Genomic DNA, 40,429 nt, shown 5'->3' with positions numbered 1-40,429 from the left:
GGCAGCCATAGCGATACGGTACCACCTGACTCCATTCCGAACTCAGAAGTGAAACGTATTAGCGCCGATGGTAGTGTGGGGCTTCCCCATGTGAGAGTAGGACACTGCCAGGTCCCAATTAAAGAAACCCGCCTAACGGCGGGTTTATTGCGTTTGGAAGAAAGAAAAATAATGGGGTCAGAGTACATTAATCCCCATTCCCTGCAACAACACCTCAAATTGGGGTCAGAGTACTTTATTGCTTTAAACATCAGAACATAGTCATTCTTTTACCCCCCAGTGCCGCTAAATCAGAGAAATGTACTCCGACCCCATTATTGTTGGCTAACTCAATAATTCGAGCTCTTTAACTCTCTAGGGCATGTAACAGGCAGTTTGAAAATAAGGTAGATAGGTACAGACTGTAGTTTAGGTCCAAGCGTTGGAAATACGAATGTAGGGTCAGAGTACTTTAAAACGTTATCTTTTAAAAAGTACGATGACCCCAATCTTTGAAATATACTCTGACCCCATTATTTTTGTGTTGTCAGTATTTGAAGACATTCTTATTCGATAAAAGCCTTAATAGATCAGACTTACTTTTAGCAAAGTGAGCGTTTTTTGGTAAACTCTGTCGAGTATTTTTCTAGTCGAAGTAAATAGGACAAACTAATGGCCGTATTCGGTACAGTATTCATGCCACAAATGGCACTTGCTACCTTTGTCAACGATAAGTGGACTGACACCGAATTTGTCAGTGCAGATAGTATTCAGCTGCACCCTGGTGCACACGTGCTTCATTACTCAAGTACATGCTTTGAAGGATTGAAAGCATTTAAGCACGAAGATGGCAGTATCAACATTTTCAGAATGGATAAGAATATTGAGCGCTTTGCTCAAAGTAGCCGTCTACTTAACTTGCCTGAAATAGACAAAGCGCAAGTCGAAAAGATGATCATCGATATTGTTGCAAAATACGCCTCTGAGGTTCCAGAGCCTCCAGGTTCTATGTATATCCGCCCTACGCATATCGGAACGGAAGCGTCTATCGGTAAAGCAGCAGCGCCATCGGCAAGTTCTATGCTATACGTTCTATTATCGCCGGTTGGTGATTACTTTGCTGGCGGTTTGAAGCCACTTCGCTTGTTGCTAGACGAAACAGGCATGCGCTGTGCACCGCACATGGGAATGGTAAAAAGCGGTGGTAACTACGCCAGTGCGTTGCCTCCTATTCTTAAAGCGCGTGCAGAAGTTCAGGCTGATCAAATTCTGTTTTGCCCTAATGGCGATGTACAAGAAACCGGAGCTGCTAACTTCCTGCTTATCGATGGTGATGAAATCATTACTAAAGGGTTAGATTCTAGCTTCCTACACGGTGTGACCCGAGCAACGATTCTTCAAATTGCCAAAGATCACGGCATGAAGGTGAGTGAGCGTGATATTACTGTAGACGAACTACTAGAGCGTTCAGCCAAACCGAATACTGAAGCAGCACTGTCTGGTACAGCGGCTGTACTTACGCCGGTAGGTACTTTTATTCACAATGATAAAGAGTATCAGGTGGGTAACGGTGAAGCTGGCCCTGTAACGATGAAGCTAAGACAAGCGTTAAATGATATCCAATGGGGTAAGGCCGAAGACACTCACAATTGGTTGGTGAAAGTGCCAAACTAGTCTAATCAGACACCCATTAAAAAAGCCTGCGAACGCAGGCTTTTTCGTTTCTAAAAAGGCACTCGATTACTTCGCTTTGCCTTGCTTAGCGACTGCATCCATCATTGCTTTGATAGCGTCAGCATCGCCAAGATATTCTTTAGAGATTGGCTTAAGGTTTTCATCTAGTTCGTATACTAGCGGTACACCTGTAGGAATGTTTAGGCCCAACACTTCTTCGTCTGACATACCATCAAGGTACTTAACAAGAGCACGAAGACTGTTGCCGTGCGCAGCAATAATTACGCGCTTGCCTGCTTGGATGTCTGGACGAATAACGTCGTGCCAGTATGGTAGTACACGTTCGATAGTTAGTTTTAGACTTTCACCACGTGGCAGGATGTCAGCATCTACATTGTTGTAACGTGGATCGTGACCTGGGAAGTGCTCGCTGTCATCTTCAACTGCCGGAGGTGGGATGTCGAAGCTACGACGCCAGATTTTAACCTGTTCTTCACCATGCTTAGCGGCAGTCTCTGCTTTGTCTAGACCTGTTAACGCACCGTAGTGACGCTCGTTCAGACGCCAGTGACGCTCAACTGGAAGGTAGTGCTGACCCATCTCTTCAAGTGCAATATTAAGTGTTTTAATTGCGCGAAGAAGTACAGACGTATAAGCCTGATCAAATGTAAATCCAGCATCTTTAAGAAGCTGACCTGCGGTCTTTGCTTGTGCTACACCAGTGTCGGTCAAGTCAACGTCGTGCCAGCCTGTGAAACGGTTTTCCAAGTTCCACTGACTTTCTCCATGACGAATAAGTACCAATTTATACATAGTTGGGTTACCTGCGGCGTTAGAGTGAAATAGTCTGAGATAATTCCAGAAATTGGACGTTCAGACGTATATTTAAAAATCTGCTGCTATCATCCTTGATTGGCGCTTAAAAATCCAGTTTATGCTGGTACAAAATCGCAGGTAAGACGTGTGTTTATCACTATAACTTGGGAATATATTATATAAAACGGGTAAGGTCTGGATGAGCAACTTTTATCCACTCTTTCATTGATGGCTCTTCAATAAAGCTAAAGTCTTCGAAGTCGAAGCCAGGTGCTACTGTACAACCAACAAGTGAGTAATCACCCATCGTTGCGGCTGCCTGAAAATTCCCTGCTTTAACAACTTCTACATAGTCAGTGCTTTGCCCACCAATGCGACGTTCCCACAACTGTTGTTTTTCAAGTTGAAACAGTTGTAGTGGAGCCCCTTCGTAGTGATTCCACACTTCATCATGTAACACGCGATGAAAACGACTAACTTGTCCCTTTAATAGAAGAAAATAAATATGAGTAAGCGCGGGTCGACTAGCATTGTGCACAAACGATTTAGTTTCGTTTTCAGAACGGAAAACTTGACGATAGAAACCTCCCTCGGGGTGAGGTGCAAGGTTGTACTTCTTAACTAGCGGGTGTGTCATGATAACTTCGTTATTATTTTTATTGCTTACTACTAATGCTTGTATATCTCAAAGCTTTCCTAAGCATGTATTAAGACATTTAATGTTTAACCTTCTTTTAAGCATACCGTTTGGTGCGTTATAAGAAAACAGAAATGTTGCATATTTGTAAACCATCTTAATCAGCAAGTACTCTGTGCATATGAGAAGTTTTCTTACCAATAAGCGCTATCTGCCCCAGTCAGCTTTTTCCAACTGTTACAGCGCTTCTTCATAATCCATCTGTTTAAACCAATAATGAGAAATAGCTAAAAAAGCGATGCCATTACTAAGAGTAGGTGAACTTTTTTTCATGTTTAGGCCGTACAAATTGGAAAATAAGGCGACGAAAAACACGTTGCTCGTTTCTAGCGTTGGCAAAATTGAAACGTACACAATATTCACGAACAGGCAAAGAAGGATGGTGAGCGTATGACATATAAGTCTTTTTCGCAGCTTGAAGTTAACGGCAAAAACTTCAAGGCGGTTAATTTTGACGGTATAGGCAGTAAATATGCGCTCGACAGGCTTCCGTTTTGTATCAAAATTCTTTTGGAAAACCTGATTCGTCATGAAGACCAAGAGTTTGTTAACAGCAACGATATTGAGCAAGTAGCAAAGTGGGACACAGATAATCACGTTGATCACGAAGTGTCTTTTGTTCCCGCACGCGTCATCCTCCAAGATTTTACGGGTGTGCCTGCTATTGTTGATTTAGCAGCCATGCGCGATGCGGTTAATCGTTTAGGTGGCGACGCTCAGGCGATTAATCCCCTCAATCCAGTAGAGCTGGTTATTGACCACTCAGTAATGGTAGATCATTTTGCTGAAGACGATGCGCTTGAAAAGAATACCGACATTGAAATTCAGCGAAATAGAGAGCGTTATCAATTTCTAAAATGGGGTCAGTCTAGCTTTGACAATTTCAAAGTGGTTCCCCCTGGTCGCGGTATCGTGCATCAGGTTAACCTAGAGTATCTTGCTCGTTGCGCGTTTACTAAGGAACAGGATGGGGAAACGTTGGTTTACCCAGATACCCTAGTAGGAACAGATTCGCATACCACGATGATTAATGGCCTTGGCGTACTAGGCTGGGGTGTGGGAGGCATTGAAGCAGAAGCGGCGATGCTGGGTCAACCAGTAACAATGTTATTACCAAAAGTGGTTGGCTTCAGGCTTTCAGGTAAATTGCCTGCTGGCGTAACTGCCACCGACATGGTGCTAACTATCACACAACAACTACGTGAACATGGCGTTGTTGGAAAGTTTGTAGAATTCTATGGACCGGGTCTTAAGCATCTTACTACGGCAGACCGCGCCACCATCGCAAACATGGCGCCTGAATATGGTGCTACTTGCGGTATTTTCCCTATTGATGATGTTGCGCTAGATTACCTGCGACTCACCGGCCGAGATGAAGATCAAATTGCCCTTGTAGAGGAATATGCGAAATTCAGCCACCTATGGCACGACGACCACTCAAAAGATGCCCAGTATCATGAGACCCTGGAACTTAACTTAGATGAAGTGGTTCCTTCACTTGCTGGACCCAAGCGTCCTCAAGATAGAATTGCCCTCGATAATGCAGCAGAGGCATTTAATGAGTGGCATCGTTCGCAAATTGACGTGAAAGTGCTTGATGAAGAAACCGATCTCATCGCAGAAGCGGGGTTAGGTACAACAGACGAGGTGGACGAAGAACACGACTCGTTCGTGGAGTTCAGAGGAAGCAAGTTCAACCTTGAAGATGGCGCTATTGTAATAGCTGCTATCACCAGCTGTACTAATACGTCAAATCCATCAGTGCTCGTTGGCGCAGGCTTACTTGCGAAGAAAGCAGCAGAAAAAGGGCTAGCCCGTAAGCCGTGGGTTAAAACTTCACTAGCACCTGGTTCGCAGGTTGTTACTCAGTATTTAGAAGATGCTGGTCTTATGGACCCGCTTGAAGCACTAGGCTTTAACTTGGTTGGCTACGGTTGTACAACCTGTATTGGTAACTCTGGACCGCTACCTGATGCCATTACCGACGCCATAAGAAAAGCGAAACTTACGGTTACCTCGGTTTTATCTGGTAACCGCAACTTTGAAGGGCGTATCCATCCCGATGTGGCTGCAAACTACCTTGCATCACCACCACTGGTTGTTGCATACGCGTTGGCTGGAAACATGAATGTAGATATCACTAAAGAGCCGTTGGGGCAGGCGAGTGATGGTTCTCCGGTATATCTAAAAGACATCTGGCCTACCGAAGACGAAATTCAGCAATATATAGCTGAAAACGTCACCGGTGATTTGTTTAAGGAAAAGTATGCAGATGTATTTAAAGGAAGCGGCGAATGGAATGAGCTGCAGGTGAGTAAAACATCGGTCTACGACTGGCCAGAATCAACCTACATTAAGCATCCACCTTTCTTTGAAGTAATGGGTAAAGAGCCAGAGGCTCTAACTGCAATTGAAAACGCACGATGCTTGGTTAAGGTGGGCGATTCGATTACTACCGACCATATTTCTCCAGCCGGCGCCATCGCAGAAGATAGCCCAGCCGGAGAGTACCTGCAGGCCCAAGGGGTTGAGCCTAAAGACTTTAACTCTTACGGGTCGCGTCGTGGTAACCACGAAGTTATGATGAGAGGTACGTTCGCTAACGTTCGTCTTCAAAACCAATTAGCACCCGGCACAAGAGGCAGTGCTACCACACACTTCCCAAGTGGCGATGGTATGTCTATTTTCCATGCTGCTATGCGTTACAAAGATGACGGCGTACCAGCCATTGTCATTGGTGGAAAAGAGTACGGAACTGGCTCGAGTCGAGATTGGGCTGCTAAAGGTCCTTCTTTAATGGGTGTAAAAGCAGTACTAGCTGAGAGCTACGAGAGAATTCACCGCTCGAACCTCATTGGGATGGGAATTTTACCGCTCCAATTTAAGTCAGGTGACAGCGCGAGTTCTTTGGAGCTTAAAGGCAATGAGTCTTTTTCTATTAACGCTGTTGAACGTGGGCAGACCGAGGTTGAAGTTAAAGCCGAGTCGGATGAAGGGAAAACAACAACGTTTATGATGGATATCAGAATTGATACATCAAACGAGTTCACTTACTTTGAAAACGGCGGCATTCTGCATTATGTGATTAGAGAGTACTTGAAGAAGTAAGTACGATAGCCATCGAGGGCAAGGGATCAATCCCTTGCCTTTTATTTGCGAGTTAGTAGTAGCGCTTTTCGCAGATAATTTCTTTTATATTCGAACCAATTTCTTTGTAGCGAAAGCACTTAAGATCTTTGGCCTCGGCACCATACAGGCTAACGTATTCATCGACTGTTGGCTGCATAGCAGACTTAAAATCTTCGGGGAGTGCACTGTCGATCTCTCTGTAAGTTTGTTCCCATTTGCGTCGCTTTTGCTCAAGCGCCACATTAAGCCAAACCCAACCTTTTTGGTAATCGGGCTCCATTCCCCACCCATACAGATACATTTGTGCTAGGTAGTACTGAGCTTCTTTATTTCCTGTATGTGCTGATTCAGTCAACTTGCTTAACGCTGTGTCGAAATCCTCATCTTTTAGGGCTCTAACACCATCTTTAACTATCGCTAAATAATCATCTTTCCACATATCTTCAATGGTTCTATCCCTTGCTTGAAGTGTTGTCGAAAACGCGCTAATCGATATCATCAAAAAAACAGCTTGTTTTAGTTTCATTGCTTCCTTTCTCTAATATTATTGAAAACGTAAATTGAAGATTAATCACCACCGATAATTTGAACTTGTGCAAGGTCGGTGTCGCCTTTAAGCACTTTGAAAATTGCGTCTTGAACGAGGGTGCGCATGCCATCAGCAGCAGCCTGAGACTTCATATCGGCGACGCTGGCTTCTTTGTACACCATGGACCGAAGCTCTGGCGTCATACCTAGTAGTTCGTGTACACCTGTTCTACCTTTGTAACCTGTGTTTCCACATTCTTCGCAGCCTTTAGCACGGTAAAGCTCTAGTGGCGTTTGAATATTCAGCTCCGCCATGTGCGCATGACCATACTGGCGCTCAATAAAGGCCATATCGGTTTCAGTGGCGATGTACTTTTCTTTGCAGTTACTACATAGCGTTCGAATAAGACGTTGAGCCAGTATACCCACGCAGGCATCTGAGAAGTTCACAGGGTCGAGACCCAAATCAAGTAAACGGGTAATCGTTTCAGGGGCTGAGTTAGTATGCAGTGTAGACAGTACTAAGTGACCTGTTAACGAGGCTTCAATACCTGCATGCGCGGTTTCTTTATCACGCATCTCACCAATAAGAATAATGTCAGGGTCAGCGCGTAAGAATGCGCGCAGGGCAGCAGCAAAGTTGAAGCCAATCTTGGGGCTTACTTGTACCTGTTGTAGGCCGGGTTGTGTGATTTCCACCGGGTCCTCGGCTGTCCAAATCTTCTTTTCAGGCGTGTTTAAATATCCCAATATAGCGTGAAGCGTGGTGGTTTTACCTGAACCCGTTGGCCCAACAACGAGAAGAATGCCGTGAGGCTTCTTAATCATTTCTTCTAAACGCGCACGGTTGTTCGGTGCCAAGTTCATCTTATCAATAGGCATCGCACCGCCAGATGCCAGAATACGCATAACCACACCTTCACCGGCAACCGTAGGAATGGTGGCAACACGAACTTCAACAAGTTGACCATTCATTCTAAACGCGAGTTTGCCATCCTGAGGTACGCGTTTTTCGGCAATGTTCAAATTCGACATTATCTTTATGCGTGCAATAACCGCACTGTGATGCGAATTAGGCACTTGGTTCATGTCGCGGCACACACCGTCCACGCGCATACGTACGCGAGTGGGCGCGTTTTTCTCTGGGTCTATATGAATATCTGACGCGTTGAGTCTCTTTGCATCGTGCAGAATACGGCTTACTAAGCGCACCACAGCAGGGGCGTCGTCAGAAAGTTCATCGACCTGGTCGTCGTTATCTTCAGTTGATGTACCAATCTCGTCGAGAATATCACTCATCTCGCCGGGGCCACCGCCACCGCTATTTTCACCCAGGTATTGAAGAATTAAGCTTGGTAGGCTGACAGCTATCTCGTAGCTATCAATACCCATGGCGCTCTCTATTTCCATAAGTAGCGCCGCATTATTAGGTTCAGCCATTAATACTATGGGCTTGTCATGGGCATCGGCAATGACAGCCACATAGTTCCTTTTTAAATAAGAAACATTCAGACGGCTTTCATTTTCGAACCTGTGATACTTATCAGGTAAATAAGGAATGAAGGGCACCTGATAGTGAATAGAAAGCGAGTTGCCAATTTCTTCTTCAGAGATGCGGTGTTCCGACACAAGACGCTGTATAAGAGCGCGAATGTCTGGAGTAGAACTTTGAATATCGTTTAATGTAGCTTCGTCTAATAAGCTTTTGTGAACTAGTAGATCGAAAGGGTTGTTTGTGCCGCCCAGTTCAAATCTGAACTTGTCGCCAAGAATAAGTGCAAGGGCATTGCCTAGCTTTAAATCTTCTTCAGTAAAACCACCACTGACTTTGTTGATGATTTGGATAACACCCATCAACACGCCCGCATTCATTATAGGTACGCATAAAATGTTCTGGGTTTTAAAGTCATTGTCTTTGTCGAACTTGTCGGCGAAGCGCAGGCGAGGGTGAATGCTTTGAAGTAGTGCAGGATTATACGGGTCGTCAATAACCACAGCCTTTTGTGATAGGGCAACATAACCAGCAATCGACATTGGGCTAATTGGCACTTTTATTTCCAGCGTCTCTTTACCCGTTTTAAATCTCGCGACCAAATCTTGATGCTGACGTCGACGTTGAAAAATACTCATACGCTGGGCATCAAACAAACCGAGGATAATTGGCTCTAATAAACCATATGCATCCAGTAACGTGGAGTGGTTATTTAGAATGCGTTTTATTTGTGCAAAAGTTTGCTGGTTATTCACTACTTCCATATTCTCACTACTAATAATGTTGGCGCCTAGTCCTTTATGCATTTGGCGTTACAAGAGCCTGTTAAGCTAGGGTAACAAGATATACCTATACCACGAAAGCAACAATACTACTTATAGACAGTTACATACACTGGTATAGCGTAAAAATATGTGTATAAAAAGCAAACTGCCTCTTGCATTGCTTCTGCCTTTCTGTATAATTCGCGCCCACTGCCCAATTAGGGCACGTAATTTTTAGCCGCGACCTCACTGCTTTTAGGGTGGTTGCCGAAGTAACGGATTCATCATCACTGATTAGCCTGTTGCTGGCGTGCTAGAAAAAAGAACAGGGTTCCGATTGGGAACCATCGGTTTACGCACATCCTTTCTTTCCGGAATAAATGGAAGAGAAAGGGTGAATTTTTTTGTTCTTTCGATTGGAGCTTAATCGATGCCAAATCAAAGAATTCGCATTCGTTTGAAAGCGTTTGATCACAAGTTGATCGATCAGTCTACGGCTGAAATCGTTGAAACTGCGAAACGCACTGGTGCTCAGGTAAGTGGTCCTATTCCTCTACCTACTCGCAAAGAACGCTATACAGTTCTGATTTCTCCGCACGTTAACAAAGACGCGCGTGATCAATATGAAATCCGTACTCACAAGCGTTTGGTAGACATCATCGAGCCAACTGATAAAACAGTTGACGCGTTGATGCGTTTGGACTTGGCTGCTGGCGTTGATGTTCAAATCAGCCTGGGCTAATAAGAGAGGGTTATAACAATGGCGATTGGTCTAGTCGGTCGTAAAGTGGGTATGACTCGCATCTTCACTGAAGATGGTACGTCTATCCCTGTGACTGTTATTGAAGCGACCCCAAACCGCGTTACTCAGCTTCGTACTGAGGAAACTGACGGTTATCGCGCTCTTCAGGTTACTGCTGGAACTAAGAAAGCTAACCGCATCAACAAAGCTGAAGCAGGTCACTTTGCTAAAGCTGGTGTTGAAGCTGGACGCACTCTAGTAGAATTCCGCCTAGAAGAAAACGAAGGTGCCGATATTGAAGTAGGCAGTGAAATCACTGTTGAAATCTTTAACGACACTAAGAAAATTGATGTAACTGGTACATCAAAAGGTAAAGGTTTCCAAGGTGCTATCAAGCGCTGGAACTTCAGTTCTCAGCGTATGACACACGGTAACTCTTTGTCACACCGTGCTCCTGGTTCAATTGGTCAAAACCAATCACCAGGTAAAGTATTCAAAGGCAAGAAAATGGCTGGTCAGCTTGGTAACAAGCAAGTGACTACTCAGTCTTTGGAAGTTGTACGTGTTGACGTAGAGAACGGCCTTATCCTAGTTAAAGGTGCCGTACCTGGCGCAACTGGCAACGATGTAATCGTAAAGCCAGCTGTTAAAGCGTAACGTCTGGGGAGTGAACTGATGGAATTAACATTGAAAGACGCGCAAAGCGCTCTTGAAGTATCCGAAGCGACCTTTGGACGTGAATTCAACGAAGCCCTGGTACACCAGGTAGTTGTAGCTTACGGTGCAGGTGCTCGTCAGGGTACAAAAGCGCAGAAAACTCGCGCTGAAGTTCGTGGTGGCGGTAAGAAGCCATGGCGTCAAAAAGGTACTGGCCGTGCTCGTGCTGGTACAATCCGTAGCCCAATTTGGGTTGGCGGTGGCCGTGCTTTCGCAGCAAAGCCTCGTGACTTTGACCAAAAAGTTAACAAGAAAATGTATCGCGGTGCGATCAAGAGCATCCTGTCTGAACTAATCCGTCAAGACCGTTTGGTTGTTGTAGAGAAGTTCGGTGTTGACGCACCTAAGACTAAAGCTCTTATTTCTGCACTTAACGAATATGAACTAAATGACGTTCTAATCGTTACTCCTGAAGTTGATGAGAACTTGTTCCTAGCGGCGCGCAACTTGTACAAAGTTGACGTACGTGACGTAGCAGGCATCGACCCAGTGAGCTTGATTGCATTTGAAAAAGTGCTAATGACTGCTGATGCGGTTAAACAACTTGAGGAGGCGTTAGCATGAAAGAAGAACGTCTACTGAAGGTGCTAGTAGCACCTCACGTTTCAGAAAAGTCTACAATGGCTGCTGAAGCGAACAACACAGTTGTATTTAAAGTAGCTAAAGACGCGAACAAAGCCGAAATCAAAGCTGCAGTTGAAAAACTGTTTGAAGTTGAAGTTGAAGGTGTTCGTACTGTGAACGTTAAGGGTAAAACCAAGCGTCACGGCATGTCTTTCGGTAAGCGCAGCGACTGGAAAAAGGCCTACGTGGTTCTTAAAGAAGGTCAGGACATCGACTTTGTCGGTGGTGCTGAGTAAGAAGGGGATTAGAAATGCCATTATTGAAAGCTAAGCCAACTTCTGCCGGTCGTCGTCACGTTGTTCAGGTCGTAAATCCTGACCTGCACAAAGGTGCACCGTACGCACCTTTGCTTGAAAAGAACAGCAAATCTGGCGGTCGTAACAACAATGGTCGTATTACCACTCGTCACATTGGTGGTGGTCATAAGCAACACTACCGTGTAATCGACTTTAAACGCAACAAAGACGGCATTCCAGCTAAAGTTGAGCGTTTAGAATACGATCCAAACCGTTCTGCAAACATTGCACTAGTATTGTACGCAGACGGTGAACGTCGTTACATTCTGGCTCCTAAGGGTATGCAAGCAGGTGATGCAATCCAGTCTGGTTCGGACGCTCCGATCAAGTCTGGTAACACTCTACCTATGCGTAACATCCCTGTAGGTACTGTTGTACACGCAATTGAAATGAAGCCTGGCAAAGGTGCGCAAATCGCACGTTCTGCTGGTGCTTATGCTCAGATCCTAGCACGTGACGGAAACTACGTTACCCTACGTCTACGCTCTGGCGAAATGCGTAAAGTTCTATCTGATTGCCGCGCCACTATCGGTGAAGTTGGCAATGCAGAGCACATGCTTCGTTCACTAGGTAAAGCTGGTGCTACACGCTGGCGTGGTGTTCGTCCTACCGTTCGTGGTGTTGCCATGAACCCGGTTGATCACCCACACGGTGGTGGTGAAGGTCGTACATCAGGCGGTCGTCACCCAGTAACTCCTTGGGGTGTTCCTACCAAAGGTAAGAAAACCCGAAGCAACAAGCGTACTGATAAGCTTATCGTACGTCGTCGAAACAAGTAATAGCGAGGATTCACCATGCCACGTTCTCTCAAGAAAGGTCCTTTTATTGACCTTCACTTGCTGAAGAAGGTAGAGGCTGCAGTGGAAAAGAACGAACGTAAACCAATCAAAACTTGGTCTCGTCGTTCTATGATCATCCCAGATATGATTGGGTTGACCATTGCGGTCCATAACGGTCGCCAACATGTACCTGTCATTATTAGTGACGAAATGGTCGGCCACAAGTTGGGCGAATTTGCGCCAACGCGTACTTACCGCGGCCATGTCGCGGATAAGAAAGCTAAACGTTAAGGGGTAGGAAGATGGAAGCATTAGCTAAACACCGTTTTGCCCGCACGTCGGCTCAAAAGGCACGCTTGGTTGCGGATCAAATTCGCGGAATGCACGTTGAGAAAGCTCTAGAGCTTCTTGCGTACAGCCCGAAGAAAAGCGCAGCGCTAGTAAAGAAAGTATTGGAATCTGCGATTGCTAACGCAGAGCACAACGAAGGCGCAGACATCGACGAATTACGCGTGTCTAAAGTTTTCGTTGACGAAGGTCCAACTATGAAACGTATCAAGCCACGTGCTAAAGGCCGTGCTGATCGTATCTTCAAGCGCAGCAGTCACATCACTGTGGTTGTAGCGGATAACTAGGAGTAGATAATGGGACAGAAGGTACATCCTACAGGTATACGCCTGGGTATCAGCAAACCATGGACTTCTACCTGGTACGCTAATACTGCAGACTATGCAGACAACCTGTATAACGATCATCAGGTACGTCAGTATCTGACTAAGCAACTAAAGAACGCTTCACTTTCTAAAATCGTGATCGAGCGTCCTGCTAAGAGCATCCGTGTGACTATTCACACTGCTCGTCCAGGCGTTGTAATCGGTAAGAAAGGTGAAGACGTAGAGAAGTTGCGTAACTACGTATCTAAGCTAGCCGGCGTGCCAGCTCAGATCAACATAGCTGAAGTACGTAAGCCAGAGCTAGATGGCCAGCTAGTAGCTGACAGCATCTCTAGCCAGCTAGAGCGTCGTGTTATGTTCCGTCGTGCTATGAAGCGCGCAGTACAAAACGCAATGCGTCTAGGCGCGAAAGGTATCAAAGTTGAAGTTAGCGGCCGTTTGGGCGGAGCAGAGATTGCACGTTCTGAATGGTACCGTGAAGGTCGCGTTCCTCTGCACACTTTCCGTGCGGATATCGATTACGCAACCTCTGAAGCGTCAACTACTTACGGTATCATCGGCGTTAAAGTATGGATCTTCAAAGGTGAAGTTCTAGGTGGTCTACCTACAACTCAAGAGCAAGCACCAGCTGCTCAACCTAAGAAGAAAGGCCGCAACGCTAAGCGAGAGGGCTAATCATGTTACAACCAAAACGCATGAAGTTCCGTAAGATGCACAAAGGCCGCAACCGCGGCTTAGCAGCGGGTAATACTGTTGCCTTTGGTACTTACGGCCTTAAAGCAGTTGGTCGTGGTCGAATGACTGCGCGCCAAATCGAAGCAGCGCGTCGTGCTATGACTCGTCACGTTAAGCGTCAAGGTAAAATTTGGATTCGAGTTTTCCCTGACAAGCCAATTACTGAGAAGCCTCTAGAAGTGCGTCAAGGTAAAGGTAAAGGTAACGTTGAGTACTGGGTATGCCAAATTCAGCCTGGTCGTGTGCTATACGAGATGGAAGGTGTTCCTGAAAATCTTGCACGCGAAGCGTTTGAATTGGCAGCGGCTAAACTGCCATTTAAAACAACCTTTGTAACTCGGACGGTGATGTAATGAAAGCGACTGAACTGAAAGAAAAGAGCGTAGAAGAGCTGAACGCAGAGTTGATTAACCTGCTACGCGAACAGTTCAACCTACGCATGCAGCACACAACAGGTCAGCTTGAAAAAACTGATCAGTTGAGAAAAGTACGTCGTAACATCGCGCGTGTTAAAACCATTCTGACTCAAAAGGCTGATGCGTAATGACTGAGCAAAAAATTCGTACAGTACAAGGTCGTGTGGTTAGCAACAAGATGGATAAGTCTATCACTGTTGTAGTTGAACGTTTTGTTAAGCACCCAATCTACGGGAAGTTCATCAAGCGCTCTACTAAGCTTCACGCCCACGACGAAAACAACGTATGCAATAAAGGTGACGTAGTAACAGTACGTGAATGTCGCCCACTATCTAAGAGCAAATCTTGGATGCTAGTTGACGTTGTTGAGAAAGCTGGCGTTTAATCGCTAACTTTTTTCAAAGTCTTAAAAAAGCCGCTCTCGAGCGGCTTTTTTGTATCTGCAGTTTCTTACACGTGCTTCCATAGGCTTAAGCGTGTTCATTATCAGCGCAGTTGAAGACTAGCGTCTTGTATAAATCAGCGTAGGCACTGGACATCCTTTCTATACCAAATTTACTTGTGACAAGCTTATACAAAGCCTCTCCATATTGTGCTCTTTCATCACGTGATTCAATTAGACTAATTAAGCTCTCCCCAATTCCGTCAATATCTCCCGGCGCTACCATTACACCTGTCTCCTTATGCTTGATAACTTCGGGTATTCCCCCCACAGGACTAGATAACACTGCACATTTATTAGCACCTGCCTGAAGTAAAATATCGCCTAAACCCTCTGAATAGGAAGGATGAACCAGAATATCTACATTAGGGAGTATTTTGGCTACCTCTTTAGTAAAACCGCAAAGCTTCACATGCTCGTCTAGCTTATGGCGTTCTATAAGTGATTGATAGCTCTCTTTTAGATTTCCCTCGCCAAACAATAAACAGGTTACATTTTCATGCTTGTTCAATACATCGTGCATAGCCAAAATGATATCCGCTTGCCCTTTTTGAGATATGTACTGAGCGAAGTTTGCAATGACGATATGGTCTTCAGGAATAGAGAATGTACGTCGCAGCCAACCGCTATCTTTGCATTGGGAATACTCTGTTAAGTCTACTGCTGGATATATAACGCGCTGATGTTCTACGCCTTCACAATGTAGTGAAACCACTTTCCTCACACCTTCAGATACGCTGATAACTGCATCGAATTGTTTGTACTTATAAAATGAAAAGTGAGTTTCGGGGTTATCTATTCGCCTTGTGCAAACCGTAGGCACACCTGAGATTTTGGCCAGCATGGCACCCCATACATCCGAACCCCGTTCGCTGTGCACATGAATAATATCTGGGTTAACCCCATTTACGACTTCCAGTAAACGCTTTACACATAGGAAGTCTGACTCACCGGCATACTTAATGGTATGCGTTTCACAATGCCCAAAAGCCGTATGACGAATCTCACTGTCTTCAGCGCAAACCAAGTGAAGTGAAATATCATCATGGTGCTCTAACGCATTGATGAGGTATGCAACTTGTTCTGCGCCACCGTGAAGATGTATGCCAAGTTCAATGTGAAGAACGCGTATACTCAAATGCCTTCCTTAAAATTTATTTAATATTCTGTATACGCTGCTTTTTTTTTTAAGACCGTTTTTTTGCGGCTTTTCTTATATGGTTGTGGTTACATCTTGCTGTTTAAACATCGCTATACGCATAAAGCGAGTGATCAATATATTATTGCCTTTCTCATATACACTATTTACTTACGTATAAGGTCGCTTTGCCCTAGACGCGGGCTATTTAGCCACTACAATGTCGAAAGAATCTATCGGGAACTGCGGCACTAGATAGCTAGAATTACCTGCTTACCGCTGGGAGTGGGTGTTTCGCAGTGCCCAGCACACCGTATTTGAAAAGCATAATTCAACATCGATAGTCGATCACTTGTAGTCGTGCCGTCGAAGTATCTGTATCAAAAAGGATGTATTTATGGTTGTTGCCAATACACGTGGCTATAAACCTACTCTACTTGAAACGCTCTGCCGGTGGGGATATTCGCTTGTATTGGCGATTGCCATTCCCTTCGCATTTATTCATTTATTGATAAAAGCCACTAAAGCAAGCGATGACTCACATCGAGGGAGATTTGAGCGTTTTGGTATAGTCCCAAAGCCGCTCAAGCAGAATGGCTATTTGTTTCACTGTGTTTCAGTGGGGGAAGTCGTGGCTGCTTCATGCGTAATAAAGCGAATAATGCAACACGAGCCAGACGCGCAAATAACCGTAACTACAACCACGTCTACAGGCTCTGCTCGCGTTCGAGATATATTCAAAGACACCGTTCACCATTTCTATCTGCCTTATGATTTGTCGCTGACTATGTCTTCAATGCTGAAACGCATTAAGCCCAAAGCAGTAATGATTACAGAAGTTGAACTATGGCCAAACCTTATTCACGTGTGCTGGAAGCGCAATATTCCCGTTATGGTAATAAATGCTCGCATGACTGAGCGCTCGGCTAAACGTTATAAAAAAATCGGACAACTATTTAACCCTATGTTGGCTAAGCTATCTCACGTATGTGCTCAAGGGCAGAGAGACTATGATAATTATGCATGGCTTGGTGTTGCGCAAGATAAGCTAACCCTCACGAATAATATTAAGTTTGATCAAGCCGCAAATACAGCGAGCTCTTCTGCACATTTTCTTGGGTTAGCTAAGGGTACAAGGCCAATACTAGTTGCAGGCAGCACGCACGAACCTGAAGAGAGCGTTATCGTTGAATCTGCAAAGGTTTTATGGGACGAGAACCCTCAACTACGGGTGATTATTGTCCCTCGCCATCCAGAGCGTTTTGAAGCCGTAGCAAAATTACTTGAAAGGCATAATTTGAACTTCGTCAAAAGTTCAGAGGTGGATAACGTTCCAGACGATGTGAACGTTATCCTGTTGGATGAAATGGGTAAGTTAAATCATGCTTATGCGGTAGCAACATTTGCCTTTGTTGGCGGCTCTATTGCCGATAGAGGCGGCCATAATGCCCTTGAGCCGGCAGCATTCTCGTTGCCAATAATGATGGGGCCACACACCTATAATAACCCTGTTATCTGCGACTATTTAAAAGAATGTGGCGCATTAAGCATTGTAGAAGATGCTTCTCGCGTTTCTTCAACGGTTCAAGAGTGGCTTGAATCACCCAGTAAAGCTGAAAAAGCGGGAATGGCCGGTAAAAAGGTACTACAGGATAACAGCGGCGCGTTAGATTCTACTCTAGCGTGTATACATCGCAGTATTCGCTAAATGCCGTCAGTCAAAAACAGCAACTCGTTGTTATTGAACAAAAAAGGAACCCCGCATTTGTGCGTCTGATGCACCAAATTAGGCGCTGTGACAGCGAAAAGATAATGAATAGGGACTTGGTTTTTAGCTATCTATTTGATTATGCAAGGATTGTTAAAGTTGGTTCGCTGCTTGCTATAAAGTGTGCGACAGCGTAACAACAGTAAAATCCAAATAAATATGCACCTTTTAAAAAGGGCACTGCGTTGCGCGTTTTCCAGGGAGAGACCTCCTGCCGGTGGGCAGGAGGTTTTCTTACTTTTGCACTTCTACTTTTTCTTCTTTTCGTTCTGGTTCAATCAAGCTAATCACACGCCATCCTGCTTTAGGCTGAATACTGTTACCGTTGATAAAAGTATAGCTCTTACCTTCAGCGTTGATCGCAATGAGAGGTGTAGCGCGCTCACCATACTGTTTAATGTACTGCTCGTAAGTAAACTCTTCAGATAAACGGGTGGTTTTCACCATTGAGTCACGGGCAATGGCCGATGCTAAATACCCATAAGTAACGCCTTCATCGAACAGAGTAAGTTTTTTCGCGTATTGTTCGCTAACTTGGTGACTTGGTCGCGTAGATTGTTCGTTATTTGTCAGCGCCCATACTTTGTCTTTGCCCATCGTGTATTCAAAGTGATAAGCAATAAGTGGGTTAAGCTGCTTATAAGGCGACATAATCAGCACGGTACCGAATGTATTCAGATCAAGATGTCGCGCTGCATGGTCAGACATTGGGTTGCCAAAATATACTGGGATATCCTTCATACGCGCTTCTCTTATTGCGTCCCAGTTAGTATCTGCAATGGTAACGTCTAGCTTTTGGTTTATCATTTCCGTCGCTAAGGCGCGGTTGAATTTACTGCCACCGAAAATCAGATAGCCAGTTGGCGCAGGCGCTCTCACCTTAAGTAGCGACGCAACAGTGCGTGAAGTAAGGCTCTGTACCACTACTGTTGCAATAATCACCATAAAGACAATAGGAACAATGATACCCGCACCTTCATAGCCAATTTCTTCAAGCTTTAAAGAGAAAAGGGCTGATACCGCCGCTGCAACAATACCGCGAGGTGCAATCCAGCTTAGCAAGGCTAATTCGTTTAACTTGAGTCCGGTACCGACGGAGGACGCCAATACGGACAAAGGCCGAGCCACAAACATTATGGCGGCAAGCACTACAACGGAGCCCCAACCTACATCCACTACCGATTGTAAGTTCAAACGCGTGGCAAGCAGAATAAATAAGCCTGAAATAAGTAAAACACTGAGGGTTTCTTTAAATTCAAGAATGTCTTCAACGTCTACGTCCTTCATATTGGCCAGTACCATACCAGATATGGTAACGGCCAAAAGGCCAGACTCGTGCGCAACATAATTAGACGCTGCAAACACACCCAGAATAACGGTTAACACTGCGGTGTTAAGCAAATAGTGCGGTATCCAGTCTTTGCGAATAGACAGACCAAGCAGATAGCCAGAAGCGAGACCAAGTACGGAGCCAATTCCAATGGTTTTGCCAAACGCTATTAGCGTATGGGTAATGGCGGTTTCTTGCGATGCAACGATAAACTCGAAAACCAGTACGGCGAGCAGAGCGCCGATAGGGTCTATAACAATCCCTTCCCAGCGTAAGATATTGGCCAAATTCGTTTTCGGACGCACGGTTCTGAGCATGGGTACTATAACCGTGGGGCCTGTTACGGTAACAATGGCTCCGAATAGGAAGGATAGCTGCCAAGTAAGATCAAGACTGTAGTGCGCTGCAGTGGCTGCGACAAGCCAGGTTACAACCACGCCCACAGAGCAAAGGTTTCGAACCATGTTCCCATGACCCGCGATGTCGCTGAACTTCAGCGTCAGTGACCCTTCAAAAAGAATAATGGCAACAGAGAGAGAAACGACAGGAAACAGCAAATCACCGAATAAGTCGTCCGCGTTGAGCACGCCAAAAACAGGGCCAACCACAATACCGACAATTAACAACGGTAAAATAGCAGGGAGCCTAACCTTATAGGCTAAGTATTGGCAGGTAATTGACAGCAATCCAACTGCAACGAGTGAAAGAAGCGGGTCTGACAAAGTGAGTCCTTAACGTGTTGATATTATTCCATGGTATATCAGCCTAAACATTTGTCATACAGAGACTTTAGGCCAACCTATGTTTATAGCGATATACGCTTGGGCTAAAAGTTTAGACCAATAGACCTTATTTAGCGCACTAAAATGCATGTTAGAGAGTGGGTAGGTTTGATATTATTCGTCACTTATCGTTCTTTTCGGAGCCTTTCATTGAACACTCACTTTAAATTCGCGGCTTTATCAGCATCGCTTGTACTAGCATCGGCATGCGCAGTTCAATATCCCATCCCTTCTGCACAGTTACAAATAGAAAATATCGTTGAGTTGCCGGAAGAACTTTCAGAAACATCGGGTCTATTTTGCGAAACGGACGGCATGTATTCATTAAATGACTCAGGTAATGCTCCTGTCATTTATCGTATAAATTACCAGGGTGAAATTATTGAACGAACGCGCTTACCGCTCACCAATAAAGACTGGGAAGCAATAACCGCTGACGCTTCATCGTTTTACATTGCGGATGTGGGAAACAATAAAGGCAAAAGAGAGCAGGTCGAAATACATAAAGTAAACCGCTCAAATGTGAATGACATCACCTCTATTACGTTGAAATACGAGGGTAACGACGCTTCGAATAACATTCCTTATGCTCATGATTTCGACTCAGAGGCGATGGTTAAGCATGGCGATGACCTGCTTCTTTTTTCTAAAAGTTGGAAAACAGGTATAACCCATATCTATAAAGTGAACGAAGACGAAGCTGAGCAAACCATTAGTACGTTTGCGTCCATTGATGGACTGCCGGGCGTGGTAACTGGGGTAGACTTCGATCAGCACCAAAATAGGTTTGTTATCACTGGCTACAAATCAGATCCATTTGGAAACTTTGCCACTTTCATGGCTCAAGTATCGAGCGACTTTGCCCTTCTTGATGTATGGCCGCTTGAGCAATATAAACAAGTTGAAGGCATATGCGTGGATAATAGTGGCACATATTGGTTCAGCGAAGAAGCTACTGAAGGGCGCAAAGCATCATTGTCTAGCGCCAGAGTAATGCCATAACAAGTAGCGCCAAAACAGGTAACGCCGTAACGAGCAACGCCATAAAAAAGGCGAGCTGATTGAAGTCTGGCAGCCAATCCCCCCAAGCTTATTCACGGTTGTGAATAAGCGCTCTTTCATTGTCAGCAGTTGTTCTTTTAAAGTTATCTTTTAGTCGATGTTAGTAAAATGGCTAATACCCAACTGCCTACTTTCCTGTCTATACTGAAATTGTGATCAAATAAGTTGTAGCCAACCACAATTTGAGAGGCAGCGAAAAATGAGACGATTGAACCAGTCCTTTTTAGCAATGTGTATTTGCCCATGTTTTTTATTGGCGGGTGCAGCAAATGCTTCCGTAGTTGAAAAAGCACAGGAATGGCTCAACAAATACTCAAGCAATGACGACACGTTTTCCCTAACTCTCACTAAAAACAAAATTAAGTTCAAAGGCTGCAAACAAAAGCAGTATCAACTTGCATTTAGCCAAAAACTGGCGCCAATGTTTAACGTTGAAGCCATTGTCCATTACAACAAAGGGCTGCTTGACTACGGTGTTATGTCTCAGCGTGTCAGAAGCCACGAATTTGAAGTGGTTAGCTGGTGGGATAGAGGTGATTATCGGTTGGGGTTAAGCCATAAAGTACGCCCCCGTCATGAGATGAGCATTCCGGTTGCCGATACAATTCGTCTGCCTACCAGTACATCAGCAGGCCTTTACGTAGAAATTCCATTCAATGAAGACAAGCACCTTCTTACTGTTGGAGCTATGAGAGAATCGTGGGAAAGTGAAGGAGCATCAATGCAATTGCCATGGCGCTCCAGCCGTGACAATCAAGTAAAAGTAGAATACGCCATCACTTTCTAAATGGTGGCGCATACGATTGTGCTATCTCACCGCTTTGTCATTCATAAGACATAAGTAAACTTAAAGCTTAAATCTGCTCACTTCTGACGAGAGTTCTTGCGCCAGTTCATCGAGCTTGTCACTCACGCTAACCAATATCTTAGTCGCATTCAGGGTTTCTTCACTTGATGCACTAATGTCATTAATGTTTCGACTGATATCTTCAACCACCGTAGCTTGCTCTTCCGTAGCCGTCGCTACTTGCGTGTTCACATCATTAATGTGAGCAATCTCTTCGGCGATATCTTGAAGCAGTTTGTCTATTTCATTGGTTGCGGTTACCACATCGGTTGTGCGTGCGCGACTTGACTCCATTTGCGAAACGGCAGATTTAGAGTCTTGCTGGAACTTATCGATCTTCACCTGTATTTCATCAGTCGCTTGAGCGGCACGTTGTGCAAGTGTTCGCACCTCATCAGCAACGACTGAGAAGCCTCGGCCGTGATCGCCAGCCCGAGCTGCTTCTATAGCAGCATTTAGCGCAAGTAAATTGGTTTGCTCTGAAATACCTCGAATTGTATCGAGGATACCGCCAATGGCTGCGGTGTGTTCATCTAGCGATTGAATAACCCGAGACACATCTTGAATTTGACCCGAAAGACCGTTTATCGCGTGCACCGCACGTTGGGTAATTTCTCGACCGTGAGCGGAATTAGTTGTAGCCATATTCGCATTTTGCGCAGCATGGGTAGCTGACTGGGCTACTTCATTTACCGTACTGCCCATCTCTGTTAGCGCGGCTGCCGCCTGCAAGGTTTGATCGCGCTGGCTCTTGGTAGAGTTTTCTGTTTGATGAGACTGCTTCGCAACATCTTGTGCTGATGCCTTTAGTGCGTGACTTGTTTTCGCCACTTGCGAAATGGTGCCGTGAAGGTGATCAATAAAGTTATTGAACCCTTCCACTAATCGGGCAATTTCCTTTTGTTCTGGCATAGGAATACGAGAGCGTAAGTCGCCTTGTCCTCTGCCAAGCTGCTGGAAAACATCGGCCAGTGATTCAAGTGGTTTGGTAAGCGTGCCTGCTAGCCAAATACCAATAAGTGCGAAAGCGCCTGCTATCACCAAAGCCCAAATAATAATCTGGCGACTGCCTGCATTTAGTGATGCGTAAAGCTCATGCTCGGGTACTTGTGCAACCACGTACCAACCGGCTTTTTCCACATAGGTACTGGCAAACAGTTGCGTGTCGCCTGCCGCGTCGCTGGTGGCCATAGCAAAGCTCTGACGATTGAGTAGTTGCCCTGATGTGCTTGAATCGCTTATGGACGCTAACTTAGCCTTTCCTAATAACTCGGTATTGGGATGCGCGATAATGGTGCCGTTTCCGTCAACAAGAAAGACAAAGCCGGTTTGCGCAATTTTCACCGCATTGATGATATCTAGCAGCTCATCGACCGATTTAGCGACACCCGACATACCTCTGCCGTTTACTTGCTGGTAATTCGCAAAAAGTCGGTAACCTTGACCCGGTTCGTTGTATAGGCTTAGTGAAATTGGTTCGCCGCTATTTTTGTAAGCGAAAAACCACCCATCAAATTCATCGTTTTGTAGCACCCGCAAGAAACCATCTTGGTTCCAATATTTGTAGGTGGTTCTGTCTACAAATGAGGCTACCGTTAAATCGTTAAATTCAACGATATTACTTAAATAGCTAAGGAGACGGCGTTCGCCAGCGCTATCTGCGCCTGCCGACGACCAGGCAAGAATGTCGGGGTTAGAAGCAATGCCGTGAGCAACGGTAAGCATTACACTTGCTTCCCTGTCCACTCGGTTACCAACCTGTTTAAGTAATGAAGGAAGCTGAAGTTCTTCCATGTTCTCTTTAACGAGATCACGGGCAATCCATTGGCTAATAGAACCTACAAGAATAGCAGCAGCGAGCACCGCCACTATAAGAGAAATAATGAGTTTTTGTTTTATACTGAAAGTCATGACTTTCGACCACGTAAGTTAATGCTGAAATTTATGATCAAGGGTGACGTGGCATTGCAGGCACAGCAACGTCTGATACTGAGTCCTAGGCGGGTCAGTACTACTCTCTGATTCTTACGCTAGTGCTATTTTTATTTTTTAAGCGCAGACAAGTTATCGACCTTTTCCCTGCAAAGTTTATACTTTTTGCTAGGGCAAAGAGATTGTGAAGCATAATTGACCAATAGGTCAATAGAAAGATGAGGCTTTACAAAAACGTCAGTTGTAAAAAAGCCCTCTGCTTTACGAAGAAAACAAGAGGGCCAATGGCGTACTGAAGCTAAATATTTAATTAGCCACAGCTAGGGCCTGTTGCTCTTTGATGTACAGCGAATAACAACAGGTCCTAGGAAGGGTAAGGACGTTAACTTACTCTTTGCTTTCCTTAGGAATAGGGAAACCACGGTCACGCATCAATGCGTCTACCTTGGCGTCACGACCACGGAACTTGCGATATGCTTCAGCTGGATCCATTGCGTTACGTACGGCGAATAGATATTTCACTAAGCGATCGCCTACTTCTTTATCGTAGAAACCACCCGGTGCTTCCATAAAGGCTTCTGCTGCGTCAGCAGTAAGAACCTCTGCCCACATGTAGCCGTAATAGGCCGCAGCATAACCTTCACCCGAGAACACGTGACCAAAGTGAGGTGAACGGTGACGCATAACGATTTCTTCTGGCATACCAAGCTTCTTAAGCTCTTCACGCTCAAAAGTATCAGGGTCAATCTTGCTAGGATCGGTAGTATGATACTTCAGGTCCATAATGGCAGAAGCCATGTACTCAGTGGTTTTGAAGCCTTCATTGAAGGTTGAGGCCTTCTTAATCTTCTCAACTAGTTCTGCTGGAATTGGCTCGCCTGTTTCATGGTGAACCAGATAGTTGTTGATTACCTCATCGGTGGTCAACCAGCGCTCTAATAACTGAGACTGGAACTCAGTGTAATCGCGTACGCCAGAATGCGAAGACGGGTATTCTACGTCAGACGCTAAGAAGTGAAGGGCATGACCGAATTCATGGAAGTAGGTTTCAGCATCATCCCACGAGATAAGTGTAGCTTCGCCATCAGCACCTTTCACGAAGTTCGAGTTGTTTGAAGACAATACGGTCTTCTTACCATCGAACGTGGTGTAAGAGCGATACGTCGTTGCCCAAGCACCAGAGCGTTTACCTTGGCGTGAGAATGGGTCAAGGTACCAAAGGCCGATATGCTCACCGCTGTCTTTGTCAGTTACTTCCCATACTTTCACGTCTTCGTGGAAAACGGGTACTTTGCCTTCTTCAACAGGTGTGAAGTTGAAGTTGAACAAGCGACCTGCAACGTAAAACATCGCTTCGCGAAGCTTATCAAGCTGTAAGTACTGCTTTACTTCGTTTGAATCTAGGTCGTACTTCGCTTGGCGCACTTTTTCTGCATAGAAGCGGTAGTCCCATGGCGCAATAGTAATGTCTGCACCTTCTTCATCGGCAATGGCCTGCATGTCGGCCACTTCTTCTTCAACGCGAGCAATAGCAGCAGGCCATACTTTCATCATTAGATCCATGGCGTTTTCTGGGTTCTTCGCCATACGATCTTCTAAACGCCACTGTGCGTAATTTTCGTAACCTAACAGCTCAACGCGCTCATCTCGAAGGGTTAGGATGCGCTTGATAATGTCATTGTTATCAAACTCGTCGGCATTGTCACCGCGGTTGTAGTAAGTACGCCATACTTTTTCGCGAAGCTCACGATTGGTTGAGTAGGTCAAGAACGGGTCCATAGACGAACGCGTATTGGTAATCGCATACTTACCTTCTTCGCCGCGAGACTCTGCTGCCGCTTTAGCTGCCTTTACAAACGAAGCGGGTAGGCCGTCAAGCTGGTCTTCAGTAATATAAGTAACGTAGTTTTCTTCGTCTGCTAGCACGTTGTTAGAAAACTTGGTGTGCAGCGTAGCAAGTTCTTGGTTAATTTCAGCATAGCGCTTTTTCGCTTCGCCATCTAACGTTGCACCGTTGCGCGCGAAGCTGTTGTAAGTCATCCACGTAATACGCTGTTCTTCTGGCGTGAGCGATTTCAGTTCATCAGACTCGTACACCGTTTTCACCCTTTCAAAGAGTTTTTCATTTTGCGTAATTTGAGTGAAGAAAGCTGACAGTTTTGGTGACATCTCGGCCTGAATTTCGCGGAATTCAGGGCTAGACTTGTTTGAACTCCAAATGCCGTAATACGTGAATACGCGTCCAAGCTCTGCACCTGCGCGCTCCATTTCAACAATGACGTTTTCAAACGTTGGTGGCGCTTCGTTATTTGCGATGGCTTCGATCTCTTTAAGATTCAGTTCCATGGCTTTTTCTAGCGCAGGCTTTAAATCTTCCAAATTCATTTTATCGAAAGCAGGCACACCGCCGTACGGGCCTTTAAACTCTTGAAGCAGCACGTTATCAAACTGTGCTTGTTGAGATGTCGCTGTATTTTGTACATCTGTGCTGGTGGTCTCAGGTGCTTTTTGTTCTGAACATGCACCGAGTGCAACCACAACCGCCATAGCGGTGAGTGATGATTTAAATTTACCCATGAGTTTTCCTGTCTGTTTTTATCTATACGTTTTATGACAAAAACCATCTTAAGATAATGTAAAAATAAGTTAAATGCTCTTTAACGTAATTCCTTGCAGCACAGCGGTTTGAAGAGAAATCGCGCTGATATGCAATTCGTCGAAATTGGTCAAATTTTGATTGGCTTTACGCTGGTTGGAAATTACACTGCGCGCGTTCTGAATAGCTGTCTTCCGCAGCTCGTAAACCACTGACTTTTTTACTGTGATCATCATGTTTGAATTACTTCTTCACGCGTTTCCCGTTGCATTCGCTTTGGCCTCTTTTTGGTCGAACACTGAACGTAAATTACTGCTACTGAATTTAGGGTTATGTATTGCTATTGGCTCACTTTTGGTTTTCGAGCAAGCGTGGGGAGGAGCCGTAGTAATTACGGTGGCGGGGCTGAGTACCAGTTATCGTTTAATAAAACAAAAACTTCTGTCTCCTGTGGCAACCTACATTACATTAATCTCTATGATGGTTATTGTGCTGACGGTGAATAACCTAACCGGTAAAACATCGTTAGTTGAAGCTATGCCGGTGTTAACTTTTATGGCATACCGGTTTGGTGAACTTCACTGTAAGGAAGCGGGTTTAAGGGTATGCATGATTATTGGCTCCATCAACTTCACTGCGTACGGAATAATTACGCAAACGTGGGGATTAGCCATTACTGAAGCCCTGTTTGCAGCCTCGAACCTGTGGTATTACATGAAGCTAAGACGTGCCATGCGCACCAGCCCTGTTTGAAGCGTAAAGTAGTTCATGTCAGACCGATAACTGCACTAACCTAATGACAAGAAAGTGGACGTATTGAAACCGTTGCTTGTATTGAAACCATAGCCGCTTTGTGATTTATTGCGTCTTTAAAGGGAATCAAAATTTCACAAGGAAGACGATGCAACGCAAACCCATCGACAAGGCACTATTTCTTGGTGTTCCAGTATTTCTACTGGCTCTTTTTATTTTAAATATCACTGCAGAAGGTGAAGTTAAACTAGCGGCTACCCTAGGTAGTGTTGGGCTATGTATAGGCTTTTTCTCTTATTTAAGAAGCAGGCGCTTCGGCAATAGATATCCCATTGAAAAATTGATAGAAAAAGATGGTGATTTTGTGGTGTTTCACTTTTTACAGGGACTTGATCGCCAACCCCTCAGGGTGAACGCCAATACTATCTATGCGCTTAATTTTTCTCACCATTACCTTGGAGTCATTTTGGAAAGCGGCAACGGTAAAGGGTTTGACTTTCACTACCCTCATAAGGAAGCCGTAATAAAAGCGAGACTTCAAGAGGTGCTTGGTGATGATGGATTTAACAACGTAAAAAAGAATGTCTAAATAAAACGAAAAAAGTGTAGAGCGAAAAACAGTGTAAAGAGAAGCCCGAAAGTAATGTTTACTCGCGGGCTTTTTTAATTTATCACTGTAAAGACTTACGCAAACACCACGGTCTTATTTCTATGAATAATCACGCGGTCTTCTAAGTGGTAGCGCACGCCATGAGCTAATGCCGTTACTTCACAATCTTTACCCTTACGCACCATATCAGCTGCACTGTCGCTGTGACTAATACGCTTAACGCTTTGCTCAATAATAGGGCCTTCATCTAAATCTTTAGTTACGTAGTGACAGGTTGCGCCGATTAGCTTTACGCCGCGATCATAGGCTTGCTGGTAAGGCTTAGCACCTGCAAAGCTCGGCAAGAAGCTGTGGTGAATGTTAATGGCTTTACCTTGCAACTCTTGGCAAAGCGTATCAGGTAAAATCTGCATAAAGCGGGCAAGTACGGTCAAATCAATTTTGTATTCTTGAAGTAAAGTCGTGATTTGCGCAAAAGCGGCTTCTTTCCCTAACGCTTTAAAGTCTACCCAATGGAAAGGGACTTTGTACCAGTCTGCAAACTGTTTCATTTGCGGGTGGTTGCCAATAATAACCGGAATATCACAGTGTAGTTCGCCTGTGTGCCAGCGGTGAAGCAGGTCAACTAAACAGTGAGACTCAAGGCTGGCAAGCAGAGCGACGCGCTGTTTTTTGCTGGAGTCGCTCAGCTTCCAGTTCATCTGATATTCGTTAGCAAGCGGGGTGAATTCTTTAACAAAGCTTTGATGATCTAACTTTAGCGAGTCGGTGCTAATTTCATGGCGCATGAAAAAGCGGCCGGTTTGTAAGTCAGTGTGATGGCTTGCTTCAACGATGGTAGCGTTATGGTCGGCCAAAAATTGCGACACGCTGGCAACGAGCCCAATTTGGTCTGGGCAGTCTATTACTAATCTAAATGTTTGTTGCATTTGGGCAGTTTGAATAAAAAAACAGGCTTTCTTTTTACCTGTGCCGCCATGTGTTGTAAAGGCGACGCGCTACTTTAAACCAGCTTAAATTGCTATAACTCATAATCACATGAGGTCTTAAGCTCAAAAGGTGCGAGTCAAATGGACATCAGTTTACCCAAGTCAGCACGGTATAGCGTTTGCCTTTACTCGTCGGTTATCCCTCGGCGCAGCTTTTCTCTTACCGACATATTGTGTTTTAACGGCCAAGACTGGCGGATAGGGTAGACTACCCCTTGCGGTGTAGAGACAGACTCAAAAAGGTGAAATGCCGAAACGTGAACGTCTACATTGGGGCTGTAAAGGGGAAGAGGCAAGCTCGACGTAGCCTTTCTGACAAGCGTAACGTGAGGCTTATATTCTCTGCTTTCTACCTCTATTGCCGCCTTGCGGGCTGCTTTTCGCGACAATTTGGCGAGTTCACCTAGCGCCTTTGGCGCATCTGTCGGCGAAGCGAAGAGTATCTTAGGGCCGTTCCATAATCCCGTTGCATCGAGGGTTAGAGAAAAGGGTTCGCTCACAAGCTGATCGAGTTCATACACCAACGCTTCGTGCTGCCGGTGATTTATCTCACCTAAAAAGCTAAGCGTTATGTGGAAGTTCGCCGCCGGCACTGCGTACGGTTGCGCGGGCCCTTGGCTATTGGTGTGCTCGTAGCACGCATTGGTAGACTTTCGAGAACGGGTAGACTCGCTTTTTACCCATTGCCGAGGCATAACTTCAGGCAATGCCTGTTGGCGCCAGCTATCTAGAGCAAGTTTTTCTGTGGCGCTAAGATCTAAACCAATAAAGCTTCGCATAGCTTTCCTCCTTCTAATTTGCCCTTTAGCTTGTGCATCACGTTAATGTCCAAACAAACTTAAGCTTATCATGGCGCTACCTGCGATTTCCAAAACAAGACGCAAGTATTGAGCTATTTGCCAAATTTAAAAAAATAGCAGTGAGGTTCGGGTGCATTGCTCAAATCAGGTACACTATACCCATCAACTTATAACACCTTTATGCCCTTTATGTTACAGCCGTTTTCTCACTTACCCGCTTATGAACTCGTTACGCCGCTTGAAGAAGCTGTAGCCGCTAGCAACGTCATCATAGGGGCTCCTCCGGGCGCGGGAAAGTCCACCGTACTTCCTTTGTCACTGCTGAAATCATCGCTTAAAGGAAAAATATTACTTATGCAGCCACGGCGCGTGGTGGTGAGAAACCTTGCGGACTATTTAGCTAGGCAATTAAATGAAAATGTGGGCGAAACGGTTGGCTATCGCATTAAGGGGGAGTCGAAAACATCGTCTGCCACTCGGCTTGAGATCATAACCGAAGGGGTCCTGACTCGCATGATTCAGCAAGACCCTGAGCTTGCTGGGGTAGCTGCTATTGTCTTCGATGAATTTCATGAACGCAGTATTCACAGTGACTTCGGTTTGGCACTAGCGCTTGAAGTACAGTCGGGGCTTCGCGATGACTTACGATTAGTTGTAATGTCGGCTACCTTGGATGTAGCACCCCTTCAAATGTTGCTCAATGCGCATAGCGTGCTGCCAGTAGTGAACTTGAATACGCAAGGGCGCATGTTTCCCGTTGACATTCGCTACACACAAGATGTGCAGGCGCATGAGTTAGTACCCAAAACCTGCAATATCATAAAGCAGGCAGTAGGCGAACACGACGGTGATATTTTGGTTTTCCTACCTGGGCGAGGAAGCATTAATGCCGTTGCTAAGGATATAAAAGGCGTTGCTGAGAGTGCGGGCATAGCCGTTCACATGCTCTATGGAGCGTTAAGTAAATCTGTGCAACAAGCCGCTATTACGCCAGACCCGCAAGGCAGACGAAAAATCATATTATCTACCAATATTGCTGAAACGAGTCTTACCATTGAAGGCGTGACGGTGGTTATTGATAGCCTATGGGAAAACAGTGCTCAGTATCATCCGTCCAGTGACATAACTGCGCTTACCCAGCAGCGCATTTCGCAAGCATCCGCCATTCAAAGAGCGGGGCGCGCGGGGCGTGTAATGGCCGGAACCTGCTATCGTTTGTGTAGCAAAAGCAGCTTCGAGCGTTTGGCCAAACACAATGCGGCGCAAATTGAAAAGGAAGACTTAAGTAGCTTTTTGCTTGATACCTTAGCCTGGGGCAGTAGCCCAGATACCTTGGCATTGTTGACGAAGCCTACACAAGCGCAGCAACAGGTTGCACAACAAAAGCTTCAGCGGGTTAATGCTATCTCACAATCCAGCATTACTCCCTATGGAAGAGCGCTGGCCCAGTTACCCTGTCAGCCCCATTTAGCCCACTTATTGCTGACCGTTAAACAAGGGATTGAGGGGCTTTGTGCTGATGACAACGAAGCGCTTCGCCACGCTGCTCCCTTTGTTGTGGCTCTTAGCGAGAGTAATATCAGTGTAGGTGGCGCAACAAATGTCATGGATGCGCTGCTCCACGCCAATAGCAACACGCGCAGTCAGCTTACACAGCAAGCTACCCGTTATGCGCGCTACGTGCAAAATAATGAAGGAAAAGCACAACGCTTTAAGCCTGATATTAACGAACTAGACGAGCAAGCCCTTGGGCTTTGTATCGCTATCGCATTTCCTTTGCAGGTGGGCTATAGGCGCAGTGCGTCAGATAAATCGGCAGAGAGCTCGAATACAACAAATGGTAAGCCTAAGACCGGTATAGTCGAATACAAACTGGCAAGTGGCAAAGGTGCAGAGCTCACTGCTGCTGGTAGTGCGTCCATTTTTAATGAGAGCGAAAATGGCGATGGACCATGGCTGGCAGTGCTCGACGGGCAGCTGATAAAAAGCACGGTGGCAATACGCTTGGCACAGTCAGTGCCTGAAAGCTGGTTGCGTTTAGCCTTTCCTGACGCGTTCAAAGAAAAGCGCAGCGTTATTCTTAACAGCGATACTGGGGTAATGGAAGCCAGAGTAAGTACGGGCTTTTATGAGATAACGTTAAATAGCACACCGGTTTCTGGACAGGAAAAAAGTCGTGAAAAAGCATTCTGGGATGATGCGTTATGCAACGCATGGTTCGCCTATCTTGATGCACTTCCTCTATCAAGCTGGCCGCTTTCTGACGCAGACTGGCAATGGTGGCGAAGAGTGGCAATGGCTGGGAAGCTCAATTTGCCACAAGACAAAGCCTTCGATGAACCCGATCCGTGGCCGTTGTCATTGAACGCTCTCGTGCACCAGGCCAAAGACAGTTTAGCGCCCGTCTTAAAAAACTGTAAAAACATCAAAAACCTTAAGCAGTTACCGTGGAAAACAGCCTTGAATAATGGTCTTTCTTGGCCTCAACAAGATGCCTTAGCCACACTCTTGCCAACTCACGTGACTATTCCAACCGGCAGAGAGGCTAGCCTGGATTATCGCGATAATGGAGATGTGGTGCTGTCGGTCAAAATGCCAGAGTTATATTCTCAAGGCACGCCATTAACGATAGCGGGTGGGCGAATTACCGTTGTATGTGAGCTGCTGTCGCCAGCAGGTAGGCCATTACAAACCACCAGTGATTTAGCCGCCTTTTGGCATGGCAGTTATAAGGAAATACAAAAAGAAATGAAGGGGCGCTATCCAAAGCACTTTTGGCCAGATGACCCCGCAAATGCATCGCCGACCAGCAAAACAAAAAAGCATATGTAGCGCGCTGATACGGCTACACGAACCATCGTTTTCAGGTGATTTTTGTTTATTTTAAACAAGAGTAGTATCTATACGCCATTTTCCTATATGCCAGTTTCGTACACAGTATGTTTTTTACGACAGTGGTCGTGCGCTGAAACTTGCGCTAAGTTGGAGTATGAAACCTCACTCTTATTTACAGGTTAAACTACGCAATGAAACTATCTTGTATTGCCACTGGTGCTTTTTTATTTGCTACTTCAATTAACGTTCAAGCTCACGATTTTTGGCTAGAACCCACAGCATATCGTTCTCAAGAACCGAATTCGCTGGCATTGCAGTTTAAAGTGGGTCACAAGGAAGACACCTCTCATTGGAACCTTGCATGGGATAGAATAGTCGCGTTGCGCACCTACTCTTTTGACGGTGTAACTGATATGGCTGCCAGTGTTGTACCTAAAACCTCAATGCTGCCGGGCATGGCAAAAACAACCAAGCTCCCATCCGGTACTCACGTCATAGGATTTGAAAGCTATCACGCCACAAGCACATTAAAAGCGAAGAAGTTTAATCAGTATGCAAAAGAAGAAGGCTTAACTGAGGTATTGGCGCACCGCGAGGCGAGGGGACAAAACGATATCGCCGGCAAAGAGCTGTACTCTAGAAAGGCGAAAACCATTGTGCAAGTTGGTGACGCGGTAACGAACAACGTATTAAAACCCATTGGCCACACATTGGAAATAGTGCCCCTTGAACATCCTTACAAGCTTGCAGGAAACACGCTATCTGTTCAGGTATTATTTAAAGGTAAGCCTTTGAGTAACGCGCTTATTGATGCGTATTCCTTGGTTGATCACAGCGCTAAAGAGCAAGCGGTTAAAACGGATAGTGAGGGCAAGGCGACATTTAAATTTGACGTCGAAGGACCTGTAATTCTGAATACAGTTTGGGGAGTCCCACTTACAAATAGCTCGGCTGCAGATTTCGAAACCTATTTTTCAAGCCTAACGTTTGAGTACTTTCAGTAACCAACAAAGTGAGTGGTTTACACCTTGTAGGCCACTGAAAATACCAAACAGTGAATGCGCGCCAGAAATGGCGCAGCATATATGAAATTTAAGAAGTCGTCGTTTCAAGGTCGATATTAAGTGCAGCCATCACTTCAAGTCCTGGGAACCCATCCGCAATCATGTTGTTACTAATTTGGTAATTGCGAATGCCTTCACGGGTAGCGGGGCCAATAATGCCGTCAGGCTTACCCACATCAAAGCCCAAATCATTCAGCTTGCTTTGAAGGGCAATAATATCTTTGCGATTGTACGCAGGTAGCTCAGGTAACGTGGCTTTAATGCCAGACGCGCCAGCGATGCGGTCGGCCAATACACCCACGGCAATGGCATAAAACTCTGAGTTGTTCCAGCGCATAATAACGCGGAAGTTTTTGTAGGCGATAAAGGCGGGTCCGTTGTGACCAGCTGGCACAATAACATAGGCTGTAGTATCGCCTTCGCCCAATTCAGAACCATCAGCTTTTTTCACGCCTTGGGCGTGCCATTCACTGAGAGATTTTCTATTTTTATAGCCTGACTCTTGATAGTCAAAGTTCTTAGGCAGTTGCACTTCACGACCCCAGCGGAAGCTGCGCTCCCAACCCAAGTTGGCAAGAAAGTTTGCCGCAGAAGACAACGCATCTTCTTCACTTGCCCACAAGTTTATTTGTCCGTCGCCATCGCCATCAATAGCGTAGTGGGTATAGGCCGAAGGCATAAATTGGGTGTGCCCCATGGCACCGGCCCACGAGCCAATCATGTCTTCTTTTTGCAGCTTCTCTCGCTCCATCAATTTCACAGCAACAAGAAACTCTTGGGTGAAGTAGGTGCTTCGTCGCTTATCACAAGCCAAAGTGGCAAGCGAGTCGAGTACCGGCATTTTGCCTTTATAAGAGCCAAAGTTTGTTTCTAGTCCCCAAAAAGCGAGCAGATAATGAGGAGGCACGCCGTATTTTTCACTTAGCTTATGCAAAAGTTTGTCGTGCTTTGCATACATCTCTTTACCTTTTTCGGTACGCCAGTCGGTAACGCGCTTGCTGAAGTACCCTGGAAAGGTTTGTACAAATTCTGGTTGGCTTCGGTCTAGCTCAATCACACGGTCTTGGTGAACAAGACGAGGAAACACATCATCGATAGTCTGCTGGCTAACCCCTTCCTGCTTGGCTTTATCAGCAAGCGCTGCGGTGCAGCTAGCGAATTGTTCATTGGCTAGCGCTGAATTCATTGTCGCACCCGCGAGAAGCAGCGCCATAGACGTGCGAAGTGACGGTCGAAGAAATGAGGCGTAAGACTTGGCCCCTTTAGGCGAACGAGTAGAGAAAAAAGAAGACTTAAATGAAGCTAAGCGCATAGTACGGTTCCTGTGTTACTTGCCAGCATGCTATCGCATTGTGACCGTGAAACGCGAGTAAAATTCATTTTAGTCCTTCAACATATTAGCGCCATGGGACGTTTCAGAAGTATACAAATTCGGAGTGTGCATATTTGGAAACAGTTGTTGAGAGGCGGCCCGAATGGTAATGTTGATACTATTAAAACTAACGTTTTAAAGGCGTTCGTTAAATCCATATCGCAATATGTGCGATGTCATCCTCAATGATCTTCATGGCGTTTTCACGTGGCAAAAAGACAGACAAAAGACAATCCATCTTCAAAAAGTAAAGCATCAAGCAATGGCAAAGGCTCGGCCAAGCGCTCGTGGTTTTTCAAACTGTTTTGGCGAGTCACTCTTATTGGTTTGGTTGTGCTTGGGGCGTATGCCTTCTACCTTGACGCCCAAATTAAGCATGCGTTCTCTGGAAATAAATGGGAAGTTCCCGCGCAGATCTTCGCCCGTCCGTTGGAAATCAGCAAAGGTGAAGAGATAACGCCCCAAGAAGTCATTGATGAGCTCAATTTGCTGGGCTACCGCAAGGTAACCTTTGCCGACAGTAGCGGTGAATATAGCTATCAAAATAAGGTGCTGACTGTACAGCGCCGCGCGTTTCAGTTTCCAGAAGGCGCAGAGCCTCTGCGTCATTTAGTGATAACGTGGGAAGGTGCACGTATTGGGGAAATTTATGACAAGTCGCAAGGCCGCCCGTATGGTTCTGCAAAGCTAGAACCCTGGTTAGTAACGCGCATGACAAGCGGGTCTCAAGAAGACCGTATGCTGGTAACGTTAGACACCATTCCTGAAATGTTGCCAAAAGCGCTAACCCTGGTGGAAGATCGCAATTTTTATAATCACCATGGCGTTGCGCCGCTTTCAATATTGCGGGCTTTAATGGCAAACATTGCAGCCGGACGAACGGTTCAAGGCGGCAGTACGCTAACGCAGCAGCTGGTTAAAAACATGTTTTTAACCCGTGAGCGTTCCATTGTGCGTAAGGCAAAAGAAGCCATTATGGCGGTGATCATTGATGCCCGTTACAGCAAATCAGAAATTATTGAAGCGTACTTAAACGAAGTGTTTTTGGGGCAAAATGGCGATATGGCCGTACATGGTTTTGGACTTGCTAGCTATTTCTATTTTGACCGACCAGCTAACGAGCTAAGTACGCCCGAAATAGCCACGTTGGTTGCTATTATTAAAGGCCCATCTTATTACAACCCACGCAAATATGCTGAGCGCACGAAAGAGCGTCGTGATTTAGTGCTGCGCATGCTGTTTGATGAAAATGAAATTAGTCGTCAAGACTACGAACGTTTTGTGAATATGCCGTTAGGGCTCGCCAGTGGGGCGAGCCTAGCAAGCGGTAAACACCCTGCTTTCATGGAGCAGGTTCGTCGGGAACTCAATGAAATTCTGGCTGAGCCTAGCTTAAGAGATTCGGGCGTAAAAGTGTTTACAACACTTGATATCGTAGCCCAGCGCCGCGCTGAAAGTGCATTGTCGGGTACGCTAGACGGTTTGCAAAAAGACAGGAAAGTGCCATTACAGGGCGCAATGGTAGTCACAGATAGTGCAAGTGGTGAAGTACGCGCTATCGTTGGCGGAAAAGACTTTGCGTTCAAAGGCTTTAACCGAGCACTAGACGCAAAACGCCCTATAGGCTCGTTGATTAAACCTGCGGTTTACTTAACCGCACTAGAAGATCCAACACAATTTAACCTGGCAACGCCGCTTAAAGACGAGCCCATTACCCTTGAAAGTCGAAATGGAAAAACGTGGTCCCCGCAAAACTACGATAAAGAGTTCAGAGGGCAGGTACCGTTACTTCAAGGACTTGTCGAGTCTTTAAATATACCAACCGTTAATTTAGGCATGCAGATAGGGCTTGATGCGCTAGCCGATACGATAGAGCGATTAGGGGTAACCACCCCCGTAGATAAAGTACCGTCGTTGACCCTTGGTGCTTTTGAATTGACACCATTTAGTACAAACCAAATGTACCAGACCTTATCAAATGATGGGCGTTACATACCTCTTCATACGGTGACTTCTGTAGTAACAGCAGATAACGCGCTGCTTTGGAAAAAGGCGGAGTTTTTTGCTCAGCGCACCGATGAAGCAGCAACCTATTTGCTCAACTATGCCTTGTATAAAGTAACCACCGAAGGTACTGCGAAGCGCATCGGTTGGAATTTTGGGAATGTGAATATGGCTGGCAAAACGGGCACCACAGACGATTACCGCGATAGCTGGTTTAGTGGCTTCGATAGAAACAATGTGGTTACGGTTTGGGTAGGCAATGATGACAACCAACCGGTTAATTTGACCGGTGCAGGTGGGGCCTTGCCCGTCTTTATAAACTACATGAAATCTCAGTCACCCAAGTCATTATCAAGGCGTTTCCCAAAAGGCTTAGGCATTGCACATTTTGACGCCAAGACCGGCGCGGTTGTGGTTGCAGGATGTGCTGGGAGTTTAAGCGTACCGGCTATTTTGGATGTGCTTCCTCCACCTCAACAAGATTGTTCAGGCCGTCCTGTAGACAAAGACAGCGACAAGGATGATAAAAGCTGGTGGGAACGGATATTCGGATAAAAAAACTCCAGTAAGAAGATAGAAAACACAATCACTTGGCTGGGATACAGTCCGTGCTTTCTATCTCCCTCTGGAGTAAAAGGCCCAGGGAAGGCAAATCTTTTAGCGGTAGTCGGTTAGGTTCCTATTTGTTTTTATTGCGTTTTCAGTGACCTTTCTGAAGGAATAGGCGCGCTGTTGAAAACACCAGCGCACTGACTACAAACGCAATAACCGGTCCGAGTACCACCATAAATAGGGTTGCGGCGGTTAACATGTGCATTCTCCTTATGCGTCGTTATCGTCTGAGCTGATAGGCTCAATCGGCGTAATAGTGATGTCAGCAACCAATGCATTTGCTTCTTCTACTTCTGGCTCAAACGTATGGCTTGCAGTTAACACGTCATAAGTCACGCCTAGGTCCAAGTTCTGCTTTACGTCATGCATGGCGCTTTCAACGATAAAATCTGTATGCGAAACAATGTTGTTCTGAGTGTCGTCAGCGAACGCTGATGCGCTCAATACGCTAGTTGCTAAAGTTAGTGCAGTGAAAGTTTTGCGACCGATAAACATAGTAATCTCCAAAAATTAAGTTAGACACTGCACTTGAACATACTGCGTGGCAGCTATCATGTTGCTAAAGGTTTCGATAATAAGTCGTTATCAATTAACAATTAGTTTATAGCGAGGGATGTGCCAACTCGTAAAAATAAGGTAAGTATATGAATTTAATGAATTTTAACTTTTGATAAAAAATGAAGGTGGAGTTGGGGGGTTAAAGAAATACTAAAATTTAGCGAATTTAATGTAGAGGTGGTCAAAATGACTAACGCAAATTTTTTAACACTTGCGCAGCGACACTGGTGACCATGAGAAAGGTCAGAAATAGGGGCGCTAGTCTATAAAGAAGAGCAGCGCCGCCAATGTATAAAGGAGTGAGTAGGTCTAGGACGCTTTACTTCTAAATTGTGAAACCATTGTCACTACTAGCGCAATGATCACACCAGCAGCAATACCAACAACACCATCAGCAAGTATAGACATAACCAGCGATGCGTCTGGGATAAGTGCGGTAAACCAGTCGGTAATAACGTGCAAAAAGCCAATGCTGTGTGTGAGGATGCCACCACCGACTAAAAACATAGCAACGGTGCCTACAACCGCAAGGGTTTTCATTAATGCGGGGGCGGCAACTAATAACGCTCTGCCAATAAATCGTTGAAGGGTGTTCATTGAACCTGTCAACGACTTGCGAAGCATGTAAAGCCCAACATCGTCCATTTTAACTAGTGCCGCTACCAGCCCATAAACGCCAAGGGTAATCGCTAAGCTTAGTGCTACTAGTACACCAATTTGCGTAGTGAGTGTTGCATCGGTCACTGTGCCTAATGCAATTACAATAATTTCAGCAGACAGTATAAAGTCTGTGCGTATAGCGCCTTTAATTTTATCTTTCTCAAAAGCTACCATATCCACATCTTCGTGGGTAAGCGCTTCTATTCTGGCTTCTCGTGTTTTTTCTTCATCTTCGTGGGGAAGATATTTGTGCAGTAGTTTTTCTGCACCTTCAAAACATAAATATAACCCGCCCAGTACCAAAAGGACGGTTATAAGTGAGGGCACAAAAGCACTGATGGCTAATGCCGCAGGAACCAATATTGCTTTATTAATAAGTGAGCCTTTTGCTACTGCCCATACAACAGGTAGCTCTCGGTCTGCTTTAACGCCTTGGACCTGGTCGGCGTTTACCGCTAAATCGTCGCCCAAAACGCCCGCTGTTTTTTGCGCAGCGACTTTCGACATGGTTGCGATGTCGTCCATTAACGTTGCTATATCATCAAGTAGGGCAAGTAAGTTAGCTGCGGCCACGTCGAATATCCTTTGTTATGTATTACAGTTAGAGTAATCCCCAGTAAATAGCAGCTTAGCGTACTTAAAACATGGGTGATATACAATCAGGAATAATGCCGATAAATCACAATTCGTTTTAGGCAATTTTCAGGGCTATCACCAACAGAAAAGGCGAACTCAGAGGAAGTGTGAGTTGAGAAGAGCACGCTCGTGCTCTTCTCATGTTGAAGTTAATTACCCCAAATGCTGTTTACCAGTTCTGGATGATCAACAAAAGGGTTTCGATTGTTCTGGAAATTGAAGGCAGCGTCATTCCTATCGATTTCCTTTTGGCTTACAGGGTCTTGAGAATGCCAGCTTAAAAGCAGAGTTAAGAACCAGCTTTCGAATACTTGATCACTCGTACCATTCAACACTGCGTCGCCATAGGTGCTATTCGTTTCCCAATTTGCAATGACGTTTTCATAACGTGTCGCCATGTAGAAATACGCTCTAGCGAAGTCACCTTTGAACTCGTCGATGGGCTCAAAAACGGTGCCTGTATAACCAGAAGCAGAAGAGCCCGCGCCCAGTTTGGAACCATTCGATGACGTATAAGTAGCACTTGCGACATCACCGTACGGATAGCTACTTCGGCGACCGTTAACGTAGCCGTCGGTTGCAAAAACGTGATGAACATCAGTATTCATCGGCGAGACTGCACCGCCAAACCAGCTGCGCGGGAAGGCGTGTTCGCGGTTATAGCAACTGCCTTCTCCACTATAGCTGCCACACTGGTCAGAACCAGCCGTGTAGCTGTAAGCGTCACTACCATTTGGGTTTTCTGAATACATGTCCAAAATGGAGCCGTCATTTTCATAGTAGCTGTCGCTTGTGTATGAAATATAGAATGTCCAAAGGTCGCCATAGCTTTGTGTATTATGATTTTTGATAATGTTGTAAAGCTCGGTTTTTAACGCATAGCCTGACAGACCGTTGGCACTTGCATAGTAACCAGTGAGTTCTGATGAACCACCACCACTGCCGCCGCCACTCGTTGTACCAACGCTAAAGCTGGTGCTTTCACTCGCGCCGAAAGAGCCGCCATTAGCAACAGACACGCCCTCTATTAGCAAGTTATAGCTGCCAGAGCCATAGGAGCAGCAAATTCCATCGCCATAGGCATCACTAATGGTAAAGGTATATTCTCCATCAGTAAGGCAAACCGCTTCAGTATAACTTTGGTTGCTAGCGTAGCTGCTGCCAGAGGCTTCAACTTGGTTGTTTGCGTTAGTTATTTGCCAACTGGTTTCACTGCCGTAATTGTCGGTAGTTAAGTTCAAAACACCTGAATGGCTAGCACACGCGCTTCCACCGCCGTTATTGCCACCTGACCCAAGCGTAGTCGGCTCGAATGCGTCTACATAGACGGTTTCTGACCCATCAAAGCCCGTCTGATCATAAAAGCGTAACCCCACCTCAATCTCTTTTGACGCTGTAGCGGAATAAGAGAAAGTAAGCTGTTGCCAGTTTCCGGTTAAGCTGTTGTCAGAATAACCTTGATAACCGTCTACATATAGGCGTGCTTTTACAGCACCTTCAGTGTGATATAGCCTCACTGAAAATTCATAATTTTGACCGGCGGTTACATTGGTTGTCTGACGGAAGTCAGTTGAACC

At 45.5% G+C, this 40,429-nt stretch carries 36 protein-coding genes and 1 rRNA gene (1 of these 37 only partly in view); 22 read left to right on the top strand and 15 right to left on the bottom strand.

The window, feature by feature from the left end; genetic code table 11:
• Both rrf and AWH61_RS17680 read left to right on the top strand, forming a co-directional pair.
• Positions 1 to 113 (top strand): 5S ribosomal RNA (rrf, locus tag AWH61_RS17685); the annotation flags it as partial.
• 538 nt (positions 114 to 651) lie between these two features.
• Positions 652 to 1,653 (top strand): branched-chain amino acid aminotransferase, encoded by a 1,002-nt coding sequence (locus tag AWH61_RS17680; RefSeq protein WP_014947969.1) that lies wholly within the window; start codon positions 652 to 654, stop codon positions 1,651 to 1,653.
• A gap of 66 nt (positions 1,654 to 1,719) precedes the next feature.
• On the opposite strand, the gene gpmA is transcribed toward AWH61_RS17680, so the two are convergent.
• Entirely contained in the window at positions 1,720 to 2,466 is a 747-nt protein-coding gene (gene gpmA / locus AWH61_RS17675; RefSeq protein WP_014947970.1) for a 2,3-diphosphoglycerate-dependent phosphoglycerate mutase, read from the bottom strand.
• A 178-nt stretch (positions 2,467 to 2,644) separates the two neighbouring features.
• Entirely contained in the window at positions 2,645 to 3,106 is a 462-nt protein-coding gene (locus AWH61_RS17670; protein ID WP_039225136.1) for a cupin domain-containing protein, read from the bottom strand.
• A 450-nt stretch (positions 3,107 to 3,556) separates the two neighbouring features.
• Here AWH61_RS17670 and acnA point away from each other — a divergent pair, with 450 nt between their 5' ends.
• A complete protein-coding gene (gene acnA / locus AWH61_RS17665; protein WP_075177790.1) occupies positions 3,557 to 6,274 on the top strand; it encodes an aconitate hydratase AcnA in 2,718 nt (905 codons plus the stop codon).
• Positions 6,275 to 6,326: 52 nt separating this feature from the next.
• On the opposite strand, the gene AWH61_RS17660 is transcribed toward acnA, so the two are convergent.
• Both AWH61_RS17660 and AWH61_RS17655 read right to left on the bottom strand, forming a co-directional pair.
• Positions 6,327 to 6,821, bottom strand: a complete 495-nt coding sequence (locus AWH61_RS17660) for an SEL1-like repeat protein (RefSeq protein ID WP_075177789.1) — start codon at positions 6,819 to 6,821, stop codon at positions 6,327 to 6,329.
• Between the two features lie 41 nt (positions 6,822 to 6,862).
• The gene (locus AWH61_RS17655) at positions 6,863 to 9,121 is read right to left on the bottom strand and encodes a GspE/PulE family protein (RefSeq protein WP_014947974.1); all 2,259 of its coding nucleotides are present in this window, start codon (positions 9,119 to 9,121) and stop codon (positions 6,863 to 6,865) included.
• A 388-nt stretch (positions 9,122 to 9,509) separates the two neighbouring features.
• Here AWH61_RS17655 and rpsJ point away from each other — a divergent pair, with 388 nt between their 5' ends.
• Genes rpsJ through rpsQ form a run of 11 tightly spaced genes read left to right on the top strand, consistent with a single transcriptional unit; the run spans position 9,510 to position 14,447 of the window.
• Entirely contained in the window at positions 9,510 to 9,821 is a 312-nt protein-coding gene (rpsJ, locus tag AWH61_RS17650) for a 30S ribosomal protein S10 (protein ID WP_010179497.1), read from the top strand.
• Positions 9,822 to 9,839: 18 nt separating this feature from the next.
• Entirely contained in the window at positions 9,840 to 10,478 is a 639-nt protein-coding gene (rplC, locus tag AWH61_RS17645; RefSeq protein ID WP_014947975.1) for a 50S ribosomal protein L3, read from the top strand.
• An 18-nt stretch (positions 10,479 to 10,496) separates the two neighbouring features.
• Positions 10,497 to 11,102, top strand: coding sequence for a 50S ribosomal protein L4 (rplD, locus tag AWH61_RS17640; protein ID WP_012516958.1), 606 nt, complete (start codon positions 10,497 to 10,499; stop codon positions 11,100 to 11,102).
• Positions 11,099 to 11,398, top strand: a complete 300-nt coding sequence (rplW, locus tag AWH61_RS17635) for a 50S ribosomal protein L23 (protein WP_012516959.1) — start codon at positions 11,099 to 11,101, stop codon at positions 11,396 to 11,398. Before rplD ends, rplW begins: the two co-directional genes overlap by 4 nt.
• Before the next feature lie 14 nt (positions 11,399 to 11,412).
• Positions 11,413 to 12,237, top strand: coding sequence for a 50S ribosomal protein L2 (gene rplB, locus AWH61_RS17630; protein ID WP_014947976.1), 825 nt, complete (start codon positions 11,413 to 11,415; stop codon positions 12,235 to 12,237).
• A 15-nt stretch (positions 12,238 to 12,252) separates the two neighbouring features.
• Complete coding sequence (gene rpsS, locus AWH61_RS17625) at positions 12,253 to 12,528, top strand: 30S ribosomal protein S19 (RefSeq protein ID WP_012516961.1); 276 nt, start codon at positions 12,253 to 12,255, stop codon at positions 12,526 to 12,528.
• An 11-nt stretch (positions 12,529 to 12,539) separates the two neighbouring features.
• A complete protein-coding gene (gene rplV / locus AWH61_RS17620) occupies positions 12,540 to 12,872 on the top strand; it encodes a 50S ribosomal protein L22 (protein WP_014947977.1) in 333 nt (110 codons plus the stop codon).
• Between the two features lie 9 nt (positions 12,873 to 12,881).
• Positions 12,882 to 13,586, top strand: a complete 705-nt coding sequence (rpsC, locus tag AWH61_RS17615) for a 30S ribosomal protein S3 (protein WP_014947978.1) — start codon at positions 12,882 to 12,884, stop codon at positions 13,584 to 13,586.
• A gap of 2 nt (positions 13,587 to 13,588) precedes the next feature.
• Positions 13,589 to 13,999: a 50S ribosomal protein L16 gene (gene rplP / locus AWH61_RS17610; protein WP_014947979.1), complete on the top strand. Its 411-nt coding sequence runs from the start codon at positions 13,589 to 13,591 to the stop codon at positions 13,997 to 13,999.
• Positions 13,999 to 14,190, top strand: coding sequence for a 50S ribosomal protein L29 (rpmC, locus tag AWH61_RS17605; RefSeq protein ID WP_014947980.1), 192 nt, complete (start codon positions 13,999 to 14,001; stop codon positions 14,188 to 14,190). Before rplP ends, rpmC begins: the two co-directional genes overlap by 1 nt.
• Positions 14,190 to 14,447: a 30S ribosomal protein S17 gene (rpsQ, locus tag AWH61_RS17600; protein WP_014975444.1), complete on the top strand. Its 258-nt coding sequence runs from the start codon at positions 14,190 to 14,192 to the stop codon at positions 14,445 to 14,447. The genes rpmC and rpsQ overlap by 1 nt, the downstream gene beginning before the upstream one ends.
• Before the next feature lie 85 nt (positions 14,448 to 14,532).
• Here rpsQ and AWH61_RS17595 read toward each other — a convergent pair whose 3' ends face one another.
• Positions 14,533 to 15,642: a glycosyltransferase family 4 protein gene (locus tag AWH61_RS17595; RefSeq protein WP_075177788.1), complete on the bottom strand. Its 1,110-nt coding sequence runs from the start codon at positions 15,640 to 15,642 to the stop codon at positions 14,533 to 14,535.
• Positions 15,643 to 16,039: 397 nt separating this feature from the next.
• Here AWH61_RS17595 and AWH61_RS17590 point away from each other — a divergent pair, with 397 nt between their 5' ends.
• Entirely contained in the window at positions 16,040 to 17,350 is a 1,311-nt protein-coding gene (locus tag AWH61_RS17590) for a 3-deoxy-D-manno-octulosonic acid transferase (protein WP_075177787.1), read from the top strand.
• A gap of 294 nt (positions 17,351 to 17,644) precedes the next feature.
• On the opposite strand, the gene AWH61_RS17585 is transcribed toward AWH61_RS17590, so the two are convergent.
• Entirely contained in the window at positions 17,645 to 19,462 is a 1,818-nt protein-coding gene (locus AWH61_RS17585) for a cation:proton antiporter (RefSeq protein WP_014975447.1), read from the bottom strand.
• A 210-nt stretch (positions 19,463 to 19,672) separates the two neighbouring features.
• On the opposite strand from AWH61_RS17585, the gene AWH61_RS17580 reads away from it, so the two are divergent.
• Positions 19,673 to 20,524 carry a hypothetical protein gene (locus AWH61_RS17580; RefSeq protein WP_075177786.1) on the top strand — a complete coding sequence of 284 codons (852 nt, stop codon included), beginning with the start codon at positions 19,673 to 19,675 and terminating at the stop codon, positions 20,522 to 20,524.
• A 259-nt stretch (positions 20,525 to 20,783) separates the two neighbouring features.
• Entirely contained in the window at positions 20,784 to 21,371 is a 588-nt protein-coding gene (locus AWH61_RS17575; RefSeq protein WP_039231127.1) for a hypothetical protein, read from the top strand.
• A gap of 60 nt (positions 21,372 to 21,431) precedes the next feature.
• Here AWH61_RS17575 and AWH61_RS17570 read toward each other — a convergent pair whose 3' ends face one another.
• The 3 genes from AWH61_RS17570 to AWH61_RS17560 all read right to left on the bottom strand — a co-directional run bounded on the left by AWH61_RS17570 (position 21,432) and on the right by AWH61_RS17560 (position 26,195).
• On the bottom strand, positions 21,432 to 23,342 hold the full coding sequence (locus AWH61_RS17570) for a methyl-accepting chemotaxis protein (RefSeq protein WP_061439211.1): 1,911 nt from the start codon (positions 23,340 to 23,342) through the stop codon (positions 21,432 to 21,434).
• A 408-nt stretch (positions 23,343 to 23,750) separates the two neighbouring features.
• Positions 23,751 to 25,940: a M3 family metallopeptidase gene (locus AWH61_RS17565; RefSeq protein ID WP_039225122.1), complete on the bottom strand. Its 2,190-nt coding sequence runs from the start codon at positions 25,938 to 25,940 to the stop codon at positions 23,751 to 23,753.
• Positions 25,941 to 26,009: 69 nt separating this feature from the next.
• The gene (locus AWH61_RS17560) at positions 26,010 to 26,195 is read right to left on the bottom strand and encodes a hypothetical protein (RefSeq protein WP_075177785.1); all 186 of its coding nucleotides are present in this window, start codon (positions 26,193 to 26,195) and stop codon (positions 26,010 to 26,012) included.
• Between AWH61_RS17560 and AWH61_RS17555 the strand changes: the two genes are divergently transcribed.
• Positions 26,194 to 26,712, top strand: coding sequence for a YgjV family protein (locus tag AWH61_RS17555; protein ID WP_014947990.1), 519 nt, complete (start codon positions 26,194 to 26,196; stop codon positions 26,710 to 26,712). The two genes, AWH61_RS17560 and AWH61_RS17555, sit on opposite strands and share 2 nt — an antisense overlap.
• 148 nt (positions 26,713 to 26,860) lie before the next feature.
• Positions 26,861 to 27,301, top strand: coding sequence for a hypothetical protein (locus tag AWH61_RS17550; protein WP_039225121.1), 441 nt, complete (start codon positions 26,861 to 26,863; stop codon positions 27,299 to 27,301).
• 95 nt (positions 27,302 to 27,396) lie between these two features.
• Here AWH61_RS17550 and purU read toward each other — a convergent pair whose 3' ends face one another.
• Together purU and thpR are read right to left on the bottom strand one after the other, a co-directional pair.
• Positions 27,397 to 28,251 carry a formyltetrahydrofolate deformylase gene (gene purU, locus AWH61_RS17545; RefSeq protein WP_014947992.1) on the bottom strand — a complete coding sequence of 285 codons (855 nt, stop codon included), beginning with the start codon at positions 28,249 to 28,251 and terminating at the stop codon, positions 27,397 to 27,399.
• A gap of 185 nt (positions 28,252 to 28,436) precedes the next feature.
• Positions 28,437 to 29,090, bottom strand: coding sequence for an RNA 2',3'-cyclic phosphodiesterase (thpR, locus tag AWH61_RS17540; RefSeq protein WP_075177784.1), 654 nt, complete (start codon positions 29,088 to 29,090; stop codon positions 28,437 to 28,439).
• 156 nt (positions 29,091 to 29,246) lie between these two features.
• On the opposite strand from thpR, the gene hrpB reads away from it, so the two are divergent.
• The gene (hrpB, locus tag AWH61_RS17535; RefSeq protein WP_075177783.1) at positions 29,247 to 31,943 is read left to right on the top strand and encodes an ATP-dependent helicase HrpB; all 2,697 of its coding nucleotides are present in this window, start codon (positions 29,247 to 29,249) and stop codon (positions 31,941 to 31,943) included.
• Between the two features lie 194 nt (positions 31,944 to 32,137).
• Positions 32,138 to 32,950 (top strand): DUF4198 domain-containing protein, encoded by an 813-nt coding sequence (locus AWH61_RS17530; protein ID WP_075177782.1) that lies wholly within the window; start codon positions 32,138 to 32,140, stop codon positions 32,948 to 32,950.
• Between the two features lie 88 nt (positions 32,951 to 33,038).
• On the opposite strand, the gene AWH61_RS17525 is transcribed toward AWH61_RS17530, so the two are convergent.
• Positions 33,039 to 34,322 carry a lytic murein transglycosylase gene (locus AWH61_RS17525; RefSeq protein WP_075177781.1) on the bottom strand — a complete coding sequence of 428 codons (1,284 nt, stop codon included), beginning with the start codon at positions 34,320 to 34,322 and terminating at the stop codon, positions 33,039 to 33,041.
• Positions 34,323 to 34,589: 267 nt separating this feature from the next.
• On the opposite strand from AWH61_RS17525, the gene mrcB reads away from it, so the two are divergent.
• Positions 34,590 to 36,941 (top strand): penicillin-binding protein 1B, encoded by a 2,352-nt coding sequence (mrcB, locus tag AWH61_RS17520; RefSeq protein WP_014975459.1) that lies wholly within the window; start codon positions 34,590 to 34,592, stop codon positions 36,939 to 36,941.
• Positions 36,942 to 37,208: 267 nt separating this feature from the next.
• Here the strand turns inward: mrcB and AWH61_RS17515 are convergent, their stop codons facing one another.
• From AWH61_RS17515 to AWH61_RS17505, 3 genes are all read right to left on the bottom strand, one after another.
• A complete protein-coding gene (locus tag AWH61_RS17515) occupies positions 37,209 to 37,493 on the bottom strand; it encodes a hypothetical protein (protein WP_049588555.1) in 285 nt (94 codons plus the stop codon).
• A gap of 372 nt (positions 37,494 to 37,865) precedes the next feature.
• Entirely contained in the window at positions 37,866 to 38,789 is a 924-nt protein-coding gene (locus AWH61_RS17510; protein WP_014948000.1) for a DUF808 domain-containing protein, read from the bottom strand.
• Positions 38,790 to 39,001: 212 nt separating this feature from the next.
• On the bottom strand, positions 39,002 to 40,429 hold the 3' portion of the coding sequence (locus AWH61_RS17505; RefSeq protein WP_075177780.1) for an endonuclease. Its footprint extends 216 nt past the window's final position; only the last 1,428 of its 1,644 coding nucleotides appear in the window; the start codon falls outside the window, past its right edge — the gene reads right to left on this strand; it ends in the stop codon at positions 39,002 to 39,004.

Source organism: Alteromonas sp. W12, assembly GCF_001924945.1.
Lineage (GTDB): Bacteria > Pseudomonadota > Gammaproteobacteria > Enterobacterales > Alteromonadaceae > Alteromonas > Alteromonas macleodii.
This window is presented reverse-complemented; position numbering and strand designations above follow the sequence as displayed.

What these genes read in the sequence shown, in the direction of transcription:
- AWH61_RS17680 (WP_014947969.1), top strand. Translation starts at nt 652, where the DNA reads ATGGCCGTATTCGGTACAGTATTCATGCCACAAATGGCACTTGCTACC.
- gpmA (WP_014947970.1), bottom strand. Translation starts at nt 2,466, where the DNA reads ATGTATAAATTGGTACTTATTCGTCATGGAGAAAGTCAGTGGAACTTG.
- AWH61_RS17670 (WP_039225136.1), bottom strand. Translation starts at nt 3,106, where the DNA reads ATGACACACCCGCTAGTTAAGAAGTACAACCTTGCACCTCACCCCGAG.
- acnA (WP_075177790.1), top strand. Translation starts at nt 3,557, where the DNA reads ATGACATATAAGTCTTTTTCGCAGCTTGAAGTTAACGGCAAAAACTTC.
- AWH61_RS17660 (WP_075177789.1), bottom strand. Translation starts at nt 6,821, where the DNA reads ATGAAACTAAAACAAGCTGTTTTTTTGATGATATCGATTAGCGCGTTT.
- AWH61_RS17655 (WP_014947974.1), bottom strand. Translation starts at nt 9,121, where the DNA reads ATGCATAAAGGACTAGGCGCCAACATTATTAGTAGTGAGAATATGGAA.
- rpsJ (WP_010179497.1), top strand. Translation starts at nt 9,510, where the DNA reads ATGCCAAATCAAAGAATTCGCATTCGTTTGAAAGCGTTTGATCACAAG.
- rplC (WP_014947975.1), top strand. Translation starts at nt 9,840, where the DNA reads ATGGCGATTGGTCTAGTCGGTCGTAAAGTGGGTATGACTCGCATCTTC.
- rplD (WP_012516958.1), top strand. Translation starts at nt 10,497, where the DNA reads ATGGAATTAACATTGAAAGACGCGCAAAGCGCTCTTGAAGTATCCGAA.
- rplW (WP_012516959.1), top strand. Translation starts at nt 11,099, where the DNA reads ATGAAAGAAGAACGTCTACTGAAGGTGCTAGTAGCACCTCACGTTTCA.
- rplB (WP_014947976.1), top strand. Translation starts at nt 11,413, where the DNA reads ATGCCATTATTGAAAGCTAAGCCAACTTCTGCCGGTCGTCGTCACGTT.
- rpsS (WP_012516961.1), top strand. Translation starts at nt 12,253, where the DNA reads ATGCCACGTTCTCTCAAGAAAGGTCCTTTTATTGACCTTCACTTGCTG.
- rplV (WP_014947977.1), top strand. Translation starts at nt 12,540, where the DNA reads ATGGAAGCATTAGCTAAACACCGTTTTGCCCGCACGTCGGCTCAAAAG.
- rpsC (WP_014947978.1), top strand. Translation starts at nt 12,882, where the DNA reads ATGGGACAGAAGGTACATCCTACAGGTATACGCCTGGGTATCAGCAAA.
- rplP (WP_014947979.1), top strand. Translation starts at nt 13,589, where the DNA reads ATGTTACAACCAAAACGCATGAAGTTCCGTAAGATGCACAAAGGCCGC.
- rpmC (WP_014947980.1), top strand. Translation starts at nt 13,999, where the DNA reads ATGAAAGCGACTGAACTGAAAGAAAAGAGCGTAGAAGAGCTGAACGCA.
- rpsQ (WP_014975444.1), top strand. Translation starts at nt 14,190, where the DNA reads ATGACTGAGCAAAAAATTCGTACAGTACAAGGTCGTGTGGTTAGCAAC.
- AWH61_RS17590 (WP_075177787.1), top strand. Translation starts at nt 16,040, where the DNA reads ATGGTTGTTGCCAATACACGTGGCTATAAACCTACTCTACTTGAAACG.
- AWH61_RS17575 (WP_039231127.1), top strand. Translation starts at nt 20,784, where the DNA reads ATGAGACGATTGAACCAGTCCTTTTTAGCAATGTGTATTTGCCCATGT.
- AWH61_RS17570 (WP_061439211.1), bottom strand. Translation starts at nt 23,342, where the DNA reads ATGACTTTCAGTATAAAACAAAAACTCATTATTTCTCTTATAGTGGCG.
- AWH61_RS17565 (WP_039225122.1), bottom strand. Translation starts at nt 25,940, where the DNA reads ATGGGTAAATTTAAATCATCACTCACCGCTATGGCGGTTGTGGTTGCA.
- AWH61_RS17555 (WP_014947990.1), top strand. Translation starts at nt 26,194, where the DNA reads ATGTTTGAATTACTTCTTCACGCGTTTCCCGTTGCATTCGCTTTGGCC.
- AWH61_RS17560 (WP_075177785.1), bottom strand. Translation starts at nt 26,195, where the DNA reads ATGATGATCACAGTAAAAAAGTCAGTGGTTTACGAGCTGCGGAAGACA.
- AWH61_RS17550 (WP_039225121.1), top strand. Translation starts at nt 26,861, where the DNA reads ATGCAACGCAAACCCATCGACAAGGCACTATTTCTTGGTGTTCCAGTA.
- purU (WP_014947992.1), bottom strand. Translation starts at nt 28,251, where the DNA reads ATGCAACAAACATTTAGATTAGTAATAGACTGCCCAGACCAAATTGGG.
- thpR (WP_075177784.1), bottom strand. Translation starts at nt 29,090, where the DNA reads ATGCGAAGCTTTATTGGTTTAGATCTTAGCGCCACAGAAAAACTTGCT.
- AWH61_RS17530 (WP_075177782.1), top strand. Translation starts at nt 32,138, where the DNA reads ATGAAACTATCTTGTATTGCCACTGGTGCTTTTTTATTTGCTACTTCA.
- AWH61_RS17525 (WP_075177781.1), bottom strand. Translation starts at nt 34,322, where the DNA reads ATGCGCTTAGCTTCATTTAAGTCTTCTTTTTTCTCTACTCGTTCGCCT.
- AWH61_RS17515 (WP_049588555.1), bottom strand. Translation starts at nt 37,493, where the DNA reads ATGTTTATCGGTCGCAAAACTTTCACTGCACTAACTTTAGCAACTAGC.